Source organism: Klebsiella sp. P1954, from assembly GCF_018199955.1.
GTDB classification, from domain to species: domain Bacteria; phylum Pseudomonadota; class Gammaproteobacteria; order Enterobacterales; family Enterobacteriaceae; genus Klebsiella; species Klebsiella pneumoniae.
Window position 1 is genome coordinate 738369 of the sequence record NZ_CP073373.1, and the last position, 54643, is coordinate 793011.

Below are 54643 nucleotides of genomic sequence, written 5' to 3' on the forward strand. Positions count from 1 at the left end.
GAATTTGTTGGAGAACGCTTCCGCCTTTTCAGCGCGTTCATTAGCGGCTTTGATTTGCTTATCAACATCAGCACGTAGCCGCTCAGTGCGTTTATCCAGTACCTCGTCAATTTTCCCGGCGGCGATCAGTTGCGCCTCTTCATCATCAGAGAAACGCTGGAGAATAGTTTTCACCGCGTCAGGATCGATACCTTCAAAACGCTTAAGCGACTCAGTGGACTCTTTGAGCTTACCAAGCAGCTCGCTATTTTTATTTTTCAGGCCAGAAACCTGAGCGCTGACTTGCTCATCGATCAACTTCTGGATTTCCGGCGTAATCTCGGGCGCACCACTACCGGATCCACCGCCATCACCACCTTCACCACCAGCTGCCGAATAATATTTAATGAGCATGTTACGAATAAGCATGTTGTCCCCTTGGGATAGTTACTGTGGGCCTGGCCCAATAAAAAAGGCCGCCCGAAGGCAGCCTGATTGAATAAGATATGTTGGTTAAAGCCTAGCGTTTCTGAATGCCTGCTCATCCTTTGAGCGCAACTGGTCGAGCGTCAGCCACTCGCCCCTGTCGTTGTAGAACTCATCGGGAGACATGCCGCCATCACGAATCAGCCTGGCGCGCGTTTCTCCGACAATCTCAGCTTGTCGCGTGAACGACTGCCGGGAGAACCAGTCCTGGTAATTCGTGTCAGCCGGAAACTGTCCATCCATGCTGGCGCGCGAGCTATCCTTGATTTCGCCGACTTTAATACCTAATTCCTCGGACGATTTCAGGATGTAAGTTTCGGTGCTCCGACAGCAAAAGTGGATTTTCCCAGGTCCCTGCAAATAAGGCACCTTGTGCCCTATCGGTTTATTATCCAGCGTGTACTTGAGTCGGTCGCGGATCCGACAATCCTTTGATGTCCGGTTATCCAAAGTAGATAACCACTGCTTACCCTTCAGAATGTCGTCGTTCGCCGACGCAAAGCTTTGTCTTGCTGTTGATGCAAGATGCCCTACTGCTGTTTTCGCTATGCTGGCCGCATTGGCCCGGCTCATCTGAAGCGCACCATCCTGGTAGCCGCGGTTAGCATGTCCACGAACCTTTTTTGCGATCTGCTCATGCGTATCGCCCAGGAGAAAACCCTGCCGCACCGTATTGGATATGCGCGCCATACGATCAGCTTCGAGGTTGCTGGCCCATTCGCTTAGCAAACGTCCCTGGAATGGACGCCCCATCGCCGCGGCATAAACCGCATCCGGGGAGATGCCCACCAGCGGATGAAGAGCAAGAACATCGTCGGGAATAGCAAACTGGAAGAGGCTCATCTGAAAAGTGGCTTCGTGCTTCGCCAGTTCCTGCAACTCGGCAGTAAGAGCTGCATACATCGACTGAATCGCATCCTTGTTTATCGCCCTGACGCTTACCAGTAACGCTTCCAGCCTAGAAACGGTAAAGCTCTCAGCGTCCAGCGTATCAATAGCCACCAGCAACCTTGCGGTAAGTTCGGCGTCGCTGTCATTCAGGACTTTTATCATCCTGTTGGCAACGCCGGTGCTGTAGCGACTAACCCATATAGCGTGGGCTATGGATTCATCATGCAGTTTGTCATTCGCCGTTGCCATTATTGCCACCAATCAGGTTAGGCGCGCCGTTACGAATAGCGTCAATGACAGTTTCAGGGTCGTCAGCAGGATCTATCAGGTCAAGCCTCTGCAGAGCTCTGACCATATCAGTGTCGCGAATCGCACCGTACTGCCAGGCATTGACGATTGCCGTTACCATGCCGGATTCTGCGACTTTGGCGATAAACTCCTGATTGATGCTGTAACGATATTCCTCGCCTTTTATGCCGAGATATCTGGCGCACCAGCCGAGCGCCAGCGTATAGGCCTCCGAGACATTGGAAACGCAAATGCCGAGCACCGATGTGGATGCGGTTTGCTCGCCGCTGGATTGCGTGGCGGTTTTAACCGCGCCGTTCTGCTCGATAAGCCGGGCGCCAAGCTGAACAGAATAATCACGCTTACTGTCCATCGCCTCTTTAGCCAGGGTGTTTGGTTGCGCCTGAGCATAGGTAAAACTCCCCTCCTTCGGCAGCAGGAATGGAGAACGAGAACCGACACGAATTCCCTTATCCTGCAGCCAGTCACGCCAGGCGGTATCAAGCCCGGAAATCACCGGCTGAACCTGACCGCAGAAAAATACGCTGTCTTCGTAATCCGCCGAATTTCGATAATGACCAAGGTTAATTTCAACGAGGGCGGCTAAAGGCGACTCGTCGATGCTGGGATCGTTATTTTGTGCACCAACGAAGGTAAAGGGGATTTCATCCCAAAAATCCTCACCTTTAGGCTTCGGGTGATACTCAGAATCGACGGAAAAAGAGCCTGCGTCAGCTGACTTTCGCCATACCCGGCAGACAAACTTTCCGTTCTCCAGAGCCAGTTCGCGATACTGGATTTCATCCTCGTACGCAAAACCATCTTCCTTTTCCATGCATTCACGTAAAACCACCAGCACCAGTTGATCACGTCCATTGATGCGTTTGGTGCGCCAGTTAATGATGCTTTCCGCCTGATAACGAAGGATGATCGCCTCGTCGGTCTCAGCTGCATAATCCGTATAAAGCCCCTCGCGCGCGGCCTCCAGAATATTTTCTGTAACCTGCTGGGACTGCTGATAAATGCTGGCACCAGCACCATCGGCGTTGTCACGAAGATAATTCAGTTTATCCGGCGCGGTCATGGTCGGGTCTTTTCTGAATGCCAGCCCCAGTAGACCCACTTTTGTATTGCCCGTTATCGCGTAGAAAACGGCGCGCTGAATGTAATCAGCATTGCGCTTTTTATTGCGTGCAGACTTATCGGACGGATCCAGAAAAGGGAGGTATTCATTCCCGGCGGCCTTTACAGCATCAGCCCCTTTGCACACGTCACGAATTTTTTTCCACACGGGCATCGCCGCCCTGACCTCAGGGCGAACATAAGTAATATCGTTATTGGCCATCAGAATGTCGTGTCCAGTGAAATAGAGAATGCAGGTCGAACGATTGGGAATTGCTTCACAATGAAGTAACCAGCGCCATCGTTGGGGTGATCGTTATCGCTCTTTTTATCCGGCTCGCCGTTTTTATCCCACACCTGTTGTTCCAGGCAGTCGGCATAGACCGGGCAACGGGCCACATTCACCTTGTACCGGCGATCGCCATTACCATTGCAGAACATGGCGTTCATGGAGTTAATGCGGTCCTTTACCGGCGGGTTAGCATCATCAACGATGACGTTAAATCCGGCCTGCCGGAGCTGCTCAATATCTGTTTTGCTGGCGTTGTTTGACTTCCTGGAATCACCAGAGGCATCCGGGTAAATATAAATCTCGCGGACCTTGCGGTAGTCACCGTCGGCATACAGCCAGAAACGTTCCTTGATGATGCGTATCATGTCGGGCGTATCGTAAGCGTTGATAATCTCTGTTACCGCGTGTGGTAAGCCGAGCAGCAATACATGGACGATCCCGGCCATCTTCCCGACGTTGAAATCCATCCCGATATACAGCGCTTCACCTGGCTGCTCTTCCTCACTGGAATTATTCAGCACCCTGTCGAACTGATGATAAATGGTGCCACTGGTCAGGTTAGTAAACTGGCCGTTCAGATATGCCTTGATCAATTCCGGCGGGTAACTCGCCAGGAGCGAAGGAATATAGTCATCCGGCAGGTTCTTTTCGTTGTCGAATGTCGAAGCCTGTACCAGACCATACATCGACCTCAGTTCAGGCTTTTCCCTCACAGCCTTAACAAACTGGTTATAGACGAACTTAAATCCTTCAGGTGTGGTAGTCACGTCAATGCCATTACGCAGACCATCAACTTTATAACGCATACGCGCGATTATTTTTCGCCACGCCTGACGCGCCTTATCCGCTTTCAGAACGTCGAGTTCATCCACCAGCGCATTGCCGATTTTAAAGCCTACTATCGTGTCGGGCTTTTCCATCGACCGACAAATTGTCGTGCCGCGGTACTGGCGCCCACTGTAGAAATGGACCTCTTTGTTGCTTTCAACGATTTTGACTTTCAGTCCCCAGTCGTGAGCAACTTCTTCCACCGTGGGGTAGAAAATATCGCGGATCTGAGGATAAGTCGGGGCAAAGTAGCCTTGGTTTATTTTGGGGAACTCCCAGAACCCTTTGCATATTCCACCGCAGCCAACCCATGTCTTACCGGATCCAAAACCAGCTACATAGGCTTTGAACTTCTGCTGCATAGCCAGAAAACGAGCCTGGGGAACGTTAAGCGTCGGAGCTATCGCCATCCTCTTCCCTCACTCGCGCATCGACTACGTTGATATTGATCGCAACTGGCGTTGGTTCGTCATCTTCTGGGTCAGCGGCCAGCTCTTTACGGAGCTTGTCGATCTCCAGCTGCCGGCGCTCGATTTCAATCTGCTGTAGACGCTGGGCGAACTCACTGTCAGCCAGGCCGAGACGTTTCATCACCGCCTCGTACATGCGCTCACGGCTGATGGCGGTTATCTCAACGCCATTCTTACCAAGCTTCACACCGGAATAGGCAAGCGCAGCATCCGGCGCCAGCTTGCGCGTATCGGCGAAGAAAGGCTGGCCGATGCCATCACCATTACAGCGAGGACATTTCGGGTTAGGCGAGCTGGTATGGTCGTAACCGTAGCCGCCTCTGTCGTTTGGCTCTTTCCCTTTCTTCGCTAAAGCCTCAGCCAGCTTCTCTTCGAACTCAACCGCATCGCGCCATTGATACTGGTGACCGAAGCCCCAGCAGTAACGGCAGCTCCCGCGGCGATACTGAGAAAGTTGGTTGGCGTCGAATGTTGCCAGCCGCCACATCTGCTCAAGCACTTCATCCGCGCTGCCAAGCGTGCGCACAATGGATGCTTTCTGCTGCTGCGCAATGGCCTGCGCAACTGAAGTTTTCTGAAGCAGCTGATAGCCAATTTGTTCAGCAGTCTTCTTGCTGTACCCGGCACGGATAGCGGCCTGCGTGGCGTTGTGGTCCTTCAGGTATTCTGCGACAAATAAACGTTGCTGATCGGTGAGGCCATCATCATCCACCAGCTCTTCTGCGCACTTTTCCTTTTGCGCAGTGCGCAGTTTCTTCTGCGCAGGTTTTTGCGCAGTTTGCGCAGTGGGTTTCTTGATGTATCGGCGGGCAGTAGCGTAATTCAGTCCCTGCGCTTCACACCAATCCTTCGGTGATACGCCGGTTGCGGCATGATCGGACAGGAACCGTCGCTGAAGCTCGCCCCAGTCCGGTTTTGCCATGGATTATTCCTATTTAACGTGAGGGAGAAAAAGGAATTACTGATTCTCCATAAAATATTCACTTTTATGTTTTGGAATTAAGGCTCTTTAGTTCAGGAGTTATTATGAAAAGAATTATGCTTGCTGTTTTTGTGATCTGTGGTGCGCTGTCTCTTTCAGGATGTATCCTTCCCCCTGGGCCTCATAGCGGCGGACATGGTGGAGATCACTTCCATGGTCCAGAGCATCGTTAACCGCCTGAGGACTTTCATTTTACAGAAATGAAAAAGGCCGCAAAATTATGCGGCCTTTGGTCACTACCAACCAGCGTATAAAGAATCTCTCAGGAGCCAACAGATAGAGGTGCATCTATCCGGCTAACTAACCTCTGGCGTTCTGATGTTGGCAGGCAGAGACGTTATGAGAGTATTGAGTATTTCAAAATACACCGGGAGAAACAGACAATGATATCAGTCCATTGTCTGACGGGCATTATCACAGGCACTCAATGAATACCTGCTGTAATGCGGTCAGATACCAGTTTATAACCTGACCAAATGTTACTTAGATCACAATCCATAGAACCACCCACCAATGCCAAAGGCTGCAGCGATCACCAGACAAGCAATTGCCGTTTTAGGCATTAACACACCGTAAAATGCAGGAGACAATCCCAGGAATAAAACCATTAGCACTGGCCACATACTAAGCAACATGAAAAAGTAGCCATTTATACCACCGCTGCTAAACGTCACATTCACTCCAAACCATTACCCGGACTTTCCATAGCTTGGTTGCTTCGTTGCATGATATCATACAACTGCCCCTTATACAGGAGCTTTAACATTATCACAGGCACTCGATGAATGCCTGCTGTAATGCCTTAGCTGACTTTCTCAGCGGCAGTATCAAACAGCGCCAGCGCTTCGGTCGCTTCCTGGATTGCCTTACGGGTCTTCGAGACAATCTCACTTTCCGTGAAAACACGATCGAAAGAGTCAGCGAATAGCTCAGACTTCAGATAGCTGTCGCCTACCCAGTCAATGGCCAGCTTGGCCGCTGCGGTGTCATAATTAACTTTCTTGATTATATCCAGGCGGATTTGCTCGGATGCAGTGATCTCTGACATGTCTTACCTCTGTTCGATGTGGGGAGTATTATCGAAGCCATTCGACAAAATAGCCTCTGTGATGCTTTTGCATTTATCTTTGCCGTGTGTACAAGCTGAACGGTTTCCTTACGGATGCCTGTTACGCACAATAAAAAAGGTCGCATAAAAAATGCGACCTTTGGTTGGTACCAGTTAGAAAACTAAAATCTCTCAGGAGCCACCCGGGAGAGGCTTTTCTGCTTTTTAACTGACCACTGCCGTTTTGGTGTTGGCTGGCAGTGATAACGTGGTGATAGCTTCATTTAAGTTATCGAAAGCATTTAAATATCGAAAGAGCTCATTGAACCAATCATTTTCAACTTGCCGGAACATTCAACCAGAGCACCAGGCATCTCTGCTGGTCTTTTGATGGCAATTCTCAGCTCTCCCGAACGAGGCCGGTAACTAACAATTTATTCGACAGTTCCTTCGGCATTAACCCAAAGATCTAGATGCTTGATGTAGCGTTGGATGGGCACATAAATAACCACCCCATCTACAAGGTTAACGGACTTGATAACATATCCCTGCGGAGCTAAATAATCCCCATCACAATGAGGGTGAATAGAGTGCTCGTCACCGTATCGATAACCATGCGGAAGTTGAGGGAGTGAATTTCTTGTCATGGGCAGCTTCTTAGATAGAAGGAATTGAAAATCCATAGTGCCTTAATGCACCTGACTTAGATACCAACTTTTCATTTTTCAGCGCTCTGTTGTCTCGTATTCTGATTTTTTGTTCATGTGGCCATGTAAATTTCAATACCTAAAGTGTTCTGCGTTTGTAGCTGAATTACCTGGAACCCTTCTCTGTGAGCTGCGAGCAATTGGCCTGCACTGCTTTGTTGTGCGCCAGGATGTCACGCTTGGTCTGCTTATCCAACACATCGATATCGTGGTCAGTCAGGTAGATGATCCGCACCCAGCTGCAGGCCGTGTCAACGACTACCGGGGCGGGTAAACTTTTCGCGCAACTCCCGATCAACATCGTCATCGCCCATACGCTTAACGTCTTCCTGTACATCGCTGGCCCCTTTCGTGACTTCAGCACGGCGTTCTGCCGCGGCGACAGTAGCAGCGGCGTTCTCTTCGGTACGTTGCTGATCAGCTTTGGCTTTCGCCTTACTGGCCCCGCGAGCATGACCAATGCCGAACGCGCCAGCAATAGCACCCAGGATGACGACCACCAGTCCCGCGATAATTTCAAAGCTCATTGCTGCTCCTTCAGTTCGTCGGCCTTTTCTTTCAATGCTGGCTGGCGTACGTATTGCGATAGTACGGCCAGCACCACCAGCGCAGGGCTAATCAACGCAACGATGTTTGGCGGCAGGATGTTTTTGATATCCGGCGGCAGCACCGCCCAGGCGTGCAGCGCAGCATCCGGGAACGACTGCGCCCATACACCAACCAGCGCGCCGATAGCTCCCAGCTTTACAGACCACGTTTTCAGCAGCAAGCTGGCATGCCCTACGAACTCCAGCCGGGTATATTTGCGCAGAAGTAACAGAACGAGCACAGCCACCAGCACAAGCAAAGCGAAAATGATCATCTTCACAGGACACGCTCCTTAACCCAGCCGTAGAGAAAATCCTCGTTGGCTTCGCGGCCCTCCGCCAGTTCGAGGTATCTGGCACCCTGGCTGCAGTTCAGCGCACGCAACAGAACCTGTTCACCCTCTTTCCCGCGGGCGGAAAGGTATCCCTTAAGCGCGGTGATGGTTCGGGGACCAATGGCACCATCCGGAATCAGATCGGGATACAGCTTTCCGCGCATATTCATTGCGGTCAGCCAGCGCTGGAAAAACTTACTGGCTACAGATGGCCCCATGTTCACGCCAGTGTCGCAAAGCTCATCTGCCAGTAACGTAGATAGAGCTGCCACCTGGTCAAACCGGGGGCCGGTCCAGTAATCGCTCAGCAGGATTTGCTTTGCTGTTTCCCTGGGCAGGTTCCGCATATCACCGGTGTAGCCATGTGCACGGGCGGTGGTCTGCGTGATGCCCCAGCGGGTCGGCCCGCCTTTATCCGACGGATGATCGACATAACCACCCTCCTTGCCGAGGATCCCCTCGATAATCTGATCTGCTGTCATGGCGCCTTAACTCCGGTAATGCGTTCCCATAAATAGGTCAAAGCAACAGAACCCATTGCCCCGCTAATTCCGGAAGTGGCCAGTATCATGTAAATGCTCAGTCCGCTTTCAATGCTCACCAGGCCAGCAATAACGCCGGTAAACCCTGAAACCACCATTTGGGCAAGAGCATTGATCAAGCTCCATGTTGCCTTGCTCTGCTTCACATCTATCAGGTAGCGGACAAGTCCACCCCAGCAAGCAATGATCAGCAGAACCAGCCAGGACATCCCGGCAATGCTCTCTTTGTCTTGCATACGTTTAGCCATAGTTACCGCCTCCGATGGAAGATCGGGAAGCTGTGTGTTTGAAAAGGGTCAGGCCCGTCAGGCTGGATTTAACAACGAAGCGTGTCGATGATGATTCCTGCGGGACCTGATAATAAAAAAGCCATGCAAATGCATGGCCTTGTGATTTGAATCCGTTATTTACAAAATGTATTCGAGACAGTATCTTTCGACTTCCGGACAAAAAAACATATACCGGGACAAAATCTAAATGTAACTGCCTTGCCTGCATGAAACCATGCGGGCTTTTTTTTGCCCAAAGAAAAAGCCCACCGAAGTGGGCCTTACAGCTATCATCATTTTTTATTAGGTGTGGTGCCGGGTGCCTCCCGGTAAGTCGCCGCCAGTCCACAGACGACTCGCAATGCGCAAAAAAACATATCAGACTGGCAATGCCCCTCCGCATAGGGGGATTCACCACACCAGAAATTTAACATTCAGTCTTTCAGGTTTCAATACTCTGTATGGGTCCACCACATATTGCAATTTTTACTCTCACGTAAAATATAGTCCACTGGCGTCATCAGTTCGAGTGATTTATGTGGCCTTTTGCTGTTATACAGCACCAGATATTCAGCCATTCTTTGATTAAACAAATTCAGGTCGTCAAAAAGCAACAATTCATTGAATTCAATAAATTGTTCTCTAAGTGTCCGGTTAAATCGCTCACAGGTCGCATTCATTTTCGGTGTGTACGGATAGGTCCAGATGTGTTTAATCGAGGCTTCCTGCAACGTTTTATCAAAGTTTCCAAGGAATTCCTTACCGTTGTCAGTAACAACCTGTTTGATAGCAACAGGAAAGAGCTTTGTGGCCTTGCTGAAGAAATGGCTGGTGATATCGCTGTTGAGTGAAGGAACTGCCAGGGCGAGCGCGTAGTCGCTGTGCTCGTCGATCATGGTAATAATATAGCGGCGCAGATCCCCCATTCTGAGTTCAATCGCGTCCATCCCTATGAGTTCGCCTGTTTTTACCGGGCGGTACTGTTTAGGCCTTCTGGGCTTCACTGAGCGTTTTTTTATCAACCTGACTTTGCCTCTGGCACTGAGGCGAACGGGAACCATCCGCATTTTATCGTGCGCTCCGGCAATGATCCTTCCAATGGTTGATGTACTGGGACAGGTAAAATGTCGCAGTTCACACCATGCCTTCAGCCTGACAAAAATCTGCTCTTTGCCGAGATTGGGTAGCTCAGTTCTCAGGCGCCTGATTTCCTTGATCACATCAGGGTGCCAGTGCCTTGAACGGCGAACCAGGGGGGCTTTGCTTCTTGGAATAAGCGCCTGAGGACCACCGGTGCGAAGCAACTGGCGCCACCAGTAGAGCGTTCGTGTTGATACGCCAAAAGCATCAGCTGCGGCACGGATACCATGCTTATCCCAGAAGTTCAGGGCCTTCATTCTTAACTTCGCAATCTCGGGCATAAGGGAGTGTTTCATCGCATAAGCAGTTGCTCGGTAATACCCAAAATAGCCTACTCCGACATGTTGCATCAACATCAGGTAACCCCCTTATTAACCCTGAGGTATTTGCAATATCTGTGTGAACTTACACATACTCTGCTTGTCTGAGGTATCGGCTCACCATAACTGCCCAGCCTGATGTTATCAGCGTGTAGCGGCTTGTTTTTCTCTTTGATAAAATTGATTCGCAAATGATTAAAACATCAACTGGTGCATAATATGAGTAAGTACTCAGACCTTTTACAGGTAATCAAGTCACGGGTTTGCCAAAATAACAACTTCCCCCAAACATTACTGGCAGACTCACACAGTTACAGAACCAGGCAGGTTTGGTACCGAATAGGACAAATATTCACTCTTGAATGTATTCTCGATGAGTACAGGAAACATTTTTCATCGGATTATTATTATCTTGATAACGATAAGGCTCTTCATCACCTTATCTTCGAAATGACCAAGTGGAAACCTGAAGAGATTAGAAGACTCTCGCTAAACGACTGTCTCTTTATCATTGCCAGTCAACTAAAGCCCAGTTATATGTCAGAAGATGCTGCCGCTGTCCTGGCGTCACTCAATCTGCCGACTGGCCACTATCCTGTTGAGGATTTTCCACAAGAGGACTGGGATCCCAGGGAAAACTCAGTATTCCTTCAAAGCTACCAGTAGCGACTCGCCCAATCTCCGCAGAGATCTGACTCAGCCGCTCCTCAAGAGCGGCTTTTTCTGCTATCAGACGGTTGAAGTGGGCAAGATAGATTTTCTGTTGCCCAAGCCAGTCTTCAAGCTGTTGAGTGGTCATGCCCGGATTAAAAAAATATGGCTGCTGCATCGCTTCCCCCAGAAAAGCAAAACCCCGCCGGTTGGCAGGGTTCAGAATCAGTTTCATTTGGATGTACGTATCCATGATTAGAAGAATACAGGACAATTTTATGCAAAGTCAACTCTATCGTGCAAAAATTTGCCGCCATCTGTTTCGATCACATCAATAAATGGTCGCCTTCTCAAATTCAGCCGCTGCCTGTCTCTCTCCTTTGTGAAGCATATCCACCAGCCCTTCATAGAACGGCTTCCAGTTGCGTGACCACGAAGACTGATGGAGATCCGGGAGACGCTTCAGAATGGCGCGGTGTACCGTCGCAGAGGGTACAACAGAGAAGCCATTACCAGAGCAGCGTTCACATGTTTTGAAAACCGGTGCGCCAAGTTCTTTGGTCGCTTTGCGATCTAAGACCTCCCCTTTACCACTACACCTGCATCGCGCATGGATCACTTTCTTTCCTCCGCAGACTCCACAGACCCTTTTCACCAGTTCATTTCTAATCTTTGGGGCCTTCACTTCGACACCGTCAGCATCGAAAATACCGGGGTGCTTAATTACATCTTCATGGCGGGAAATAAAGCCGGTACCGCTGCAGCTTTGACACGTTGCTCTGGTGGCCGCCGAACGTGAGTATTCCGCAAAGGCAAATTGCGCCAGCGTCAACATGCAGGCGCCGAGCTTGTCACCAGCGGCTTTGCGGACATTTTTAGGAGCGTTTTTGATGGCAAACTGCGCCAGCGCCTGAATTGCAAGCTGTTCGTCCGTTTTGCTGATACCAGCCTTTCCGAGGAAAGCGGCAAGGCCGAAGCGCGCACGACTGCTGGTGGTACCGATAGCCGCCATAACATCTGTTCCGGTCAGTCGATTCGGCGATGTGCTTTTCACGTCGTCGCTGATATGCATCCCCTGCGGGCTGAAATGCTTTAACGATGCTTCCAGTTTCATGCGGCCACTTCTCCGATATCAGAAATTAAAATTTGTCCGGATTCACCCCAGACTTTTGTTACACGAAAGTCCCAGATATGTGCGTCATCAGTAAACAGAGCATCCATCAGCGCTTTGATCATGTTATCGGCGTCTGGTTTCTGCTGGTGTGCCTGTCCGTTCATCGTTACTCGCTTCTTCTGGCTCCAGCTCTTTGGCATGGGAACCACGAAGGTTATGTGTCCGCCCTGCTCCGGCATAGCAACGTTCTTCAGACGGACCTCATCGCAGAATGCCCGGTAGCGCATTACCGCCGGACGCTGCTTCCACTTATCAGCTCTGGTCATCCTGGGTTTGCCGATGGGCGTGATATCGTAGATTTTCATGATTTAATGAGTCCCTCTTTCCGCCAGATTTCCAGGGTGCGCATTACCTCCTCCGCGTGCATCAGGCGCAATTCGTCGTAGGTGAAATCGGTGGTTTTAGTTCTGCCGTCGATTACGTCATGGCACCCGTTGCAGGCGATCGCCGCCTGAGTATCGTCAGGCTTGCATCCTGTGCCGCACGTACCCGCCAGGCGGTAATGCGCCAACACGCTGGTTTCCGGGTTGCCGTTGCAGTAACCAGGGATCCGCACTGTACATTCGCGACCTCGGGCCGCTTTGCGAAGGTTCGCCATACTCACCCCCACATCCTGTTGCGCCAGCGAGAGTCTGGCCGAGGCGGATTTTTGTCCTTCACCAGCTGCGCGCTGACGGTCCATGTCATAAAGTCAGGGTTTAAGCTTCGTTCGACCTTTACGCCCCGCTGACGATATCTCGCTACCAATTCGTCGGCCTGCTGCGTTGTGCATTCGAGATGGTGAAACCATGAGTGTTTCATCGGCATCACCCCGCGAAGCTTAAAAGCTGGTTGGCGGCGTTCTCAGCTTCCTGCAGGCTGTTGAATGAACGAGAGAGGATCCACCGCCAGAGAACATCCAGCGATGCTTTGTACAGTTCCTGGAACTCGCATTCGTCCATGCTTGCGAAAGAAATGCTGCGAGGGTGTTTTTTCAGCGTGCCGTCCGGCAGCTGTATGGCGTCATAGTGGCCGGCCTCAACGATGACCCACGCCCGGTAAGCATCGAAGGATTTGCAAATACTGATTGAACCGGATCGCTTCTCAGCTATCAGGTCGAGATATTGCCCGGCGGCATCAAGCAACGCCGATTCACTCCCGCCATATGCAGCAAGGTATTTGGCGTAACCTGTGATAAGCCTGCGCTCGTTAGACGAAATCGCCCCGCCGGTAGGTTCCCAATATTCAAAGCCGAGATTGAGTAAAGCAAAGTATCGGCGGTGAAACGCCGGATTGCGGACAAGCTTAAAATCGGCCTCCAGAACGGCGCCGAGCTTGCATTTTGATTGCAAGAAATCACTGGTCTCCTGCGTGGCAGGGATCAGTATTCCTTGGGTCTGTTTTATCAGGTGTAATTGTTGCGCCATGGGTTTCACTCCGTGGCGCTGAGATGCTCCGTTGCCGTTGTTCAGGCGGCAGGTAAATTATTGCAGCTTACTCTCGGTTTCGTCAATGCAGCCAGCTTCTTTAGCTAGCTCTTTAAACTCTTCAATCGTCAGCAAAAACTGATTTTTTCTTACCTTTTCGAGCCCGGTTATTTTCCCCCCATCGCTCGAAATTAAAAACTTCCCGCCCTGCCTGATAATGTCCACCACTTCGGCGATATCGAGATCCACTTCATCCCCCTGAGCGACATACAGACGCATAAATATAGTCTGGCGACAGCATCAAAGGGACACGCTTATTGCGATGCTTTGGGAAATGCCAGCCACCAAAAGGTGAATCAGTAAAACCAGTCGTCCGCGCTTTCCCACGTCTCTTGCAGGATTTGCTCAACGCGTTTTTTATCGCCATCAGCGCCGCCCAAAACGCTAAGACCATCGTTGCTTGTGCGTCGAATGGTTAATTTGTAGTCATCATAAGACTGGGACAAGCGGCGCAGCAATTCTTGCTCAAGCGCAGGTATGGCACCATCAGGGAGTTTTTTATGTTTATCAATTGTGACTTCAACTTTCATGGTTAGCACCTCACACAGATACTGTATAAATATACAGTATACCGGTTGCATGAAATGTTCAACCCCTCTGCAGCACTTTTTGCCAACACCATGCTTATGTTTAGATTGATGTTTTTCCATAATAAAAAACCCGCCGAAGCGGGTTTTTACCATGTACATGACCGGCGCAGCGCAGAGCTGGGGGGACGTAAACAATATCCGCCAGGCCATGAAAAGCGCCAAGATACCGGGCAACTTCCGTAACCTGTTTATGCACTCACCCAGTGGTAAAAAGGACGGCATCCAGATAATACCGCTGTCAGAGATCGCGGCGAAGGATGAATTTCTGAATATCAAGAACGTCAGCCGGGATGATATGATGGCAGCGCACCGCGTGCCACCACAGATGATGGGAATTATGCCTAATAACGTAGGAGGTTTTGGTGATGTTGAAAAGGCCAGCAGTGTTTTTGTACGCAATGAGTTAGTTCCACTGCAAAAACGATTAAAGGAACTTAACGAATGGTTAGGCGAGGATGTTATTAGTTTTGAATCTTATACTTCATGTTAACCAAACTTTTAATCAAGAATACAACTATGGCACTTAATGTGCCATAGCACCTCTATTCTTCCATAATCAAAATGTCAGCATCATTAAGAAACAACCCTCGCAATACGGACATATTCATGAGCCCTGACTTTTTAATAATAGCTTTTAAAAAAACATGCCGCTCATCAGTTAAAAATGCAACCCCATCATTTCTAAACATATCAACCAGTTCATTCATTAATACTGATGCAGTTGCTAATAAGCTATGCTCTTCAAGAAAACAATATGTATAATATGGGTCGTTAATATAATTTGCTAAAAGTCCTTCCAAGCGATTCAAATCTCTCAAATCTTCTGGCACTGCTTCATAGCCATAATCAGGCTCAATGAAGGACGAACTTCTATAATTAACAAGTTCTCTACACTGGATAGCCCACTCAAAAACACTAATTGAATCAATTGTATTAGTATTGAGCTTATGAGATTTACATAACTCAGCAAAGGCCTTAATAGTAGTTTTGTGATCTCCTTTTATTTTATTAGTGGAAATACGTATTGGTACAGCATTTTCCACGCACTCTAAAAAAAATATATCCCCTTTTCCATTTTTGAAAATAGAATATCCCTCAAGAAGCAAGAAAGCTCTTAACGAATAAAAAATGGAATAATATAATTTAATTATGGCCCATGATGAATGCCCCCTTCTAAGGCTGTATAGTGACTCCAAAAAACTTACAGATGCTTTGTAAAAAACATCTGTCGAGTCAGTCCTTATAGCATTTTTCAAGTCTGACAATTTACTAGCACTTAACTGAATCGAATCAATTCTATCTTTATATTGACCTAACTGAGTGGGATCCGAGCATCCCACTTCAGCCTCAATAAACTCCTGACAGAGATATCTTTTAAAATTCATATTCATCCTGAGACGGTAGTGATGACAGTACGTTTTCTTCCAGCAATTCCTTCACTCTTTTCCTTGCTGTTTTACCATCATGATTCTTTAATTCATCCCAGGTAATAAGTGTCGATTTCTCTAGCGAAATAATTGACTTTATTGTATCAACAGTAAATGATTTCCTTTCAACGCATTGTGAAAGTAGTTTTTCAGTCAAGAAATCCACAGCACCCGCAAAGCCAGCGGCTTTTACAAATGGATTCTTAGCTTTGCTATTCCAAATATTTTCTTTGTCGTAATAGTATTTGATGCCATTGAAGAAGTTTATGATCAAATTGCGTTGATTATCATATGTCCTAATATTATATTTCGCAAATGTTCCCGCTGGCTTAACATGCTCTTTTAAGGATTGAACAATAGTAGATAACTCGATATTACCAACACCACGAGGTGACCCCGGAAACTTTATTAACTTATAAAACGGAGATGTCTCTAAATCATTTAGCTCACGAGCAATGTCAGTTATACGATTTATCGCATGCGTTTCATCGTCTTCGAGTTCACCAAAAAGATCGTAAATTAAGCTCTTAGGTACTGGTTTTTGTTCTGTATTGATATTTAAGAAAATTTTTGCTGCTTGTGGCGTTGTTAATGATTCACATAAAGTAACTAATATGTCCATTTCACCAACTTTAGGATCTTCCTCCATAGCTTCTTCTAAACCAGCTAATCGATGCTGACCATCAATAACCTGAATAGATGCAGGAATAAAATCAAAAGAAATGATACCATCTTTAACTACAATCTTTTTATCTGCATTCGTCCAGTTCAAAATAAATGAACTAAAGAATATATTACCATCAAGAACATATTTTTTAATACTTGTTATTCTTCTACTATTAAGTACACGCTGAACGGCTCCTTCCTCATTATCTCGCCCTCGAACAGCAACGTAATACATGGGGATCAATTCTTTTACCTTCATAGAGAAAGTAAATGCAGGAATATCACCAAAAACTGTCTCTAGACACTGATAACTAAGTTTATTTATTGCCATTATTCATTTACCTGCTTTATCAGTCAGTTGGATAATTTTGCTGCTACATTACAACAATTGGGTTCTCCACACAATATATCGCGGTCGCGCGCGCTCGTATCCCCGCCACGCCAACACGCTTTGTGTAATGGCGTCAAGCAACTGCATGAGATGTAACCGGCCCGCCAGTTCTGACGGGCCGGTTACATCTCACCTACAGTTCATTATCCCTCGGTATCTTTGATACATAAAATAAGCAGTGAGTTGTTCATTTGGCCCCCTCATGCAGCTGCGCTGCGATGCACGAAAAAAAAGACTCCCTCGTATGGCTGTTAAGAGCTGGCGCAAAGGCCGCATTAAGAACGGCAGCATCACAGCTGTCATCGATATAGAGCGCAATTTTTTTCTCCAGGCGCGCTTTGGCCTCCTGCAGCTGCATACCCCGGCAGGCGCGCGGGATATACTCAGCAATTTGAGCGATACATTTTTCGTTCTGTTTAAACATGCTTCACCCCGATAGGCTTGATGGTGTCGAGCAGCAGTCGGCGGCGCGTATTTTCTGCAAAGTGACGGCGCCCGGTTTCTTTGTGGTAAAACTCATTTTTGCCGACGACCCACATTCGCTCTGTCTGGTGCAGTTTTTTTACCTGCAGACCGTCTTTGGTGATCACGGTGCCGGTATGGGTTTTTACGATTGTCATACGGCCTCCCGGGATGACGATGCAGGCGTACAGGTAAAAATGACTTCCTGAATATCGAGGAAACGCTGGAATACGGGGCAACCAAGCAGGCTGTAATTCATCCCAACAGCAACTTTCGGCACCAGGCCAAAGCGCTTCATGTCAAAGTCGATGACGGCCCGCTGATCGCGGAAAAGCCCCAAACGACCATGCCGGATAACCTCGCCAGTCGCTTCTGCTTCGGAAAAATACCGCTGGACAGTAGCGCGGCTCAGCCCCAGTTTTTTCATTGTCTCGGCGGTCGTGAGTCGCCCCTGATGTCTGGTGATCCGAATCACTGCGCGGACGTACTCTCTGCGCTCAACTGCTGACAATGCTCTAGCCATACATACCTCACTTAACGACACGCAAATGGCGCACGTTTTTGCGATAGCTGTCCCATTCAAAATTCACCCACATACCGCCGTCCATCTGGAGACGGTCAAGGATCCGCATACCCAGTGTTTCCTTCAGCGATTCATAGTTCAGGTTGGTTAGGATGCCGACAGGTCGCATGGAGGACAGCCGGCGATCGATAACCTGATTCAGGATGACTTTTTCACCGCTGCTTCCGCGCTGAATACCCACCTCATCCAGAATAAGCAGGTCCACATGGCACAAATCGTCCAGCAAGGACGCCTCTGACTGCCCGCCGTCATAACATTCCCGAACACGCAGCATGAGATCCGGAATGGTTACCACCAGCACAGAGCGGCCACCAGCCAGCAGGTGATTTCCGATTGCTGCCGCCAGATGGTTTTTCCCGGTGCCCGGTGCTCCGCTGAATACGAAACTCGCAAACCCAGAGCCGAAATGCTGCGCATAACTTTTCGCCATCGAGAGCGCCCGACGCTGGCCATCCGACTCAACCTGATAGTTCGCGAATGTGCAGCCGCGGTGCAGATCCTGAATTCCTGCACGTCCAAAGATTTTCTCTGCACGTGCGCGCTGGTTTTGTTTTTCCAGTTCCTCACAGCGCTTACGGCCTTCTTCGGCTTGCCAGGCACGCCATTCATCAACGCTGCCGAATTTAGGCTGAACGCCAGGGGGAATGAGTTTTTTAAATCGCTCCAGTGCATTCCCGGTACGAACAAAGTTTTTCATCGCTACCCCCTGAATCCCGCTGGGATGGTTTTGTCAGGTTCCGAAATCTGATTGGGATCTCGAGTTCCTGGCGCCTGCTGAATCGCCCACGGTTCGCTGAAATGCATACCGGGACCAAAAAACGTTTTCGCCTGTTTCACGTACTGCGTGTTCAGGATTCCCTCGGCTTTTACGAAAGCCGCGTAACGCTCCACACCTGCGAGGATTTCCGCCGTAGTGGTTCCATCCCTGATTCGGGCATTCCAGGCTTTGAAGGCATCGGATTTGCTGTTACCCCCTGCCCGCCTGGGATAAACCGACCAGACCTGCTCGAACTCATTCGGGTATATTTTTTGAGGTTCAGGTTTATCGCCTTCGTCCTGGTTCTGATCTTCAGGGGGTGTGGCGGAGCCATGCCCCGAACTATCTTCCTCCTGATCCTGTTCCTGCTCCTGATCCTGTTCCTGGTTAAGGAACGGTTCGAGAACCCTTTCGGAACCCTTTAGTTTTGCGATACCAATGTGGGATATTGCCGAGGCTAAAACCCGCGCCAGCTCTGGCTTCACCGTAGATTTGTCCGGGACCTGATCAAACAAACGAAGTGCTGCAATTCCCTGGTTTGGGTTTTCAACTGAATTCCAGGTCAGAAAGTTACGAATTAGCACCCATTTCGATGACGAATCACGCGTTGCGAAACCGTTAGCCGATAGCTCATCAAACCCTTTCGAAACCCTTTCAGGAGTCCAGGCAAGGTCTTCCGAAACGTATCCATCAGGCAGTCGGAAACACCCGATCATGTTTGTGTGTTGCCCGGTGAGCAGGTACAGCGCCAGCAACCTGGCGTCATCCGATACCCGGCGCATTCCATCGCTTATCCAAAATGATGTATGCACCTTGCCGTAATCACGCATAGAGACCCCGTTGTTGCTTAAACTGGTGTGTTTTCATCACCAAGCACCCACCGCAAAGCCTCAGCGTATTCGCCACTGGCGGTTTGAAGTTGCTGGGTGATTTCCTTACGGGATTTGAGACGCGGCTTTGTGTCGCCAAGGACAGCGCGCTGACGGCGAGCTTTCTCGTGGCCAGTTACACCCTCTGCCGCTGCCTCTAACTGTTTGACCGTTTCCCGCTGCTTTTCCGGTGGCATATCGACCAGCTGACGCGCTTGAGTGACAGTGACTTTTCCAGCCTCAACCGCCGCCTGGACGGCCTGCGTAGCATCCAGTAGAGCTACGGTTGCCTGGACCGTTTTTACGCTGCAGCCAAAAAGCAGGGCAATGTCATTTTCGTCATGACCGTATTCCATCTGCTGAACCATTTTTTTTGCCCGGCCCAGTGGGGTATCTGGTTGCGTGATCTCGTTTTCGCTGACCATGTATTTGGCCATTTGAATTGCCGAGCCGCGCTTAGCTATACCGGGTACCGGCCAGGGTTCCAGCCCTGCCCGCTTTCTCCTGGCGTTTGCTTCCATAGCGTTCTTTACGCGCTGCCGACCTGAAACCACGCAGGTTTTCCCTGTCTCTGGGTCCTTCCACACGATAATCGGTTCGAGTACCCCAAGCTCCATGATGTTGAGGATCACAGCTTCATTAAGCGGTAGGTGTACTCGTTCGTCGTACAGCGGGTGTGTTGTATCGGTAACCAGATGCAAACTTTCCGGTTCGAAAAAAAGAACATTGCTTTTGCCGCTGGCGCCGTATGCGTCGATAGAATTTTTAGCCATGGGCGCCCCCGTTATTGATATTCAGTTGGTGAGTGTTCATAATTTCCCCTGTGAATTGATCCAGTTAATTCGCAACGAAAGCCGTAGGTGTTGCAGCACCGCGGCTTTCACCTTTCTGAGTTCCAGCATCACGTCACTCCTAGCATTGAAGTGACAATGGCCATCAGCGGCGCCGTTAACTCAGGGTCTATCCGGAACATCTCGACAATTCCCTCGCTCAGTTCTTTCAGCTTCTGATGGCGTGGAGCCCCCACAGCAACGGCAATCTTTGCTTCGCTGGTTTCTTTTTCCAGACGAGCCAGACGGGACATAAAATTGTCTTCGGGCATCAGGCGATGGCGAAACTCCAGCGGAAGAACGGTCATGATTGCCGGGGTAAGAAGGCGAACGTACTCGCGATAACGTTCAGACTCGGCCGGGTTGTCCAGGTAGCGAAAAAGCTTTTGTCTGGCTCGGCTGATGTCATCAGGAAACGCGATCTCCTCGCCGCCCTGCTGTCGCCACTCATCGATGATGTATGCCGAGACAACGTCCTGCCCTTCAGCTGCTGCCCAGGCGCGAACGGCAGAGCGAATACCGTCGTGATCTGACTCTCTCAGCTGATTTCGCTTTATCAGAGCGCCGGTGTTGAATCCGGTATTTTGTTGAAAGGGAAGTGTTTGCATGGTTAATCCCCATTAAGCTCGGAGCTGTTAGTTAGGGGAGTTGTAGGAGGTATAAACTCAGGCCAGATTGTTTCCCAATCATCTGGGAAACAATCTGCTCTGGTAACAGCGCCTTCCGTAAGCTGTTCTATTTGTATGGCGCGAGATGGGGATATGGCAGCAATCCCAGATGCCATTTGTGAAAGATAAGAAGTCGATACCTCGAGCTTTGTAGCCAAGGCCTTGGAGCTGCCTCGTTTCATGTTTAGATAATCTTTAAGTTGCATAGTGGCTCCCTCATGTGATTACGGTGAGTTTATAAAATACTAAACCAAAACGTCAAGTATTTGCTTGTTTATAAATTACTAATCAAAATGCTTTCTATGACGACACAGGAAATTAGACGCAGGCGACTTAAGGAATGGTTCTCAGAAAAGTCGCTTCCAGAGAAAGAGAAAAGCTATTTATCTCAATTGATAAATGGCCGCAGTTCCTTTGGCGAAAGAGCGGCAAGAAGGTTAGAAAGAGATTACGGAATGCCCTCAGGCTTCCTTGACTCAGACACCTCTGACTCCCAAAACACACCGCCAAGTCTTGTGTTGAGTGAAGAAGAACTTAAGCTCATTACTTTTTTTCGTGGATTCCCTGACTCCGCAAAGAAAGAAGCGCTAATTGAATTTGAATCTAAGTTCAATAAATTCAACGAACTTTTCAAAGAGTTACTGGCTTCACGCAGTTAACGCTCACGCCTCCCAAACCAAATCTCATCAAAGGCGGGCTTTGGTTCTTTCACAACCACTTCCTTCATTTGGGCCTCAGGATCTGAAGGCTTCAATTTTTTACGCACAAAAGTTTACTTTTTACTTTACAGAATAGTTTAGCAATGATTAAACTCATCACATCAACAACGCGCTGCGTTGCTCCGATAAACGTTCCGCTGGCCGGCGACAAGGCAATGAGGGTGAGATGAGTAAGGTAAAGGTGGCGCCTATTGAACTCGAAATAGACGCCACGGAAGTAATCAATCAGGTCGAGGAACTACTGGGGTTACTTGAGCTTCCAGCCCGTTCCCTTGAAGGCATCCCTGAGGATGTCGTCAACCTGCTTTTTGACAACATCCGTCCCTTGCTTAACAACATCGTCCTTAGTGATTTCTCGACCACAGTTGGCACAACTGACGCCAACAAAATTTGTATCAAAGTCGAAATCATCGGGACGCTTGAGCATCTCGCTTCCGCAATCAGGGCAAGCAACTTCCATCGTTGTCAGTTTTGACATTTTTTATTTTTTTGCTGGCTGTGTGAGAACTACCAGCATACCACCGAGCCTGAAGTGGTTAAAAGACAGGCAAACATGAGGAGTTGGAATGAGCAAGCAAGGCATCAGAGCCCTGATCATTTCAGCAGTTATTGGGCTCTTCATCTGGATCGCGCTCTTCAGCGCACTGAGGGGATTGTTTCTATGAATGATTTCGCACGCAAACCCGCTCGTCAGCAGGCTATTCGTTTAAGTCCGCTGTCAGCTTTCATCCGCCGGGTGTGCTACATGCTCGCGCAAAAAGGAGACCCTTCATGAGCACGATGTTTGCCCTGGTTCTCACCGTCAGCATGCTGACGGGCGGTAATCAGGATGTCCTGCTCGGCGTTTACGACACTGAGAATGACTGCAAGGCAGCTGCAGAAGAGCAACACGTGAAAGCTGAATGTTATCCACTGAAAGGTTTACTGGACGAGCATCCGGCCGGGTTCACGGTGCAAATGTAGGGGGAAGAATGCAGAAGAAATGCGGTTACTGCAGTAAAGCAATCGAGGGAAAGCCAGTGGTAAGCACCCTGTTGTACCTCCAGGGGAACCAGCTAGCACGGAAAGAAAAAGAGTATTGCTCTGAACGTTGCGCCTCTCACGACCAGATGGCTCACGAGGGCTAACGTAAACCCGCCGAAGCGGGCTGTACGTCCGGTGCCACCGACCAAAGTTACACCGGAAATTACCAAAACCAATGACCACCCTGAATGGGCGCTACCAATGGCCCGGGGGATTCTACATCCAAAATAGAGGCTATCACATGGAATATTTTTATCTGATAAAAGCGACTCAAAAATCGGGTAAAGCTGATGCCGTAATCTGGCGCACTAATAAATCAGAAGCCCGCGCTCTACTGCAGCTCGACGTCGATCTGGAAGACGCTGGGATCGAAACAGGCCGCGGCAAAGACTATCAAAAACCTATTCGCACCGATTTCCCGGTATTCAATGACCTGCCGGCGGAAGGTGTTCTCGATTACTCATGGTGCGAACGCTACCAGCTCGGTGATGATGGTCGCACCTGGGCTCTGAAGCCAGGTCAGTCGCCAGCGGATCATCACATCGATGATGCCGGAGTACCCGCTGAGCCCGTTAGTGGCGAGCCGGTTGATGCCAATACCACTGGCGACGCGACACAAGGTGAGACCGTGGAAACTTTCGGTAGCGATGAATACCAGAACGATTCAAGCGCGCTTTTTAACGTGGCAGAACTCCCCTTTCGCACTCAGCTGCTGGCGCAGTATATGGCCGAAGAACACCACGTTTATCATATCAGCATGCCTCACCGGCAGGAGTTGTCAGTTCTTGAAATGGACACTGATAACGCAGCCGTCCAGGATCTGATTCTGGCCGCCGAGAATATCCCTGAAATCAAAAAATACGATATGCCGGCGCTCTGGAAATTCACCAGTGCCAATAAAAAAGTCTTCCCCGAAGGGAAACGGCATGAGCTCGGCAAGCGTATCCAGTTTGCAAAGCTGTGGTTCGCTACTAACGCGATCGACCGCGGCATTCTCACCAGGGAATGGGCTGCCGGTAACTGCATTTCTTCGGTTATGAAAACTGATGCAGGTACGAATGCTGGCGGCGGTAATAAAACCGATCGCAATCCTGACTACACCCATACCCTTGATACGCTCGATGTAGAAATAGCCCTGGCCACAATGCCAATGGATTTCGATATCTACAATTTCCCGGCATCAATTCACCGCCGGGCCAAAGAGATCGTCCAGAAGAAAGAAAGTCCGTTCAAGGAATGGTCTGCAGCGCTGCGCAAGGTCGCAGGCATCCTGGATTATTCCCGCGCAGCCATTTTTGCCCTTATTCGTGGCGCCACCAGCGATATTCATCATTTCCCGGTAAGTCTGCAGACCTATATCAATGCGAATCTGACCGAGCATAAACATGATGCCCCTTCTGCTGAGACGCTTGAAAAAGCTGGTCATGTTTCATCTGCCGCCGTCACTCTGGACGCTGTGAAAAAGGCTATCGATGGAGATGAAGGTGTGCCTGACCTGGAAACTCTCCCAACTGACTTTCAGGTAATTGGCACCGAACTGGTGAAAGAAGCTCAAAAGAAACGCCCTGACGCTAATCAGGTTCTGGCCGCCGAACGCGGTGAATATGTCGAAGGTATCAGTGACCCCACGGATCCGAAGTGGATAACCGAAGACCTGACCAAGCCCAAACAGCCTGAAGTTTCAAACATGGGCAATGGTGTTTTTTCGATTGATGGTCTGATGGATAGCCAGACATCACCAGCACCAGCACCAGCACCAGCACCAGCACCAGCACCAGCACCAGCACCAGCACAAGCACTTTCTATCGTGGACCAGGCGCGCCAGCGCGCTGCAGAAGAAAAATTACATCCAGCTAATTCCGGGGAAACCACCAGCAATGTGCAGATGGAAACGGCTCAGCCGGTCGAAGACGAAAATGATAATGCGGTATCAGCAGGCGAAGGCGCTGATGAACCTCCTGCGCAAACAACTGCCGTGAACATGAGAGAAATACTGGCTGAACGCTGCCCGGATCTTACCGCCGAAGTGCTGAAAAGCCAGGTTTCCGAGAGTGCTCATAGCGATGAAGAGGAAGAGGCTGAACAAGCAGCGCCAGCATGGCCGGAGTATTTCGAGCCTGGTCGATATGAAGGCGTGCCAAATGAGGTCTACCACGCCGCTAACGGCATCAGCTCCACGATGGTTAAAGATGCGCGGGTATCGCTGATGTTTTTCGAGGCGCGCCACGTATCCAAAACCATCCAGAAGGTGCGCTCTCCTGTTCTGGATATGGGCAATCTGGTGCATGCACTGGCGCTGCAGCCTGATCAGCTGGAAAAAGAATTCAGTATAGAGCCGGAAATCCCGGAAGGCGCCTTCACCACGACGGCGACGATCCGCGCATTTATCGATGAATACAACAACGGGCTTCCGGTTTTGCTCAGCGCAGAGGACATCAAGAGATTCCTGGAGGAATACAACGCGAACCTGCCCGCCCAGGTTCCCTTGGGTACATCAGTTGAAGAAACCGGCCAGGGTTATATGTCTTTACCTGCTGAGTTCCAGCGCATTGAAGACGGTCAGAAGCAAACCGCCACCGCAATGAAGGCCTGCATCAAAGAATACAACGCCACCCTGCCCGCCCAGGTGAAAACCAGCGGTGGCCGCGATGTCTTACTGGAACAGCTGGCGCTTATTAATCCTGACATGGTTGCTCAGGAAGCACAGAAGGCGCAGCCCCTGAAAGTCTCTGGCACAAAGGCCGATCTGATTCAAGCCGTGAAATCGGTAAAACCGGATGCCGTGTTTGCCGACGAGCTGCTGGATGCATGGCGCGAGAACCCGGAAGGAAAAGTGCTGGTTACCCGCCAGCAGCTGGCTACGGCACTGGCCATTCAGAAAGCACTGTTGAATCACCCTACCGCCGGCAAGTTGTTGACGCACCCGAGCCGTGCCGTCGAGGTGAGCTATTTCGGCATTGATGAGGAAACCGGGCTGGAAGTTCGCGTGCGCCCTGACCTTGAAATAGACATGGGCGGCCTGCGCATTGGTGCGGACCTGAAAACCATCAGTATGTGGAACATTAAGCAGGAAGGCCTGCGCGCGAAGCTGCACCGGGAAATCATCGAGCGCGATTACCACCTGAGCGCGGCTATGTACTGCGAAACCGCAGCCCTTGACCAGTTCTTCTGGATATTCGTCAACAAAGACGAGAACTACCACTGGATCGCCATCATCGAGGCATCCGAAGAACTGCTGGAACTTGGCATGCTGGAATATCGCAAAGCAATGCGTGCCATCGCGAACGGTTTCGACACTGGCGAATGGCCGGCGCCGATTACCGAAGACTACACCGAAGAACTTAACGATTTTGATATGCGCCGTCTCGAAGCGCTGCGCGTACAGGCATAAGGGGGAACAGTCATGGAAAACACTAACATTGTTACAGCCGAACAGCAGGCACCAAACACCATTTCAGCTAGCAACGCGATCTTTAACGTTCAGGCTCTCGGTCAGTTAACTGCTTTCGCAAACCTTATGGCTGATTCACAAGTGACAGTGCCAGCTCACCTCGCAGGTAAGCCAGCCGATTGCATGGCCATCGTTATGCAGGCTATGCAGTGGGGCATGAATCCCTATGCAGTCGCGCAAAAAACGCATCTGGTAAACGGCGTGCTCGGATATGAAGCCCAGCTCGTCAACGCGGTAATCGCCAGTTCCAGCGCTATTAACGGTCGATTTCATTATCGCTACGGCGGCGACTGGGAACGTTGCACAAGGACGCAGGAAATTACCAGGGAAAAACACGGTAAAAATGGGAAATACAGCGTTACAGAACGGGTGCGCGGCTGGACTGATGAAGACGAAATCGGGTTATTCGTCCAGGTTGGCGCGATTCTGCGCGGTGAATCAGAAATCACCTGGGGGGAGCCACTTTATCTCTCTGGAGTCGTCACACGTAATTCTCCTTTGTGGGTTTCTAACCCGAAACAGCAGATCGCTTATCTGGGCGTCAAATACTGGGCACGGCTGTATTGCCCGGAAGTCATCCTGGGTGTTTACAGCCCGGATGAAGTTGAACAAAGGACCGAGCGAGAAATAAACCCGGCGCCGGCGCAAAGAATGTCTGTCGCAGAGATCACCAGCGGAACAGACATCACCACCAGCGCGCAGGATTCAGCTCTCAATATTGATTCCCTGGCAGATGATTTCCGTGACCGCATTGAGCGCGCCGAATCGGTCGATGCAGCAAAAGCCATCAGGGCGGATCTGGATAAAGAGAAAGCTGTGTTGGGCACTGTTCTTTTCACCGAACTGAAAGGTAAAGCCGTGCAGCGTTATTTCATGGTAGACGCCCGAAACAAAGTTGAGGCCGCGATCAACTCTCTACCTAATCCCGGAGAACCGGAAGCCGTCGAACTGTTCGCTAAAGCTGAAGGCATTCTCAACGGCGCGAAACGCCACCTCGGTGATGAACTGTATGACCAGTTCCGCATCGCCCTGGACGACATGAAACCGGAATACGTGGGTTAACCAGATTGGGAGGGGAAACTCTCCCGATAAAGGAATGTATATGCGATTGATTAACCGAAGCAGACACTCCCCTCTGGGCCGCCAGGCGTGCGATGCGGCACTGGCAAAACACGTTGAGCTTTATGGAGCCTACGGGCGACAGAAAACAAAGAGAACTTATACGGTGGTGGTTCAAGGCTCAAAGATCACTGTAGAAGTTGTTAACAGAAAAAGTAGCTATGTGGCCACAGCCATGAGCTGCGCGCGCCGGCTACACCATCTGCCTGGACAATGTAACTAAGGGGTTTTTATGACTAATACATCTCATAAATCAGATGAAATTTTGATAACCGATGACGTTCTGTCCAGATACAAAATATCGCGCAGCACACTTTATTTCTGGAGCACCCCATCCCGGATGCCCTCTTACTTTGCTCAGCCATTCCCGCAGCCTAAAATAAATGGCAGCCCTAAAAGGTGGAGACTTTCAGACTTGTTGGCCTGGGAAGATAACGTGGGGATCAAACCAGAGGCTGACCAACCAGCTTCTCAAGGTGATCCTGCCAAACAGCAAGCCAGTGACGCTGATCATCCAGATAATCATGCAGGTTATAACGTGCCATGACACCTGCCATATGATGGCCAAGCAGTTTTTCCACAACATGTGGCGGCGCACCTAATTCAGAAAGGCGTGTCGCCACTGTTCGTCTGAGGTCATGGAGAGACCAGGGCTTCATGCCTGTTTTAGCTATAATCTGAGCAGAAAACAGAGCGACGTTTGGTTGTAGTGGCGGTCTGTCATCTTCTGGCCCCCTGTAGCGTGACAGTGTCACAACGTGTTTTGAAACTGACGTTTCCTTCTCTGCTAACATCATTCTTACTACTGCCTCGGGAAGTGCCCTTCTGACCGATTTCCCGGTTTTATAATCGCTTGCCGGAATGGTCCACGTTTGCTCATGGAAATCGAACCACTCCCATCTTGCTGTCCTGATCTCCGTACTCCGGCAGCCAGTCATGATGAGAAACTTCATTATCAGCTGTTGTCTGTATTTCAATTCAGGAAGGATGTTCCAAACTGTTTTGATTTCCTCATCACTCAATCTGCGATCTTTTACGGATGCTGTGAGACCTACGTCAGAGCGCCTAAGGCTCTCAATTGGGTTCACATTAATTACCCCTCGATTGGAGCAAAAACGGAACGTACGCTGCATCAGCCCAAGCATCTGACCAGTGACAACTCTTCGCCCCATGCCATCAAAAAGGTTAAGCCAGTGCGCTTTAGTGGTCTGATCAACAATCATGTTCCCCAGCACAGGCGCTATATGGTTATTGAAGTCCCGCCGGTTAACCTTGATTTTCACAAGACCTTCAGGGATGCAGTAATACTTTTCCCAGTAATCGAAAGCCTCTTTAACAGTGAGCGCTTCGACTTTTTTCTGTTTCTCCAGAACTGTTTGCCGTCTCGGATCGAGTCCTTCTGTCAACCAGGCCCTGAACTGCTGTCTACGTTCGCGAGCTTGAGATAAGGAGGTGGTGGGATAATCGCCAATCGTTAGCTGAGCGGCTTTCCCGTTCCATCTGTAGCGGTAAAAGAATGTTATACTGCCGGAAGTAGACAACCGGACATTCAGACCATGAGCGTCCGATATGACCTCGATCTGGTCTCTCTTTTTGCCAAGAGCTTTTCTTAATTTTGTGTCGGTAAGCAATGTGTACACTCCGGAAGATGATATACACATCAGTGTACACATTTTGGTTAAATTGATAACCTTCAAATCAATGCAGAACACACAAAATTAAAGCACTCAATGCTGGCAAGGCGTTGGTATTAGCGGGATTTTTGAAAAGACTTAAAGCATGACTAACAAACTTAAAACGGATTCATATGCCCTACGATAGCGTTTATCTGGAAAAGCGTCCGCCCGGCGCGCTGCGCACCGTATGGCGTAAGTTCTATGGCGACACCACGGCGATGATCGGTCTGTACGGCTGCGCGGGCCTGCTGCTGCTCTGCGTCTTCGGCGGCTGGTTCGCCCCCTACGGCATCGACCAGCAGTTCCTCGGCTACCAGCTGTTGCCGCCGTCGTGGTCGCGCTATGGCGAAGTCTCCTTCTTTCTGGGAACCGATGACCTCGGCCGCGATGTGCTGAGCCGACTGCTGAGCGGCGCGGCGCCCACCGTCGGCGGCGCTTTTGTCGTCACCCTCGGCGCCACGCTGTTTGGTCTGGTGCTGGGCGTGATTGCCGGATCGACCCACGGCCTGCGCTCGGCGGTGATGAACCATATCCTCGACACCCTGCTCTCCATCCCCTCGCTGCTGCTGGCGATTATCGTCGTCGCCTTTGCCGGGCCGCATCTGAGCCATGCGATGTTCGCCGTCTGGCTGGCGCTGCTGCCGCGCATGGTGCGCTCCGTCTACAGCATGGTCCACGATGAGCTGGAGAAAGAGTACATCATCGCCGCCCGCCTCGACGGCGCCTCGACGCTGAATATTCTGCTGTTCGCCATCCTGCCCAATATCGCCTCCGGCCTGGTGACCGAGATCACTCGCGCCCTGTCGATGGCCATTCTGGATATTGCCGCGCTGGGCTTTCTTGATCTCGGCGCCCAGCTGCCTTCGCCGGAATGGGGAGCCATGCTGGGCGATGCGCTGGAGCTTATCTATGTGGCGCCGTGGACCGTGATGCTCCCCGGGGCGGCGATTATGCTCAGCGTACTGCTGGTCAACCTGCTGGGCGACGGTATTCGCCGGGCGATCATTGCCGGGGTAGAATAATGCCGTTACTCGATATTCGTCACTTAACCATTGAATTTAAAACCAGCGAAGGCTGGGTAAAAGCCGTCGATCGCGTCAGCCTGACGCTGACCGAAGGCGAAATCCGCGGCCTGGTGGGGGAATCCGGCTCCGGGAAAAGCCTTATTGCCAAAGCTATCTGCGGCGTGACCAAAGACAACTGGCGGGTCACGGCCGACCGCATGCGCTTCGATGACATCGACCTGCTGCGACTGTCGAACCGCGAGCGCCGGAAGCTGATCGGCCATAATGTGTCGATGATTTTTCAGGAGCCCCAGTCGTGCCTCGATCCCTCTGAGCGCATCGGCCAGCAGCTGATTCAGAGTATCCCCGGCTGGACCTACAAGGGCCGCTGGTGGCAACGGCTGGGCTGGCGCAAGCGCCGGGCCATCGAGCTGTTGCACCGCGTCGGCATTAAAGATCACAAAGATGCCATGCGCAGCTTCCCCTATCAGCTGACCGAGGGCGAGTGCCAGAAGGTGATGATCGCCATCGCCCTGGCCAACCAGCCGCGTCTGCTGATTGCCGACGAGCCGACCAACGCCATGGAGCCGACCACCCAGGCGCAGATTATTCGCCTGCTGACGCGGCTCAACCAGAACAACAACACCACCATCTTGCTGATCAGCCATGACCTGCAAATGCTCAGCAAATGGGCGGATAAAATCAACGTCATGTACTGCGGGCAGACGGTGGAGAGCGGGCCCAGCGAAGAGCTGATCACCCTCCCACATCACCCCTACACCCAGGCGTTAATCCGCGCGATCCCGGATTTCGGTAGCGCCATGCCGCATAAAAGTCGCCTCAACACCCTGCCTGGAGCGATCCCGCTGCTGGAGCAGTTGCCTATCGGCTGTCGGCTGGGGCCGCGCTGCCCGTACGCCCAGCGCGAGTGTATCGAAACGCCGCGTCTTACCGGGGCGCGCAACCATCTGTACGCCTGTCATTTCCCGTTGAACATGGAGAAAGAGTGAAATGGTCGAAACATTGCTGGAAGTTCGCCAACTCAGTAAGACCTTTCGCTACCGCACCGGCTGGTTTCACCGTCAGACGGTTGAGGCGGTTAAGCCGCTGAGTTTTACCCTGCGCGAACGGCAGACGCTGGCGATTATCGGCGAGAACGGCTCCGGGAAATCGACCCTCGCGAAGATGCTGGCGGGCATGGTGGAACCCACCAGCGGCGAACTGCTGATTGACGATCATCCGCTGACTTTTGGGGATTACTCCTACCGCAGCCAGAAGATTCGCATGATCTTTCAGGATCCGTCGACCTCGCTGAACCCGCGTCAGCGCATCTCGCAGATCCTCGATTTTCCGCTGCGACTGAATACCGATCTCGACGCCGAGGCGCGGCAGAAGCAGATAATCGACACCCTGCGCATGGTCGGTCTGCTGCCGGACCACGTCAGCTACTACCCCCATATGCTGGCGCCCGGTCAGAAGCAGCGTCTCGGCCTCGCCAGGGCGCTGATCCTGCGCCCGAAGGTTATCGTCTGCGATGAGGCGTTGGCCTCGCTGGATATGTCGATGCGCTCCCAGCTTATCAACCTGATGCTGGAGCTGCAGGAGAAACAGGGCATCTCCTATATCTATGTCACTCAGCACCTGGGAATGATGAAACACATCAGCGATCAGGTGCTGGTGATGCATAACGGCGAAGTGGTCGAGCGCGGCAGCACTGCCGATGTGCTGGCCTCGCCGCTGCACGACCTGACCCGGCGCCTGATCGCCGGCCACTTCGGGGAAGCCCTCACCGCCGACGCCTGGCGCAAAGACGGGAAATAGCTGGCAGGCGACGGCAGGGGCGGCCCTCACGCCGCCCTTGTCATTCAGGTAGAAGGGAAAAGACTCTGCGCCGGCAGCGACCGGCGGTCAAAGCGGCGCAGCGCGTAGTAAAGAACCCCGGTGCCAAACCAGCCTATTATCCATGAGACATCGTTACCGGCGAAGATCCACGTGAGCGAACCATGGAACAACGGGTTCTCAATGAACGGCAACTGGATAAGCACACCGACGATATACAGGGTGATCGCGTACAGGTTCCAGAACCCGTAGCGTTGCTGCGGGTCGCTTAGCGCCGGAATATCGATGGCGCCCTTCGAGATAAGATAATAATCCGTCAGACAGATGGCGCTCCACGGCACGAAGAACGCCAGCAGAAACAGAAGAAAATGCGTGAAATGCTTTAAGAAAGCGGGTTCGCTAAGCAACGCGATAATGCAGGAAGCCGTCACCATCAGCACCACGAATGCAATGCGACACTTTTGCGACAGCACGGTTTGCCGGCGGAAGGCGGAAACAATGGTGGTCAGCGACATAAAACTGCCGTACGCATTGAGGGTAGTGAAGGTAATTTTACCAAAACAGATGGCGAAATAGATAACCATGGCCATCGCCTGACTCTTACCTAATCCCACCAGATAGCTCACCTCGTGACCAGGGAACGCGCTGCCGGCAATGGCCACTGTCAGAACCCCGAGCGTCATCGACGTTTGGGTACCCAATACGGTGCCGAAAAACACTGAGCACCACGTTTTCGTGGCGGAAACATCGCGTGGCAGGTAGCGCGAATAGTCGGATACATAGGGGCAAAAAGCGATCTGCCACGATGAGGAGAGCGATACGGCTAATAAAAACGTCGGCAGCGAAAAATGGTTATTGTGCGCGAGCGCACTGAGATCGGCCGAAAGTAGCAGCGTGATGAACATATAAACGAAGGCGAGAATTCCGACGATACTCGCCAGTTTGCCCAGCTTGTGGATCACCTTATAACCGAGGACGGCGATAACGATAATAATCGCACTGAATATCAGCATCCCGGCTACGTGGCTGATATTCAGTAGTTTGGCCATTGCCTGCCCGGCCAATACGGTGCCGCTGGCAGAAAAACCGATATACATGACGCAAACCAGCACCAGCGGCACCACCGCGCCAAAAACCCCAAACTGGGCGCGGCTAAGGATCATTTGCGGAAGTCCCAGTCGCGGTCCCTGCAGCGCATGCAGAGACATCACCGCCGCCCCCAGCATCTGACCGACCAGCAGCCCGACCAGAGACCACACTACATCGCCGCCCAGCACAACGGCTAAAGCGCCAGTGACAATCGCCGTAATTTGCAGATTGCCGCCAAACCAAAGGGTGAACTGGCTAAAAGGGTGTCCATGCCGTTCGCTTTCCGGGATGTAATCAATCGACCGCCTTTCACTCATTCCAGCATAATTGCTCTTTGACTGCCCGTCTGTAGACGAAAACGAAGACATAGGTTCCTCACTCAAGTTATTAATATCACCTCACTCAATCGTTCTTGTATATACAAGCATTGACAACTCACCGCCTTGCATGCACTCTCATTTTGTGACGAATATGTAAAATATTTGTATTGCAGAAAGTTACTAAACTAGCTCAAGGCGGTGCTTATTGTTGACGCCGGAAGCGATTAACTAAGGTATGCTGCCCATGATGGTCCCTTTTCAACTTTCGACGCTCCCCGTCACGCCGTGGAAAAACGGCGGCGGAGAGACGCGCGAAATCATCTGCGTACCCGCTCCAGATGCCCCTTTTCTCTGGCGAGCGAGTATTGCCACCCTGCAGGCGGATGGCCCTTTCTCCCCCTTTCCTGGCGTCGACCGGGTCATTACTCTGCTGGCGGGGCAGCCGCTACGGCTGTGTGGCGAGAATATCGACCAACCGCTGGCGCTCTGGCAGCCGTGGGCTTTCCCCGGCGAATGGGCGCTGTCCAGCGTCGGGATCGTTGCGCCAGGGCTGGACTTCAATATCATGACTCAGCGCGGGTGCGCGTCGGCGACAGTTCAGGTCGTTAGCGACCTGCAATGCCCTGCCAGCGAGGGGGTCGCTTATGTTCTACAAGGCGAGTGGGATCTGGCCGGGCGACGCTGCGCGGCCGGCAGCGGCCTCTGCTGGCGCGGTGGATCGCCGCGGAATCTGCGTCCCGTGGGCAGCAATGGACGCCTGCTGCTGGCGGAGATCGCGCTCAAATAATCGTCAGGAGAGATGATATACTGCAGCTATCGCGATGTACTTTTGCCCCGCGCGGCGCGGACCGGCTGAAAAATATCGTGACACAAGGGGTCGTCAGTGGGATATAATTCCCGGCTAAATTTGAGTTATTTTGAAATAACAATGTTAACGTTATGATTGTTAAAGTAAAAATAAGCAATAACGATAAGGATTAAAGCTATGGGTTTTCTTTCCGGTAAGCGCATTTTGATCACTGGCGTCGCCAGCAAACTGTCCATCGCCTACGGCATCGCGCAGGCAATGCACCGCGAAGGCGCGGAACTGGCATTCACCTATCAGAATGAGAAACTGAAAGGTCGCGTAGAAGAGTTTGCTGCCGCGCTGGGTTCTGACATTGTGCTGCCGTGCGACGTTGCTGAAGATGAGAGCATCACCGCGCTGTTCACCGAGCTGGAAAAAGTCTGGCCAAAATTCGATGGTTTCGTCCACTCAATCGGTTTTGCCCCGGCTGACCAGTTAGACGGCGACTACGTTGACGTTGTCACTCGCGACGGCTTTAAAATCGCGCACGACATCAGCGCTTACAGCTTCGTGGCAATGGCCAAAGCCTGCCGCGGCATGCTGAACCCGGGTTCGGCTCTGCTGACGCTCTCCTACCTGGGCGCAGAGCGCGCGATCCCGAACTATAACGTGATGGGTCTGGCCAAAGCCTCTCTGGAAGCTAACGTCCGCTATATGGCTAACGCCATGGGTCCGGAAGGCGTTCGCGTCAATGCCATCTCTGCCGGTCCTATCCGTACGCTGGCCGCGTCCGGTATTAAAGATTTCCGTAAAATGCTGGCGCACTGCGAAGCGGTCACCCCGATCCGTCGCACCGTCACCATTGAAGATGTGGGTAACAGCGCAGCCTTCCTGTGCTCCAACCTGTCTGCGGGGATCTCCGGTGAAGTCGTTCACGTTGACGGCGGGTTCAATATCGCCGCCATGAACGAGCTGGAACTGAAATAAGTTCCTTCCCCTCCTCGCCCCGGTGAGGAGGGTTCTTCCATCCCCCACGCCTTACGCCCCACCTGTTATTCCAATCGGCTATTTGTTAGCACGTATCAATATTTTCTCCTGCTTCCGGGTTACGCCAGGATAGTTCTGCATAAACGATCCGCGGAACGGCGGTTCGCCACATACCGAACAAGGAAAGCCCATGGAGCCACGCCGCGTGAATGGCAAAAATCACTGGTATCACGAAACCCAGTCAACAATCTGCCCGGTGGATGTCCTGCCGCTCGTCCCTGAAGCCGCCCATGTTGAAGACCGCTTTTTGCTGGACCTGACGCTGCCGGCCGCCTGGCTACGTGCCCACGCTGACTGGCTACACCCCGCACGCCAGCTGGCCGAACTGCTGTTTCCCGACCAGGTGGCGGTGAGTCGCCTGCAGACCTTTACCGCTTACGATCGACTCAGCACCGCGCTCACCGTCGCCCAGGTCTACGGCGTCCAGCGGCTGTGTAACCACTACGCCGCCCGCCTTGCTCCCCTGCCAGGCCCCGATTCCTCGCGCGAGAGCAACCGTCGTCTGGCGCAAATCACGCAATATGCTCGTCAGCTTGCCGGTTCGCCCTCGGTTATTAATGCTCTCTCCCGTAGCCAGCTGGACGAAGTGGGCTTAACCAGTCGGGACATTATTCTGTTCAACCAGATTATCGGATTCGTCGGCTTCCAGGCGCGGGCGATTGCCGTCCTGCAGGCGGCCCAGGGCTTTCCGGTGCGCTGGATCCCCGGTATGCCCCAGCAAGAGGAGTCACCCGCGGAGCTGTTCGCCCCGCCGCCGGGAGCATGGCAGGCAGACATTGCGGATCCCGACCTGCAGTATGCCGATGATGAGCGTCAGCGGCGCATCGCCGGCTGGCAGTCGCTGCCCGGTCTGGGCGAGCTGGCGCCGCTGCTGGCCTGCGACCCACAGTTATTCGCGCCTCTGGAGACCTTGATCCGCCAGCTCAGCACGGATGATACCTTTGGCCCGCAGGTCGCCTTACTCACGGCGCGCACCAATGGCAGCCCCACCTGCTTTGACGCCTGGCTCCCCCACTGGCAGGGTGAAGAGGAGTTCGCCAGCCATCTGCGGGAGGGCGACCAGGCCCTCCATCACTGGCTCCAGCAGCATCCTCAGGCCCGGTCTCTCGTGACCGCGGTGCAGCTGTTAACCCGCTCGCCTGACCGGTTTAGCGCCGCCCAGTTAACGCCCCTCGCGGAATATCGACTCTCTGAGCAACAAGCAATCGATCTGTTGATCTGGAGCGGGCTGTGCGGATGGATGAATCGTCTGAAAATCGCCCTCGGCAATGTGCGTCAGCAGACGTAAATTGCTGAAACAGCGCTTGCTGCGGCAGGCATATTCGCGTAAAAATGTCAGCCGCTCTTTTAGCCACGAAAATACCTAATTATGTTTCAGGATAACCCGCTGCTAGCGCAGCTTAAACAGCAACTGCATTCCCAGACGCCGCGCGCGGAAGGGGTCGTTAAGGGCACGGAAAAGGGCTTTGGCTTCCTCGAAGTGGACGCTCAGAAGAGCTACTTCATTCCGCCGCCGCAGATGAAAAAAGTGATGCATGGCGACCGTATCGTCGCGGTGATCCATTCTGAAAAAGAACGCGAAAGCGCCGAGCCGGAATCGCTGGTTGAGCCCTTCCTGACTCGTTTTGTCGGTAAAGTCCAGAAGAAAGACGATCGCCTCGCTATCGTTCCTGACCATCCGCTGCTGAAAGACGCCATTCCCTGCCGCGCCGCCCGCGGCGTTGAGCACGATTTTAAACAGGGTGACTGGGCCGTCGCCGAGATGCGCCGTCATCCATTAAAAGGCGACCGCGGATTTTACGCCGAGTTGACGCAGTTCATCACTTTTAGCGACGACCACTTCGTCCCATGGTGGGTAACCCTGGCGCGCCATAATCTTGAGAAAGAGGCACCGGACGGCGTCGCCACCGAGATGCTCGACGAGGGGCTGACGCGCCGCGACCTAACCACCCTCGACTTCGTCACCATTGACAGCGCCAGCACCGAAGATATGGACGATGCGTTGTATGCCGAGTCCACTGCTGATGGCAAACTGCTGCTGACGGTCGCCATTGCCGACCCGACCGCCTGGATTGCCGAAGGCAGCAAGCTGGATAACGCCGCAAAAGTGCGCGCCTTTACCAACTATCTGCCGGGCTTCAACATTCCAATGCTGCCGCGCGAGCTGTCGGACGACCTCTGCTCCCTGCGCGCTAACGAAGTGCGCCCGGTGCTGGCCTGCCGGATGACCCTGGCGGCCGATGGCACCATCGAAGACAATATCGAGTTCTTTGCCGCCACCATCGAATCGAAAGCCAAGCTGGCCTATGACGACGTCTCTGACTGGCTGGAAGGCCGCGGCAGCTGGCAGCCGGACAGCGAGGCGATCGCGCAGCAAATTACGCTGCTGAAGGACGTGTGCCAGCGTCGTAGCGAATGGCGTCAGACCCATGCGCTGGTGTTCAAAGACCGTCCGGACTACCGTTTTGTTCTCGGCGAAAAAGGCGAAGTGCTGGATATCGTCGCGGAACCGCGTCGCATTGCCAACCGCATTGTCGAAGAGTCGATGATCGCCGCCAACATCTGTGCCGCCCGCGTTCTGCGCGACAAGCTCGGCTTCGGCGTTTATAACGTTCATACCGGTTTCGACCCGGCGAATACCGAGCAGTTGGCCGCCCTGCTGAAAACCCATGATGTGCACGTCGACCCGACGGAAGTGCTCACCCTGGAAGGGTTCTGCAAGCTGCGCCGGGAACTGGACGCTCAGCCGACCGGTTTCCTCGACAGCCGCATTCGCCGCTTCCAGTCGTTTGCGGAAATCAGCACCGAGCCGGGCCCGCACTTTGGTCTTGGGCTTGAAGCCTATGCCACCTGGACCTCGCCGATCCGTAAGTATGGCGACATGATCAACCACCGTCTGCTGAAAGCCATCATTAAAGGCGAGACCATTGCGCGTCCCCAGGATGAAGCCACCGTGCAGATGGCGGAGCGCCGTCGTCTCAACCGGATGGCCGAGCGCGACGTCGCCGACTGGCTGTACGCCCGTTTCCTCAACGATAAAGCCGGGACCGATACCCGCTTCGCGGCGGAGATCATCGACGTCAGCCGCGGCGGGATGCGCGTGCGTCTGGTGGACAATGGCGCGGTCGCCTTTATTCCGGCCCCGTTCCTCCACGCCGTGCGCGACGAACTGGTGTGCAGTCAGGAGAACGGTACCGTGCAGATCAAAGGTGAAGTAGTCTATAAAGTGACTGACGTTATCGATGTCACTATCGCTGAAGTTCGCATGGAAACCCGCAGCATTATTGCGCGTCCGGCGGTCTGACGCCCCTTCACAGCGGTTCCTGCGGGAACCGCTGCTTCTTTCCTCTCTATCCAGCCATTTCCGTCGCACCGATTAAGGTTGTGCGTTTTTTTCGCTTCTCTTTTTCATTCATTTTTAGCATCATTGATTTCATTCGTTTTTGTTACCAGGATAATGCCATGTCAGATGTGAATGCCCACCTGCTCGCTCAACGTATCGATACCGTGCTGGATATTCTGGTTGCCGGTGATTACCATTCTGCGATCCATAATCTGGAGATCCTCAAAGCGGAGCTGCTGGCGCTGGCAGCGGACGATGCTGAACAACAAAACCAACCCAAGGCGCCCTGGGAAATCTGAATATCAGCCATGCCGCAGCCGGCCATATGGACCGGTTGCTCGCCATATAGCCCCCTAACAGTGATGTTGCTATGAACGCCCGACAACAAAGTATTTTGCAAGTGGTCATCGATAAAGGCCGCATGAGCGTCGCCGATCTGGCGAAGATGACCGGTGTCTCTGAGGTTACTATTCGTCAGGATTTGAATTTGCTGGAAAAGCAGAGCTATTTGCGCCGTACTCATGGCTATGCCGTACCGCTGGACAGCGAAGATGTCGAAACCCGCATGATGACCCATTTCGCCATTAAGCGTGAGCTGGCCAGCCGGGCTGCGGCGCTAGTGAATACCGGTGAAACGGTATTTATCGAAAACGGCAGCAGCAATGCCCTGCTGGCGCGTACGCTGGCCGAGCGCGGCGATATCACCATCATTACCGTCAGCAGCTATATCGCCCATCTGCTGAAAGAGACCCCAGGAGAGGTGATCCTGCTGGGCGGAATTTATCAGAAACGTAGTGAGAGTATGGTCGGTCCGCTAACCCGTCAGTTCATCCAGCAGGTGCATTTCAGCAAAGCCTTCATCGGGATCGACGGTTGGCAGGCGGAAACCGGCTTTACCGGCCGCGATATGATGCGTGCGGACGTGGTGAACGCCGTGCTGGAGAAGCATTGTGAGGCAATTATTCTTAGCGACAGTTCAAAATTCAGCGCGGTACATCCCTATCCGCTCGGTCCCGCCGGCCGCTTTAATCGCGTTATTACCGACGATCGCTTACCGGACGCCTGTCGCGAACAATTGCTCCGCAGCGGCCTGACCGTCGATATCGTGCCCTACATCTGATCCTCCGCCGCCCCATCTCCTGCCAAAGCGCCGGAAGGGGCGCTTTATCGCTCTGAGAGTATTCCGAGCCGCTAATTAAGACTTTTTACCTGACGATAAATTTTAAAAAAAGTAAAATTATTATTAGCGATATAACAGGAAGTGACTATCACCTGCGTGATTTTCGTGACACCTGCGCACCTTAACTTCATGGAATTGCCCTAAAGCTGCTTTATCAGGCTATGCTTAAAGGAGCGCTGTAATCCATGAATAGATTATTCAGGAGAAAAAAAATGATGACTTCAACGAGCAAAAAAATGGCTGCTGTCGTTCTGGCTGTCACTGTAGCAATGTCTCTGAGCGCTTGCTCTAACATGTCTAAACGCGATCGTAACACGGCTATCGGCGCTGGCGCCGGCGCTATCGGTGGTGCGGTGTTAACTGACGGTAGCGCGCTCGGTACCCTGGGTGGCGCAGCAGTCGGTGGTATTATTGGTCACCAGGTCGGCAAATAATTTAATTATCTGACGAAATAAAAGAATAATTCACACGAATTGACTTACGCACGTTAAATCATTCAAGGCCGCGGCATTTACCGCGGCCTTGTTATTTCAACCAGACCATTGGAGCAGAGGGAAAATAGCGATCAGCCACCGGCTAACTTGACCTTCATCCCTTTCGCCTCAAGCAGCGACTTGAGTAAATCCCGCTTATCGCCCTGGATCTCGATCACGCCATCTTTCACCGCGCCGCCGCAGCCGCATTTCTTTTTCAACTCTGCCGCCAGAGCGGTTAGCGCAGCATCGTCGGCATCAATCCCGCTAATCAGACAGACGCCTTTGCCCTTGCGGCCGCTGGTCTGGCGCTGGATCCGCACAATGCCGTCGCCTTTCGGGCGCACCGGCGCCGGTTTCGCCTCGTCGATACGCCCGGTTTCGGTGGAGTAGACCAGACGGCTGTTGGAATCGCTCATTATGCCCCCTTGCGCAGAGAATCGTTGATCGCCCGCAGCGTCGCGGCTGGATCCGCCGACTGAGTAACCGGGCGACCAATCACCATATAGTCTACCCCAGCTTCCTGAGCCTGCTCAGGAGTCATAATTCGCCGCTGATCGCCAGCGTCGCTGCCCTGCGGACGAATCCCCGGGGTCACCAGCTTAAACGCCTGCCCCAGCTCATGCTTAAAGCGCACCGCCTCCTGGGCTGAACACACCACCCCATCAAGGCCGCAGCGTTGGGTCAGCGCCGCCAGCTTCGCCGCGTAGTCAGCCGGAGATAAGGTAATGCCCAGATCCTGTAGATCGCTGGACTCCATGCTGGTGAGCACCGTGACAGCGATCAGCAGCGGCGCATCTTTGCCAAACGGCAGCAGCGCTTCGCGCGCGGCGGTCATCATTCGCGCGCCGCCGGAAGCATGGACATTCACCATCCATACGCCCAGCTCAGCCGCTGCGGCCACCGCGCGGGCGGTGGTGTTGGGAATATCGTGAAACTTAAGGTCCAGGAACACCTCAAACCCACGCTGATGCAGATCGCGGACAAACTGCGGGCCCAGCAGGGTGAACATCTCTTTGCCCACCTTCAGGCGGCAGTCGCGCGGGTCGATGCGGTCGACAAATGCCAGCGCTTTATCGCGATTATCATAGTCGAGCGCAACCACAACGGGAGAGGATGTGACAGCGCGGGAAGATGGGATAGCTGTAGACGTCATGACCAGACCTTAGTGTTGATGGGCGCCGGGGTGGCGCAAAAAAGGTAAACGGGCAGCATTCTACCTGTGAAGCGAACAAAATAACAGACTGCCGTACCTGCCCTAACCGGACGATGGCGCTGCCGGGGCCGCGCCTGGAGAGGAGTGAAGCGATAAGTATGTTGTAACTAACGGAGGGCTTTTTTTTGGCTTTACTGGCCGTCGAGACCGCGAATGGGTTTAATGGTCGCCCACGAGCGGCAGGACGGACAATGCCAGTAGAGTGTATGAGCGGTAAACCCGCATTTCTGGCAGCGATAGCGTGGTTTGCTGCGCACCTGCTCACCAACCATGTTTCGCAGCACCCCAAGGCTTTCTTTCGCCCGCCCTTCTTCCGCTTCGTTGAGATGGTAGTCCATCAGCTTATGGAAGACGCGCATGGTCGGGTGGCGTTCCAGCTGCCGGGTGACGTAGTTTTGCGCCGCTTCGACGCCTTCCCGCTGCTCAAGGATCTGCGCCAGCATCAGTTCGGCGGTCGCCCCGGCGTTCTCCTCCACGCAGCGGCGCAGAAAAACTTCCCATTCATCGGTTTTGCCGAGCTGCTGGTAGCAGGTCTGCAGCATCTCCAGCGTTTCACCCACCAGCTCTTTATCCTGATCGATAACCCGCTCGAGGCTCTCCACCGCTTTGGCGTAGTCGCCCTTTTCCATCCACACCCGGCCCATCATGATCGATACCCGGGCGCTGTTGCGGTCCGCGGCTGCGCCTTTTCTCAACAACGCCATCGCTTTATCCAGATCGTTGGCTGCCATCTGCTGCAGGGCCAGTTCGCACCAGAAGTTGGCGATTTCGCCACGATGTTTCTCTTTCCCCAGTTTCACCAGCCGTTCAGCCACTTCAATAGCCGACTGCCAGTCGCTGGTCGCCTGGTAAATCTGCAGCAGTTGCTGCAGCGCGCCGAGGCGGAAATCGGTCTCATCCACCAGCTGTTTGAACATGTCTTCCGCGCGGTCATACAGTCCGGCGGCCATATAATCCCGTCCCAGCTGCTGCACCGCCAACAGGCGCTGATCGTAGGTTAACGACGCGCTTTCCATCAGGCTCTGGTGAATTCGGATCGCGCGGTCGACTTCGCCGCGCGAACGGAACAAATTACCGAGCGTCAGGTGCGCCTCAACGGTACCGGTATCCTCTTTCAGCATATCAAGGAACAGGTCGACGGCTTTATCCTGCTGGTTGCTGAGCAGGAAGTTAACCCCCGCCACGTAATCTCGCGACAGGCGGCTCGCATCGTCCTGTTTGGACTGTTGTGCACTTCTGCGCCCCATGTACCAGCCGTAAGCGGCGGCAACGGGTAAAAGCAGAAACAACAACTCCAGCATAAGAGGTTATTCCTTCACCGCAGGCACGCCTGCGTCGACAGCCGCCGGGCTGACGGGGGCAATCTGATGCTCAAGACGCTTAATTTTCCGCTCCGCGCGCGCCAGTGAGACACGCACCCGCAGCCAGAACAGGCCGCAGATCAGCCAGCCAATGGCAAAGCCCGCGGCAAACAGCACCGCCAGCAGCGTCGATATGCGGAATTCACCCTGAGCGAGTAAATAGTTGAAAGTGACCTGTTGGTCATTCTGCGCCCCCAGCGTCACTGAAATGACGAAGATTGCTAACACCAGTAAGAAAATGAGTAAATATTTCACATGACTTCCCGTTATGTGGGTTGCGCGAAAAAAGCCCGCTTTCAGCCCTATAAAGTATCATTTTCGCCGCAGCGGTGGAATGAAAAAGCATGGCAACTCTTCAGGATATGCGGTCGGATGCCGCTAAAATCAACATTATTCCGCTTCAGGCATCCGTTTTTTAATATCCTGCGCCTCTTCTCCGGGCGGCGAGAGCGGCCCACAAAGGCGCTGCGTCAGCCAGCAGGCCACCGTGACCAGCAGCCAGGAGATCAGCGTGGCGACGATGAGATCCAGCGGCCAGTGCATGCCCAGCGCCAGGCGACTGCCCATCACCGCCGTCGCCCACACCAGCAGCACCGCGATTGTGCCCCAGCGGCGACGCGGCCACAGCAGCCCCGCAGCGAGTAACGCCCAGCTGGCGGCAAACATGGTGTGACCTGACGGGAAAGCAAACCCCGTCTCCTTCTGCCAGTGTTTGCGTAAAAATGACGGAATGTCCTGCGCCTGCGCCAGCTGTTCATGCACCAGTTTAGCGCGTTCTTTACGCTTTAACGCGTAGAATTGCGTCACCGGCACCTGCCTTGTGTTTTCCAGCCAGATGACGAACGGTCTCGGCTCCTGGACCCGCGCCTTGACCCAGGATTTCGCCCCCTGTCCCGCCAGGATAGCGGCGGCAAGGATAAGGAACAGGATCAACGCCGCGCGCAGCCGAAAGCGCAGACACCAGAGGAACCAGCCGCAAAGCACGACATGAGTGATAATTCCCCACGGCTGGGTCACCGTTTCCGTCACCCACCACAGGCTTTTCAACATGGCAACCGGCAGTCCAGGCTGCCACAGCCACCCGGAAAGCCAGACCGTGAGGGGCATAACCAGCAGCAGCGCCGCCGCGAGAGCAGTTCGTCGGGCTATCAACAGCATTTTCTCTCCTTCTCCTTGTAGATGAACATCATAGCGGAAAGTAGATCGTTTGTGCGCTTTCCACACGGCTAACCGTTCGCGATTAGGAGAACGTCCAGGCGTTGTGGCAAAATAGCGGGAAACAGAAAGCACAGTCAGGTGCTGACAGAATCTGGAGAATCACATGCAGCTTAAACGTGTGGCAGAAGCCAAACTGCCAACCCCCTGGGGCGATTTCCTGATGGTGGGTTTTGAAGAACTGGCAACCGGACAGGATCATGTCGCGCTGGTATATGGCGATATATCAGGGCAGTCGCCGGTCCTCGCCCGCGTACATTCAGAGTGTTTGACGGGCGATGCCCTGTTTAGCCTGCGCTGTGATTGCGGCTTTCAACTGGAAGCGGCTCTGTCGCATATCGCTGAAGAAGGTCGGGGGATCCTGCTGTATCACCGCCAGGAAGGACGCAACATTGGTTTATTGAATAAGATCCGCGCCTACGCGCTGCAGGATCAGGGCTACGACACTGTCGAAGCGAACCATCAGCTTGGCTTCGCCGCCGATGAGCGCGATTTCACCTTGTGCGCCGACATGTTCAAATTGCTCAACGTTGAGCAGGTGCGGTTATTAACCAATAACCCGAAAAAAGTGGAAATTCTTACCGAAGCCGGGATCAACATTGTGGAGCGGGTGCCGCTGATCGTCGGGCGTAACCCGAAAAACGCTCACTATCTGGACACCAAAGCCGCCAAGATGGGCCATCTGCTGAACAGCAAGCCGACAGAATAAACCGGTGGAATAACCGAAAAAGGGCCAGCGATGCTGGCCCTTTGTTTCACAGCATATTACGAATAACGTAGTGCAGGATGCCGTCGTTGCGGTAGTAGGTGAGTTCGGTCGCCGTGTCGATACGGCACCGACAAGGGATCGCTTCCTGCGAGCCGTCAGCGCGAGTCAAGGTCACCGGCACCGTAGCGCCAGGCTGAAGCGACTGCAGATTGCTGATGTCAATCCGCTCTTCTCCGGTCAACCGCAGCGTTTTGCGGGTGACGCCCTGCGGGAACTCCAGCGGCAAAATGCCCATTCCGATCAGGTTGGAACGGTGGATACGCTCGAAGGACTCGGCGATCACTACCCGAATCCCCAGCAGGCGCGGCCCCTTCGCCGCCCAGTCACGGCTGGAACCTGAGCCATACTCCTTACCGGCAATCACCGCCAGCGGTGTGCCCTCAGCCTTGTACAGCATCGCCGCATCGTAAATCGCCATCGGTTCAGGATCCGGCAGATGGCGGGTCATGCCCCCTTCCACCCCTGGGACCATTTCGTTACGAATGCGGATATTGGCGAAGGTGCCACGCATCATCACCTCATGGTTACCGCGACGGGAACCATAGGAGTTAAAGTCGCGCCGGGCAACCCCATGCTCCTGCAGATAGCGGCCTGCCGGACTATCGGCTTTGATGCTCCCCGCCGGCGAAATGTGGTCCGTGGTGACTGAGTCGCCCAGCATGGCGAGGATCCGCGCGCCGCGAATATCCTCTACCGGCAGCGGCTCGGCGCCCATCTCGTCAAAGAACGGCGACAAGCGAATATAGGTCGAGTCCTCCTGCCAGTCGTAGGTATCTGACGCCTCCACCTTGATCGCCTTCCACTCCTCAGTGCCGGAAAACACTTCTGCGTACTCTTTGCGGAACATCTCGGTGGAGACCTGTTCCACCGCGCGGGCAATCTCCTCCCCGCTCGGCCAGATATCTTTCAGATAGACCGGCTCGCCATTCTTGCCCTGTCCCAACGGCTCGCGGGTGAGGTCGATATTCATGTTCCCCGCCAGCGCATAGGCGACCACCAACGGCGGCGAGGCCAGCCAGTTGGTTTTCACCAGCGGATGAATACGCCCTTCGAAGTTACGGTTACCGGAGAGCACTGCCCCGACGGTCAGATCGCCTTTTTTGATCGCTTCTTCGATAGGTTCAGGCAATGGACCGGAGTTACCGATACAGGTGGTGCAACCATATCCCACCAGATTGAAGCCGAGCTGGTCGAGGTAAGGCGTCAGGCCGGCATGGGCCAGATAATCCGACACCACTTTCGAGCCTGGGGCCAGGGAAGCTTTCACCCACGGCTGCGGCTGCAGGCCGCGTTCGACGGCTTTTTTCGCCAGCAGGCCGGCGGCCATCAACACGCTGGGGTTAGAGGTATTGGTGCAGGAGGTAATCGCTGCAATAGCCACCGCGCCATCCGGTAGCGAATAGTGATGCCCGTTCAGCGTATAGTCAACCGGCTGACGCTGACGCTGAAGGTGGTTAACCTCCAGCTCGCCGCTGGCGGCGAAGGCTTTCGGAACATCGCCCAGCGCCACGCGATCCTGCGGTCGCTTCGGCCCGGCGAGGCTCGCTTCGACGCTGCTCATATCCAGCGCCAGGGTACTGGTAAAGACCGGCTCATCGCCAGGCTGGCGCCACATGCCCTGGGCTTTAGCGTAGGCTTCCACCAGCGCGACCTGTTCTTCGCTACGGCCGCTGAGACGCATATAGCTGAGCGTTACGTCATCGATAGGGAAAAAGCCACAGGTGGCGCCATACTCCGGCGCCATATTGGCGATGGTCGCCCTGTCGGCAAGGGGTAAGGTATCCAGGCCGTCACCGTAGAATTCAACAAACTTGCCGACGACGCCATGCTGACGCAGCATTTGGGTAACCGTCAGTACCAGGTCAGTGGCGGTGATGCCTTCGCGCAGTTTGCCGCTGAGCTTAAAGCCCACAACATCGGGGATCAGCATTGACACCGGCTGGCCCAGCATAGCGGCTTCCGCTTCAATCCCGCCCACGCCCCAGCCCAGCACGCCAAGACCATTAATCATGGTGGTATGGGAGTCGGTGCCCACCAGCGTATCCGGCCACGCCATCCACTGGCCGTTCACCTCCTCGCTCCAGACCGCCCGGCCGAGGTATTCCAGGTTCACCTGGTGGCAAATACCGGTGCCCGGCGGCACCACGCTGAAGCGGCTGAAGGCCTGCTGCCCCCAGCGCAGAAAAGCGTAGCGTTCGTGGTTCCGCTCCATTTCCAGGCGGACGTTGTCTTCGAAGGCCTCGTCGTCGCCGAAGCGGTCAACGGTCACCGAGTGGTCGATAACCAGGTCAACCGGCGATAGCGGATTAACCTTCGCCGTATCGCCGCCAAGGCGTTTCACCGCCTCGCGCATGGCGGCCAGATCCACTACCGCCGGCACGCCGGTAAAGTCCTGCATCAGGACGCGTGCCGGACGGTAGGCGATTTCCCGGTCGGCATGGGCCTGTTGCAGCCAGCCGGCCAGGGCGCGAATATCTTCTTCAGTTACCGAGTCACCGTCCTGCCAGCGCAGCAGGTTCTCCATCAGCACCTTCAGCGACTTGGGCAGTCGACTGATCTCGCCCAGCTGCTTCTCCGCCAACGGCAGGCTGTAGTAATGCCAGGTTTTCTCGTTGACCTGCAGCGTGTCCTTACTGGCTTCTCGTAGGGTTGACGACATAGCTCCTCCTTTATCTCAGGGATGGCATACCCTGATTCTCCTCAGGGTCTCCATTAAAGATAACACATACTGAGCATAACACTTTGATAACAACCCAAATTGCTAAATACGACGAGACAGAGAGAGAGGAAACGGGAATTATCCGAGAGCAGGCGAAATAGCACCAAAATAGTGCAAAGAGGGCGTATGCCGATATTGTATTAGTACACGAGGACAAAAAAAGAGCTAATCGGCCAGCGGGCAGTGATTAGCTCTGGTGAGTGATTTCAGGTTGGATGAATCCAGCGGCAAAATATATTCTCCCTGTATTGCCGGTCACTGATTTTATATTACAGTTTCCTTTCACTGTCATAAAAATGACATGTATCTACAACGATGACCTACAGCTTTAGCTGACAATCCAGATGTTGCAGATGGTGAGCGCGATGATGCTCCAGAACATCGCCAACCCTACCAACACTACGCCCCATACGCGACTACGCAGAACGGGATCGATTTCGGTTTTGTCATTCTCGTATGACATCGCCAGTTTCATGTAATCGATATTACTTATCATATTGTCACCACCAATTGCTCAAATCATCAGGTACAGATAAATCTTAATTATGGATAAAAGATTAATCCAGTGAATTTAGGCCTGATGGAATATATTTAACCGGTTATTTGATCGCGGCGGGCATAATGAAAAACGTGTTGCCAAAAATTATTAATTTTGTGATTGGTTCGAGGTTTAAGTTGTTAAATACAGTCCATCATAGTTAATGGCACTCCTCGCAGGGAGTGCCATTATTATTTTCAGGGTTATTTTTCCGGAAGTTTTATATCTTTGAACATCGCTTCAATATCTTCATTCGAGCGTAAAGCCACCGCGGTATCTACCACGTCCCTGGTCAAATGGGGAGCAAAACGTTGAATAAAATCATACATGTAGCTTCGTAAGAAGGTGCTACGGCGGAAACCTATCTTAGTGGTGCTGTGGCTGAAAATACCGTTCGCATCCAGCTTCACCAGATCCGGGTCAGAGACCGGATCCACCGCCATGCTGGCGATTACCCCTACCCCCAGCCCCAGGCGAACATAGGTTTTGATGACGTCGGCATCGGTGGCGGTAAAAACAATGCGCGGCGTCAGGCCCGCACGGTTAAACGCGGTATCCAGTTCGGAGCGGCCGGTAAAACCAAAGGTATAGGTTACCAATGGATACTGGGCCAGTTCCTCTATGGACACCGAGCCCTTGGTGGCCAGAGGATGCTCGGGGGTCACTACAATCGACCGGTTCCAGTGATAGCATGGCAGCATCACCAGATCGTCATACAGATGCAGCGCCTCGGTGGCGATGGCGAAATCGGCATTGCCTTTCGACACAGCCTCCGCAATCTGAGTCGGCGAGCCCTGATGCATATGCAGCGACACCCGCGGGTAGCGTTCAATAAACCCCTTGATCACTCCCGGTAACGCATAGCGCGCCTGGGTATGGGTGGTGGCGACGTAAAGAGACCCTTTGTCAGGCCAGGTATGCTCTCCGGCGACAGATTTGATGGCATCGACTTTCGACAGCACTTCGCGGGCGATGCGGATGATCTCCTGCCCGGCCGGCGTCACCTGGGTTAAGTGTTTACCGCTGCGGGCAAAGATCTGAATGCCCAGCTCATCCTCCAGCATGCGGACCTGCTTACTGATACCCGGCTGGGAGGTATAGAGCCCTTCGGCGGTGGATGAAACATTCAGGTTATGGTTAACCACCTCAACGATGTAGCGAAGCTGTTGTAGTTTCATGGCTGATATCCGTTTGCGCGTAAAATGAAGCCGCTTAATACACTTTACGTTCAGGCAACTTGTCGCCGATGAAGGCCCTGGGCTCCCGGCAGTTGGCCATAGTGGCGCCGCAATGCATCCTGAAAGCGATGATGTATAAGACGTTTTAATAATAAAAAAGGCATTAACTATAACCACTATATCATTTATATCAACACTGTATAGACGCTAACGAAAAATAATATAGGTGGTTATAAGGGGAGGAAATTAACGCAAAGAGGGGAAGACGACACGGCAGAGAAATGCACTCTCTCTGCCGGTCGCCTGAGCAGGAAAAGCGCGCTTTTCCTGCCCGAACGAACGCCATTACTTTTTGGCTTCCGTCCACTTACCGTCGATAAAGAAAGCTGACCAGCCGGTCGCTTTGCCCTCTTTTTCGGACGCCACGTACTGCTGCTTGGTTTTACGGCTAAAGCGTACCAGCGTTTTATTGCCTTCCGGATCCTGCTGCGGCGCATCGGCGAGATAACGCAGTTTTTCCGGCAGACGATCGCGGAAGCGGTACAGTTCCTCCACCAGCGGCGCACGCGTTTCCCGTGATTTCGGGAAGGTGTTGGCCGCCAGGAAGACGCCCGCCGCCCCGTCGCGCAGCACAAAGTAGGCGTCAGACTTCTCACACGGCAGCTCCGGCAGCGGCACCGGATCTTCCTTCGGCGGAGCCACTTCGCCATTGCGCAGGATCTTACGCGTGTTCTTACACTCGTCGTTGGTACAGGCCATGTACTTACCGAAACGCCCCATTTTCAGGTGCATTTCAGACCCGCACTTCTCGCACTCCACCACCGGGCCGTCATAGCCCTTGATGCGGAATTCGCCCTCTTCAATCTCGTAGCCGTCGCAGGTCGGGTTATTACCACAGACGTGCAGCTTACGCTTAGGATCGATAAGGTAGCTGTCCATCGCCGTCCCACACTTCTGGCAGCGACGTTTGGCGCGCAGCGCGTTGGTTTCCGCGTCATCGCCTTCCAGCACGTTGAGGACTTCGTTCTCCGGCACCAGGTTGATGGTGGTTTTGCACCGCTCTTTCGGCGGCAAGGCATAGCCCGAACAGCCGAGGAAAACGCCGGTGCTGGCGGTACGGATCCCCATTTTACGGCCGCAGGTCGGGCAGTCGATGCTGGTGAGCACCATCGGGTTCGGCTGCATGCCGCCCTCTTCCGGATCTTTCTCTGCCGTCGCCAGCTGGGTGGTAAAATCGCCGAAGAAGTGGTTCAGCACCTCTTTCCACTCGGCCTGGTGGTTCGCAACCTGGTCGAGGCGATCCTCCATCTGCGCGGTAAAATCGTAGTTCATCAGATCGCGGAAGTTTTCTTCCAGCCGGTCGGTAACGATCTCGCCCATTTTTTCGGCGTAAAAACGACGATTTTCCACCCGCACGTAGCCGCGATCCTGAATGGTCGAAATGATCGACGCGTAGGTCGACGGACGGCCAATCCCGCGTTTTTCCAGCTCTTTCACCAGCGAGGCCTCGCTGAAACGCGCCGGCGGCTTGGTAAAGTGCTGCGCAGGCGTCAGCTCCACCAGGCTCAGGCGGTCGCCCTGTTTGACCAGCGGCAGCGTTCGGTCTTCATCGCCCTTGCGCAGCGCCGGCATGACTTTTGTCCAGCCGTCGAAACGTAAAGTGCGACCGCGCGCTTTCAGTTTGAAATCACCCGCAGCCACGGTCAGCGTGGTGGAGTCGTACTGCGCCGGCGTCATCTGACAGGCGACAAACTGGCGCCAGATCAGCTGATAAAGCTTCTGCGCATCCGCTTCCATATCTTTCAGCGTTTCCGCCAGCACGTTCACATCAGACGGCCGAATCGCTTCGTGCGCTTCCTGCGAGTTTTCTTTGCTGGCGTACTGGTTCGCGCTATCCGGCAGATATTTTTTGCCAAATTTGTCGCTGATGTAGCCGCGAACCATGTTCAGCGCGTCCTGACTCAGGTTGGTGGAGTCGGTACGCATATAGGTGATGTGCCCTGCCTCATAGAGTCGCTGAGCCATCATCATGGTCTTTTTCACGCCGAAGCCCAGACGGGTGCTGGCCGCCTGCTGCAGGGTGGAGGTGATGAACGGCGCGCCCGGCTTGCTGCTGGTCGGCTTATCTTCACGCTCCAGTACGCTGTAGCTGGCTTTTTCCAGCATTGATACCGCCGCCATGGTCTCATCGCGGCTGACCGGACGGAACGGCTTATCGTCCTTATGGGTCACCTGCAGCGGCAGGGCGTCACCGCCCGGCGTGGTGGTGCTGGCGTCGACTTCCCAGTACTCTTCCGGGACGAACGCTTTAATTTCACGTTCACGCTCCACCACCAGGCGGACCGCGACGGACTGCACGCGCCCGGCAGAAAGACCACGGGCGATTTTTTTCCACAGCAGCGGCGAAACCATATAGCCCACCACGCGGTCCATAAAACGACGCGCCTGCTGGGCGTTAACCCGATCGATATTCAGTTCGCCCGGCTTTTCAAAGGCCTGACGAATAGCGTTTTTGGTGATCTCATTGAACACCACGCGGCTGTAACGCTGTTCATCGCCGCCGATGACTTCCCGCAGGTGCCAGGCAATGGCTTCCCCTTCGCGGTCAAGGTCGGTTGCGAGATAGATGTGGTCAGCTTTTTCCGCCAACTGTTTGAGTTCTGAAACTACCTTTTCTTTACCCGGAAGTACTTCATAGTGCGCATTCCAGTCATGCCATGGATCCACGCCCATACGGTTAACCAGAGCACTACGTTCGTCCTTTTTAGGCTTTTTAGCCCCTTTGGTGGCGGTAGAGTCGGCGCTCTTTTTGGAAGCTGATCCACTGGTCGGCAAATCGCGGATATGACCGACGCTGGATTTCACCACGTAGTCATTACCCAGATACTTATTGATCGTTTTGGCTTTTGCCGGGGACTCAACGATAACGAGAGCTTTACCCATATTCACCTTTACCTAATTTGATTCATCCAGGAATACATCGCACATTCATACACCCTCCACTGGCGACTGCCTCATATGTTGCGGCACCGTCGGTGAATATCAACCCTGAACACCCGTTTCATCTCCGTAAAACCAGGCGCTTGAGTTTGCTGACTTTTTCTCGTCAGGTGACATAGCACGAAGAATTTTTGGCCGAATGTCAAGCAAATCTGTTGCCAGATCGCCGAAAGCGTCACACTGTACCTGATAAAATTCGTTACGCAACTTTATTAGCATGCAAAAGCAAATCCCGCCAGTAAACGGCTGTTTCTCCACTGGTTACCATTACCCCTGATTTATGCATGGAAAATTTGCCCCACGCCGCCGCGCGGCGTAAACTACGCGCGGAGAAAAAGAGGAGTCCGTTATGCAAGGTACAACCCAACCAATCGATCGCCAGACGCTGCTCGAAAAAGCCAACAAACTTATTCGCGAACATGAGGATACGTTAGCCGGTATCGAAGCCACCGACGTCGTTCAGCGCAACAATGTCCTGGTGTTTAGCGGTGAGTTTTACCTTGATGAGCAGGGACTACCGACGCCGAAGAGTACAGCGGTATTTAACATGTTTAAGTATCTTGCTCACGAGCTGTCGGACAAGTACCACCTGGTCGATTAAGACCGGTGAAAACAATAACGCGAGGCCCAGGCCTCGCGTTATGTTATTTACATCAGCGGTTTCTGACCGCGCTGCCACCAGCGCAGCAGAAGCCGATCGGCGCTCTCCGCCGCGCTACCGGTGAAGCGGTCGAGCATCTTCTTACGCTGTTGATAACGCACCCCGATCACCTCGTGGCTCTCCATCAGCCCCAGCAGCAGCTCATCGCTGGTTTCAACCGCATCCACCAGACCTTTTTCCAGTGCCTGCACCCCGTACCAGTGTTCGCCGGTAGCTACCTGCTCAATATCAAGTCCCGGACGCATCCGGTGGACGAAATCCTTGAACAAATGATGTGTCTCATTAAGATCCTCGCGGAACTTGCGCCGCCCCTCCTCGGTATTTTCGCCCAGCATGGTGAGCGTTCGTTTGTACTGCCCGGCGGTGTGCAGTTCGATATCGATATCTTTATTCTTCAGGAAGCGGTGCAGGTTCGGGATCTGCGCCACCACGCCAATAGAGCCAAGGATCGCAAACGGCGCCGAGACAATTTTGTTCGCCACGCAGGCCATCATATAGCCGCCGCTGGCCGCCACTTTGTCGACCGCCACCGTCAGCGGGATCTGCTTGTCGCGCAAGCGCTGCAGCTGAGAGGCGGCCAGACCGTAGCCGTGCACCACCCCGCCGGGGCTTTCCAGGCGAATCACCACCTGATCGCGCGCTTTCGCCGCCGCCAGTACCGCGGTGATCTCTTCCCGCAGGCTATTGACCTCATGGGCATCCATACTGCCTTTGAAATCCAGCACCCAGGCGCGCGGCTTGCCTTCCGGCTCGGCATTACCCAGCTTCGCCCGCGCTTTGGCCGCCTTCGCCTCTTGTTTTTGCTTTTTCTTCTGCGCCTTATGCCACTGCTTCTGCTGCGGGCCGTCCAGCAGCGCCACCGCCAGCGATTCCTTCATCTCTTTATAATGCTCGCTAAGATTGGTCACCCGCAGCTCGCCGCGCTGCTTCTTGCGCTGAGCGAGGTTGACGATAATAGCGGCAATCACCGCGATGGCGACGACAACCGTCGCGATCTTGGCTAAAAATAAGCCGTACTGAGCAAGTAATTCCACGTTTTCACCTTGTGTAAAGCACTGACGTTGCTGCACAGTGTACCTCAGCCGCTGGCGAGAAGTCTTTGTGCTTTGTGTTCTCTGCGCAGCGGATTCCGTTTTTTTTCGCGCGGCTGAAATCGTTGCAAGATATTAATTTTGTGAATACTTTCCGCTTCGCCGATTGCAATGGCGGGCGCTTTCAGGCATAACAGCGCAAAAGTGAGATACCAAAGATGAAGCGCGATCGGGAACCGATCGCCCAAGGAGTTGCCGTGCATTATCAACCACAACGTCACTTGCTGAAAGATCGCATCATCCTGGTCACCGGGGCCAGCGACGGGATTGGTCGTGAAGCGGCCCTGACCTACGCGCGCTATAGCGCCAGCGTTATCCTGCTGGGTCGCAACGACGACAAACTGCGCACCGTCGCCCAGGAGATTGAGCGTGAGGGTGGTATTCCCCCTCGCTGGTTTACCCTCGACCTGCTCACCTGTACGCCCCAGGCGTGCCAGCAGCTGGCGCAGCAGATCAGCATGCACTATCCCCGCCTTGACGGCGTGCTGCATAACGCCGGCCTGCTCGGCGACATCTGCCCAATGGAAGAGCAGAAGCCGGAGGTCTGGCAGCAGGTGATGCAGGTGAACGTTAATGGCACCTTTATGCTGACCCAGGCGCTTCTTCCTTTATTACTCCGTTCGGAATCGGGCTCGCTGGTCTTCACCTCATCCAGCGTCGGTCGTCAGGGCCGCGCCAACTGGGGCGCCTATGCCGTTTCCAAATTCGCCACCGAAGGGATGATGCAGGTGCTGGCCGACGAGTATCAAAGCCGCCACCTGCGGGTAAACTGTATCAACCCCGGCGGCACTCGCACCGGAATGCGCGCCAGCGCGTTCCCGACGGAAGATCCGCTGAAACTGAAAACCCCCGCTGACATTATGCCCGTCTATCTGTGGCTGATGGGTGACGACAGTCGTCGCAAGACGGGAATGACCTTCGACGCCCAACCGGGACGTAAACCAGGAATTGCCCAATGAGTGATGAACGCTACCGCGAACGCCAGCAGCGGCTGAAAGATAAAGT

General features: G+C 53.2%; 65 protein-coding genes and 2 pseudogenes (2 of these 67 only partly in view). 22 read left to right on the forward strand and 45 right to left on the reverse strand.

Going from position 1 to position 54643, the window contains the following annotated elements; genetic code table 11:
• The 13 genes from KB890_RS03655 to KB890_RS03705 form a co-directional block, all read right to left on the reverse strand.
• Positions 1–408: the 5' portion of a hypothetical protein gene (locus KB890_RS03655; RefSeq protein ID WP_016946679.1), read on the reverse strand. The gene continues 378 nt to the left of window position 1, outside the view; only the first 408 of its 786 coding nucleotides appear in the window; the start codon lies at positions 406–408; its stop codon lies off the left edge, out of view.
• 84 nt (positions 409–492) lie between these two features.
• A complete protein-coding gene (locus tag KB890_RS03660; RefSeq protein WP_022631476.1) occupies positions 493–1605 on the reverse strand; it encodes a phage minor head protein in 1113 nt (370 codons plus the stop codon).
• Positions 1589–2989 (reverse strand): DUF4055 domain-containing protein, encoded by a 1401-nt coding sequence (locus KB890_RS03665; protein WP_022631477.1) that lies wholly within the window; start codon positions 2987–2989, stop codon positions 1589–1591. The genes KB890_RS03660 and KB890_RS03665 overlap by 17 nt, the downstream gene beginning before the upstream one ends.
• The gene (locus tag KB890_RS03670; protein ID WP_022631478.1) at positions 2989–4296 is read right to left on the reverse strand and encodes a terminase large subunit domain-containing protein; all 1308 of its coding nucleotides are present in this window, start codon (positions 4294–4296) and stop codon (positions 2989–2991) included. The genes KB890_RS03665 and KB890_RS03670 overlap by 1 nt, the downstream gene beginning before the upstream one ends.
• Entirely contained in the window at positions 4274–5278 is a 1005-nt protein-coding gene (locus KB890_RS03675) for a terminase small subunit (protein WP_004218556.1), read from the reverse strand. The genes KB890_RS03670 and KB890_RS03675 overlap by 23 nt, the downstream gene beginning before the upstream one ends.
• A gap of 548 nt (positions 5279–5826) precedes the next feature.
• Positions 5827–5973, reverse strand: a complete 147-nt coding sequence (locus KB890_RS27515; protein WP_138920855.1) for a DUF4175 domain-containing protein — start codon at positions 5971–5973, stop codon at positions 5827–5829.
• Positions 5974–6140: 167 nt separating this feature from the next.
• Positions 6141–6386 carry a DUF2560 family protein gene (locus KB890_RS03680; RefSeq protein ID WP_004218558.1) on the reverse strand — a complete coding sequence of 82 codons (246 nt, stop codon included), beginning with the start codon at positions 6384–6386 and terminating at the stop codon, positions 6141–6143.
• A gap of 813 nt (positions 6387–7199) precedes the next feature.
• Positions 7200–7394 carry a hypothetical protein gene (locus tag KB890_RS27520; RefSeq protein WP_019405025.1) on the reverse strand — a complete coding sequence of 65 codons (195 nt, stop codon included), beginning with the start codon at positions 7392–7394 and terminating at the stop codon, positions 7200–7202.
• Positions 7345–7620, reverse strand: a complete 276-nt coding sequence (locus tag KB890_RS03685) for a hypothetical protein (RefSeq protein WP_004190672.1) — start codon at positions 7618–7620, stop codon at positions 7345–7347. The genes KB890_RS27520 and KB890_RS03685 overlap by 50 nt, the downstream gene beginning before the upstream one ends.
• Complete coding sequence (locus tag KB890_RS03690) at positions 7617–7961, reverse strand: DUF7940 domain-containing protein (protein WP_004190674.1); 345 nt, start codon at positions 7959–7961, stop codon at positions 7617–7619. The genes KB890_RS03685 and KB890_RS03690 overlap by 4 nt, the downstream gene beginning before the upstream one ends.
• Positions 7958–8497, reverse strand: a complete 540-nt coding sequence (locus KB890_RS03695) for a glycoside hydrolase family 108 protein (protein ID WP_004184488.1) — start codon at positions 8495–8497, stop codon at positions 7958–7960. The genes KB890_RS03690 and KB890_RS03695 overlap by 4 nt, the downstream gene beginning before the upstream one ends.
• Positions 8494–8793: a phage holin family protein gene (locus tag KB890_RS03700; protein WP_031281240.1), complete on the reverse strand. Its 300-nt coding sequence runs from the start codon at positions 8791–8793 to the stop codon at positions 8494–8496. Before KB890_RS03700 ends, KB890_RS03695 begins: the two co-directional genes overlap by 4 nt.
• Positions 8794–9275: 482 nt before the next feature.
• Positions 9276–10322 carry an IS481 family transposase gene (locus KB890_RS03705; RefSeq protein WP_086540526.1) on the reverse strand — a complete coding sequence of 349 codons (1047 nt, stop codon included), beginning with the start codon at positions 10320–10322 and terminating at the stop codon, positions 9276–9278.
• A 183-nt stretch (positions 10323–10505) separates the two neighbouring features.
• On the opposite strand from KB890_RS03705, the gene KB890_RS03710 reads away from it, so the two are divergent.
• Positions 10506–10952 (forward strand): ECs1072 family phage-associated protein, encoded by a 447-nt coding sequence (locus KB890_RS03710; RefSeq protein WP_064159469.1) that lies wholly within the window; start codon positions 10506–10508, stop codon positions 10950–10952.
• Here KB890_RS03710 and KB890_RS03715 read toward each other — a convergent pair.
• The 8 genes from KB890_RS03715 to KB890_RS03745 all read right to left on the reverse strand — a co-directional run bounded on the left by KB890_RS03715 (position 10858) and on the right by KB890_RS03745 (position 14107).
• Positions 10858–11115: a hypothetical protein gene (locus KB890_RS03715; RefSeq protein WP_031281242.1), complete on the reverse strand. Its 258-nt coding sequence runs from the start codon at positions 11113–11115 to the stop codon at positions 10858–10860. The two genes, KB890_RS03710 and KB890_RS03715, sit on opposite strands and share 95 nt — an antisense overlap.
• Before the next feature lie 153 nt (positions 11116–11268).
• Positions 11269–12051 carry an antitermination protein gene (locus tag KB890_RS03720; RefSeq protein ID WP_022631482.1) on the reverse strand — a complete coding sequence of 261 codons (783 nt, stop codon included), beginning with the start codon at positions 12049–12051 and terminating at the stop codon, positions 11269–11271.
• A complete protein-coding gene (locus tag KB890_RS03725; protein WP_004190680.1) occupies positions 12048–12416 on the reverse strand; it encodes a RusA family crossover junction endodeoxyribonuclease in 369 nt (122 codons plus the stop codon). Before KB890_RS03725 ends, KB890_RS03720 begins: the two co-directional genes overlap by 4 nt.
• On the reverse strand, positions 12413–12709 hold the full coding sequence (locus KB890_RS03730) for a DUF1364 domain-containing protein (protein ID WP_031281243.1): 297 nt from the start codon (positions 12707–12709) through the stop codon (positions 12413–12415). The genes KB890_RS03725 and KB890_RS03730 overlap by 4 nt, the downstream gene beginning before the upstream one ends.
• 2 nt (positions 12710–12711) lie before the next feature.
• Positions 12712–12918, reverse strand: a complete 207-nt coding sequence (locus KB890_RS27525; protein ID WP_022631484.1) for a hypothetical protein — start codon at positions 12916–12918, stop codon at positions 12712–12714.
• Complete coding sequence (locus KB890_RS03735) at positions 12918–13517, reverse strand: DUF1367 family protein (RefSeq protein ID WP_022631485.1); 600 nt, start codon at positions 13515–13517, stop codon at positions 12918–12920. The genes KB890_RS27525 and KB890_RS03735 overlap by 1 nt, the downstream gene beginning before the upstream one ends.
• A 57-nt stretch (positions 13518–13574) precedes the next feature.
• Positions 13575–13766, reverse strand: a complete 192-nt coding sequence (locus KB890_RS03740; protein ID WP_023313103.1) for a hypothetical protein — start codon at positions 13764–13766, stop codon at positions 13575–13577.
• Between the two features lie 107 nt (positions 13767–13873).
• A complete protein-coding gene (locus KB890_RS03745; RefSeq protein WP_022631487.1) occupies positions 13874–14107 on the reverse strand; it encodes a DinI-like family protein in 234 nt (77 codons plus the stop codon).
• A 145-nt stretch (positions 14108–14252) separates the two neighbouring features.
• Between KB890_RS03745 and KB890_RS03750 the strand changes: the two are divergent.
• A pseudogene (locus tag KB890_RS03750) lies at positions 14253–14657 on the forward strand (capsid portal protein); the annotation flags it as partial.
• Between the two features lie 52 nt (positions 14658–14709).
• Here the strand turns inward: KB890_RS03750 and KB890_RS03755 are convergent.
• The 10 genes from KB890_RS03755 to KB890_RS03800 all read right to left on the reverse strand — a co-directional run bounded on the left by KB890_RS03755 (position 14710) and on the right by KB890_RS03800 (position 21026).
• Complete coding sequence (locus KB890_RS03755) at positions 14710–15552, reverse strand: hypothetical protein (RefSeq protein WP_022631188.1); 843 nt, start codon at positions 15550–15552, stop codon at positions 14710–14712.
• Positions 15542–16591: a DGQHR domain-containing protein gene (locus tag KB890_RS03760; RefSeq protein WP_022631187.1), complete on the reverse strand. Its 1050-nt coding sequence runs from the start codon at positions 16589–16591 to the stop codon at positions 15542–15544. Before KB890_RS03760 ends, KB890_RS03755 begins: the two co-directional genes overlap by 11 nt.
• 247 nt (positions 16592–16838) lie before the next feature.
• The gene (locus KB890_RS03765; RefSeq protein ID WP_022631186.1) at positions 16839–17075 is read right to left on the reverse strand and encodes a hypothetical protein; all 237 of its coding nucleotides are present in this window, start codon (positions 17073–17075) and stop codon (positions 16839–16841) included.
• Positions 17068–17271 (reverse strand): hypothetical protein, encoded by a 204-nt coding sequence (locus KB890_RS03770; RefSeq protein ID WP_022631185.1) that lies wholly within the window; start codon positions 17269–17271, stop codon positions 17068–17070. Before KB890_RS03770 ends, KB890_RS03765 begins: the two co-directional genes overlap by 8 nt.
• Positions 17268–17636 carry a DUF977 family protein gene (locus KB890_RS03775; RefSeq protein WP_022631184.1) on the reverse strand — a complete coding sequence of 123 codons (369 nt, stop codon included), beginning with the start codon at positions 17634–17636 and terminating at the stop codon, positions 17268–17270. Before KB890_RS03775 ends, KB890_RS03770 begins: the two co-directional genes overlap by 4 nt.
• A gap of 7 nt (positions 17637–17643) precedes the next feature.
• A complete protein-coding gene (locus KB890_RS03780) occupies positions 17644–18393 on the reverse strand; it encodes an ATP-binding protein (RefSeq protein ID WP_022631183.1) in 750 nt (249 codons plus the stop codon).
• A 2-nt stretch (positions 18394–18395) separates the two neighbouring features.
• The gene (locus KB890_RS03785; protein WP_022631182.1) at positions 18396–19283 is read right to left on the reverse strand and encodes a hypothetical protein; all 888 of its coding nucleotides are present in this window, start codon (positions 19281–19283) and stop codon (positions 18396–18398) included.
• Positions 19284–19300: 17 nt separating this feature from the next.
• A complete protein-coding gene (locus tag KB890_RS03790) occupies positions 19301–20095 on the reverse strand; it encodes a ParB/RepB/Spo0J family partition protein (RefSeq protein ID WP_022631181.1) in 795 nt (264 codons plus the stop codon).
• Positions 20096–20223: 128 nt separating this feature from the next.
• Positions 20224–20760 (reverse strand): toxin YdaT domain-containing protein, encoded by a 537-nt coding sequence (locus tag KB890_RS03795; RefSeq protein WP_022631179.1) that lies wholly within the window; start codon positions 20758–20760, stop codon positions 20224–20226.
• A gap of 2 nt (positions 20761–20762) precedes the next feature.
• Positions 20763–21026, reverse strand: coding sequence for a transcriptional regulator (locus tag KB890_RS03800; protein ID WP_071784508.1), 264 nt, complete (start codon positions 21024–21026; stop codon positions 20763–20765).
• 96 nt (positions 21027–21122) lie between these two features.
• Between KB890_RS03800 and KB890_RS03805 the strand changes: the two genes are divergently transcribed.
• Positions 21123–21479, forward strand: coding sequence for a hypothetical protein (locus KB890_RS03805; RefSeq protein WP_071784507.1), 357 nt, complete (start codon positions 21123–21125; stop codon positions 21477–21479).
• A gap of 307 nt (positions 21480–21786) precedes the next feature.
• On the opposite strand, the gene KB890_RS27785 is transcribed toward KB890_RS03805, so the two are convergent.
• Entirely contained in the window at positions 21787–22017 is a 231-nt protein-coding gene (locus KB890_RS27785; protein ID WP_193951072.1) for an ECs_2282 family putative zinc-binding protein, read from the reverse strand.
• Between the two features lie 293 nt (positions 22018–22310).
• Between KB890_RS27785 and KB890_RS03815 the strand changes: the two genes are divergently transcribed.
• The 5 genes and pseudogenes from KB890_RS03815 (at position 22311) to KB890_RS03835 (ending at position 27355) form a co-directional block, all read left to right on the forward strand.
• Complete coding sequence (locus KB890_RS03815) at positions 22311–22502, forward strand: YdfD/YebW family protein (protein WP_020804303.1); 192 nt, start codon at positions 22311–22313, stop codon at positions 22500–22502.
• Between the two features lie 8 nt (positions 22503–22510).
• The gene (locus tag KB890_RS03820; protein ID WP_022631175.1) at positions 22511–22666 is read left to right on the forward strand and encodes a YdaE family protein; all 156 of its coding nucleotides are present in this window, start codon (positions 22511–22513) and stop codon (positions 22664–22666) included.
• A gap of 137 nt (positions 22667–22803) precedes the next feature.
• On the forward strand, positions 22804–25953 hold the full coding sequence (locus KB890_RS03825) for a RecE family exodeoxyribonuclease (protein WP_022631174.1): 3150 nt from the start codon (positions 22804–22806) through the stop codon (positions 25951–25953).
• Positions 25916–27075, forward strand: a pseudogene (locus KB890_RS03830) (RecT family recombinase). Before KB890_RS03825 ends, KB890_RS03830 begins: the two are co-directional and overlap by 38 nt.
• Positions 27076–27115: 40 nt before the next feature.
• On the forward strand, positions 27116–27355 hold the full coding sequence (locus tag KB890_RS03835; protein ID WP_022631172.1) for a DUF4060 family protein: 240 nt from the start codon (positions 27116–27118) through the stop codon (positions 27353–27355).
• A gap of 220 nt (positions 27356–27575) precedes the next feature.
• Here KB890_RS03835 and KB890_RS03840 read toward each other — a convergent pair whose 3' ends face one another.
• Positions 27576–28793, reverse strand: coding sequence for a tyrosine-type recombinase/integrase (locus KB890_RS03840; RefSeq protein ID WP_012542039.1), 1218 nt, complete (start codon positions 28791–28793; stop codon positions 27576–27578).
• A gap of 146 nt (positions 28794–28939) precedes the next feature.
• Between KB890_RS03840 and sapC the strand changes: the two genes are divergently transcribed.
• Genes sapC through sapF form a run of 3 tightly spaced genes read left to right on the forward strand, consistent with a single transcriptional unit; the run spans position 28940 to position 31633 of the window.
• Positions 28940–29830, forward strand: coding sequence for a putrescine export ABC transporter permease SapC (gene sapC / locus KB890_RS03845; protein WP_004151901.1), 891 nt, complete (start codon positions 28940–28942; stop codon positions 29828–29830).
• Entirely contained in the window at positions 29830–30822 is a 993-nt protein-coding gene (gene sapD / locus KB890_RS03850) for a putrescine export ABC transporter ATP-binding protein SapD (RefSeq protein ID WP_004140266.1), read from the forward strand. Before sapC ends, sapD begins: the two co-directional genes overlap by 1 nt.
• A 1-nt stretch (position 30823) precedes the next feature.
• Positions 30824–31633 carry a putrescine export ABC transporter ATP-binding protein SapF gene (gene sapF / locus KB890_RS03855; protein WP_004140269.1) on the forward strand — a complete coding sequence of 270 codons (810 nt, stop codon included), beginning with the start codon at positions 30824–30826 and terminating at the stop codon, positions 31631–31633.
• Positions 31634–31677: 44 nt separating this feature from the next.
• Here the strand turns inward: sapF and KB890_RS03860 are convergent, their stop codons facing one another.
• Positions 31678–33057 carry a purine-cytosine permease family protein gene (locus KB890_RS03860; RefSeq protein WP_020324868.1) on the reverse strand — a complete coding sequence of 460 codons (1380 nt, stop codon included), beginning with the start codon at positions 33055–33057 and terminating at the stop codon, positions 31678–31680.
• Positions 33058–33304: 247 nt separating this feature from the next.
• Between KB890_RS03860 and KB890_RS03865 the strand changes: the two genes are divergently transcribed.
• The 7 genes from KB890_RS03865 (at position 33305) to osmB (ending at position 39851) form a co-directional block, all read left to right on the forward strand.
• Complete coding sequence (locus KB890_RS03865) at positions 33305–33847, forward strand: HutD/Ves family protein (RefSeq protein ID WP_004196433.1); 543 nt, start codon at positions 33305–33307, stop codon at positions 33845–33847.
• Between the two features lie 198 nt (positions 33848–34045).
• Complete coding sequence (gene fabI / locus KB890_RS03870) at positions 34046–34834, forward strand: enoyl-ACP reductase FabI (protein ID WP_004140277.1); 789 nt, start codon at positions 34046–34048, stop codon at positions 34832–34834.
• Between the two features lie 190 nt (positions 34835–35024).
• Positions 35025–36182, forward strand: coding sequence for a CMD domain-containing protein (locus KB890_RS03875; protein ID WP_020324875.1), 1158 nt, complete (start codon positions 35025–35027; stop codon positions 36180–36182).
• Between the two features lie 81 nt (positions 36183–36263).
• Positions 36264–38198, forward strand: coding sequence for an exoribonuclease II (locus tag KB890_RS03880; protein WP_004179478.1), 1935 nt, complete (start codon positions 36264–36266; stop codon positions 38196–38198).
• Between the two features lie 158 nt (positions 38199–38356).
• Positions 38357–38536, forward strand: coding sequence for a YciZ family protein (locus KB890_RS03885; RefSeq protein ID WP_002901786.1), 180 nt, complete (start codon positions 38357–38359; stop codon positions 38534–38536).
• A gap of 71 nt (positions 38537–38607) precedes the next feature.
• Positions 38608–39357, forward strand: a complete 750-nt coding sequence (locus KB890_RS03890) for a DNA-binding transcriptional regulator YciT (protein WP_002901785.1) — start codon at positions 38608–38610, stop codon at positions 39355–39357.
• Between the two features lie 275 nt (positions 39358–39632).
• Positions 39633–39851 (forward strand): osmotically-inducible lipoprotein OsmB, encoded by a 219-nt coding sequence (gene osmB / locus KB890_RS03895; protein WP_002901783.1) that lies wholly within the window; start codon positions 39633–39635, stop codon positions 39849–39851.
• Positions 39852–39982: 131 nt separating this feature from the next.
• On the opposite strand, the gene yciH is transcribed toward osmB, so the two are convergent.
• The 5 genes from yciH to pgpB all read right to left on the reverse strand — a co-directional run bounded on the left by yciH (position 39983) and on the right by pgpB (position 43625).
• A complete protein-coding gene (gene yciH / locus KB890_RS03900) occupies positions 39983–40309 on the reverse strand; it encodes a stress response translation initiation inhibitor YciH (RefSeq protein WP_002901782.1) in 327 nt (108 codons plus the stop codon).
• Positions 40309–41046, reverse strand: coding sequence for an orotidine-5'-phosphate decarboxylase (gene pyrF / locus KB890_RS03905; protein WP_004151907.1), 738 nt, complete (start codon positions 41044–41046; stop codon positions 40309–40311). Before pyrF ends, yciH begins: the two co-directional genes overlap by 1 nt.
• A gap of 191 nt (positions 41047–41237) precedes the next feature.
• A complete protein-coding gene (gene lapB / locus KB890_RS03910) occupies positions 41238–42407 on the reverse strand; it encodes a lipopolysaccharide assembly protein LapB (protein WP_004140292.1) in 1170 nt (389 codons plus the stop codon).
• Between the two features lie 6 nt (positions 42408–42413).
• Positions 42414–42722 carry a LapA family protein gene (locus KB890_RS03915; protein WP_002901780.1) on the reverse strand — a complete coding sequence of 103 codons (309 nt, stop codon included), beginning with the start codon at positions 42720–42722 and terminating at the stop codon, positions 42414–42416.
• Between the two features lie 135 nt (positions 42723–42857).
• Positions 42858–43625, reverse strand: coding sequence for a phosphatidylglycerophosphatase B (gene pgpB / locus KB890_RS03920; RefSeq protein WP_002901779.1), 768 nt, complete (start codon positions 43623–43625; stop codon positions 42858–42860).
• 163 nt (positions 43626–43788) lie between these two features.
• Between pgpB and ribA the strand changes: the two genes are divergently transcribed.
• Positions 43789–44391, forward strand: a complete 603-nt coding sequence (gene ribA / locus KB890_RS03925; RefSeq protein ID WP_002901778.1) for a GTP cyclohydrolase II — start codon at positions 43789–43791, stop codon at positions 44389–44391.
• A 46-nt stretch (positions 44392–44437) separates the two neighbouring features.
• Here the strand turns inward: ribA and acnA are convergent, their stop codons facing one another.
• The 4 genes from acnA to topA form a co-directional block, all read right to left on the reverse strand.
• Positions 44438–47110: an aconitate hydratase AcnA gene (acnA, locus tag KB890_RS03930; RefSeq protein ID WP_004179474.1), complete on the reverse strand. Its 2673-nt coding sequence runs from the start codon at positions 47108–47110 to the stop codon at positions 44438–44440.
• A gap of 388 nt (positions 47111–47498) precedes the next feature.
• Positions 47499–47666 carry a YmiA family putative membrane protein gene (locus KB890_RS03935; RefSeq protein WP_002901776.1) on the reverse strand — a complete coding sequence of 56 codons (168 nt, stop codon included), beginning with the start codon at positions 47664–47666 and terminating at the stop codon, positions 47499–47501.
• 245 nt (positions 47667–47911) lie between these two features.
• Positions 47912–48886, reverse strand: coding sequence for an HTH-type transcriptional regulator CysB (cysB, locus tag KB890_RS03940; RefSeq protein WP_002901772.1), 975 nt, complete (start codon positions 48884–48886; stop codon positions 47912–47914).
• Between the two features lie 345 nt (positions 48887–49231).
• Positions 49232–51829: a type I DNA topoisomerase gene (gene topA, locus KB890_RS03945; protein WP_004179471.1), complete on the reverse strand. Its 2598-nt coding sequence runs from the start codon at positions 51827–51829 to the stop codon at positions 49232–49234.
• A gap of 406 nt (positions 51830–52235) precedes the next feature.
• Here topA and KB890_RS03950 point away from each other — a divergent pair, with 406 nt between their 5' ends.
• Positions 52236–52487, forward strand: coding sequence for a YciN family protein (locus KB890_RS03950; RefSeq protein WP_002901761.1), 252 nt, complete (start codon positions 52236–52238; stop codon positions 52485–52487).
• A gap of 47 nt (positions 52488–52534) precedes the next feature.
• Here the strand turns inward: KB890_RS03950 and sohB are convergent, their stop codons facing one another.
• Together sohB and KB890_RS03960 are read right to left on the reverse strand one after the other, a co-directional pair.
• Positions 52535–53581 (reverse strand): protease SohB, encoded by a 1047-nt coding sequence (sohB, locus tag KB890_RS03955; RefSeq protein ID WP_002901758.1) that lies wholly within the window; start codon positions 53579–53581, stop codon positions 52535–52537.
• A gap of 44 nt (positions 53582–53625) precedes the next feature.
• Positions 53626–53841 carry a hypothetical protein gene (locus KB890_RS03960; protein ID WP_004148112.1) on the reverse strand — a complete coding sequence of 72 codons (216 nt, stop codon included), beginning with the start codon at positions 53839–53841 and terminating at the stop codon, positions 53626–53628.
• On the opposite strand from KB890_RS03960, the gene KB890_RS03965 reads away from it, so the two are divergent.
• The gene (locus KB890_RS03965; protein ID WP_004196459.1) at positions 53836–54597 is read left to right on the forward strand and encodes a YciK family oxidoreductase; all 762 of its coding nucleotides are present in this window, start codon (positions 53836–53838) and stop codon (positions 54595–54597) included. The genes KB890_RS03960 and KB890_RS03965 overlap by 6 nt on opposite strands.
• Positions 54594–54643, forward strand: partial view of a cob(I)yrinic acid a,c-diamide adenosyltransferase gene (cobO, locus tag KB890_RS03970; RefSeq protein WP_002901749.1) — the 5' end (the start) only. It continues 541 nt past the right edge of the window; only the first 50 of its 591 coding nucleotides appear in the window; its start codon is at positions 54594–54596; its stop codon lies beyond the right edge, outside the window. Before KB890_RS03965 ends, cobO begins: the two co-directional genes overlap by 4 nt.

Bases quoted from the DNA above. Each gene is read 5' to 3' on its own strand.
- KB890_RS03670 (WP_022631478.1), bottom strand. From the start codon at position 4,296: ATGGCGATAGCTCCGACGCTTAACGTTCCCCAGGCTCGTTTTCTGGCT.
- KB890_RS03805 (WP_071784507.1), top strand. From the start codon at position 21,123: ATGACGACACAGGAAATTAGACGCAGGCGACTTAAGGAATGGTTCTCA.
- KB890_RS03880 (WP_004179478.1), top strand. From the start codon at position 36,264: ATGTTTCAGGATAACCCGCTGCTAGCGCAGCTTAAACAGCAACTGCAT.
- KB890_RS03730 (WP_031281243.1), bottom strand. From the start codon at position 12,709: ATGGCGAACCTTCGCAAAGCGGCCCGAGGTCGCGAATGTACAGTGCGG.
- acnA (WP_004179474.1), bottom strand. From the start codon at position 47,110: ATGTCGTCAACCCTACGAGAAGCCAGTAAGGACACGCTGCAGGTCAAC.
- KB890_RS03765 (WP_022631186.1), bottom strand. From the start codon at position 17,075: ATGTTTAAACAGAACGAAAAATGTATCGCTCAAATTGCTGAGTATATC.
- KB890_RS03775 (WP_022631184.1), bottom strand. From the start codon at position 17,636: ATGGCTAGAGCATTGTCAGCAGTTGAGCGCAGAGAGTACGTCCGCGCA.
- KB890_RS03735 (WP_022631485.1), bottom strand. From the start codon at position 13,517: ATGGCGCAACAATTACACCTGATAAAACAGACCCAAGGAATACTGATC.
- KB890_RS03675 (WP_004218556.1), bottom strand. From the start codon at position 5,278: ATGGCAAAACCGGACTGGGGCGAGCTTCAGCGACGGTTCCTGTCCGAT.
- pyrF (WP_004151907.1), bottom strand. From the start codon at position 41,046: ATGACGTCTACAGCTATCCCATCTTCCCGCGCTGTCACATCCTCTCCC.
- KB890_RS03815 (WP_020804303.1), top strand. From the start codon at position 22,311: ATGAGCACGATGTTTGCCCTGGTTCTCACCGTCAGCATGCTGACGGGC.
- KB890_RS03700 (WP_031281240.1), bottom strand. From the start codon at position 8,793: ATGCAAGACAAAGAGAGCATTGCCGGGATGTCCTGGCTGGTTCTGCTG.
- KB890_RS03665 (WP_022631477.1), bottom strand. From the start codon at position 2,989: ATGGCCAATAACGATATTACTTATGTTCGCCCTGAGGTCAGGGCGGCG.
- KB890_RS03865 (WP_004196433.1), top strand. From the start codon at position 33,305: ATGATGGTCCCTTTTCAACTTTCGACGCTCCCCGTCACGCCGTGGAAA.
- KB890_RS27515 (WP_138920855.1), bottom strand. From the start codon at position 5,973: ATGTTGCTTAGTATGTGGCCAGTGCTAATGGTTTTATTCCTGGGATTG.
- KB890_RS03890 (WP_002901785.1), top strand. From the start codon at position 38,608: ATGAACGCCCGACAACAAAGTATTTTGCAAGTGGTCATCGATAAAGGC.
- KB890_RS03860 (WP_020324868.1), bottom strand. From the start codon at position 33,057: ATGAGTGAAAGGCGGTCGATTGATTACATCCCGGAAAGCGAACGGCAT.
- cysB (WP_002901772.1), bottom strand. From the start codon at position 48,886: ATGAAACTACAACAGCTTCGCTACATCGTTGAGGTGGTTAACCATAAC.
- osmB (WP_002901783.1), top strand. From the start codon at position 39,633: ATGACTTCAACGAGCAAAAAAATGGCTGCTGTCGTTCTGGCTGTCACT.
- KB890_RS27525 (WP_022631484.1), bottom strand. From the start codon at position 12,918: ATGCCGATGAAACACTCATGGTTTCACCATCTCGAATGCACAACGCAG.
- KB890_RS03840 (WP_012542039.1), bottom strand. From the start codon at position 28,793: ATGTGTATATCATCTTCCGGAGTGTACACATTGCTTACCGACACAAAA.
- KB890_RS03755 (WP_022631188.1), bottom strand. From the start codon at position 15,552: ATGAATTTTAAAAGATATCTCTGTCAGGAGTTTATTGAGGCTGAAGTG.
- sapD (WP_004140266.1), top strand. From the start codon at position 29,830: ATGCCGTTACTCGATATTCGTCACTTAACCATTGAATTTAAAACCAGC.
- KB890_RS03785 (WP_022631182.1), bottom strand. From the start codon at position 19,283: ATGCGTGATTACGGCAAGGTGCATACATCATTTTGGATAAGCGATGGA.
- fabI (WP_004140277.1), top strand. From the start codon at position 34,046: ATGGGTTTTCTTTCCGGTAAGCGCATTTTGATCACTGGCGTCGCCAGC.
- KB890_RS03835 (WP_022631172.1), top strand. From the start codon at position 27,116: ATGCGATTGATTAACCGAAGCAGACACTCCCCTCTGGGCCGCCAGGCG.
- ribA (WP_002901778.1), top strand. From the start codon at position 43,789: ATGCAGCTTAAACGTGTGGCAGAAGCCAAACTGCCAACCCCCTGGGGC.
- KB890_RS03875 (WP_020324875.1), top strand. From the start codon at position 35,025: ATGGAGCCACGCCGCGTGAATGGCAAAAATCACTGGTATCACGAAACC.
- KB890_RS03720 (WP_022631482.1), bottom strand. From the start codon at position 12,051: ATGAAACTGGAAGCATCGTTAAAGCATTTCAGCCCGCAGGGGATGCAT.
- KB890_RS03760 (WP_022631187.1), bottom strand. From the start codon at position 16,591: ATGGCAATAAATAAACTTAGTTATCAGTGTCTAGAGACAGTTTTTGGT.
- KB890_RS03935 (WP_002901776.1), bottom strand. From the start codon at position 47,666: ATGATAAGTAATATCGATTACATGAAACTGGCGATGTCATACGAGAAT.
- yciH (WP_002901782.1), bottom strand. From the start codon at position 40,309: ATGAGCGATTCCAACAGCCGTCTGGTCTACTCCACCGAAACCGGGCGT.
- KB890_RS03820 (WP_022631175.1), top strand. From the start codon at position 22,511: ATGCAGAAGAAATGCGGTTACTGCAGTAAAGCAATCGAGGGAAAGCCA.
- KB890_RS03710 (WP_064159469.1), top strand. From the start codon at position 10,506: ATGAGTAAGTACTCAGACCTTTTACAGGTAATCAAGTCACGGGTTTGC.
- KB890_RS27785 (WP_193951072.1), bottom strand. From the start codon at position 22,017: ATGTCAAAACTGACAACGATGGAAGTTGCTTGCCCTGATTGCGGAAGC.
- KB890_RS03960 (WP_004148112.1), bottom strand. From the start codon at position 53,841: ATGCACGGCAACTCCTTGGGCGATCGGTTCCCGATCGCGCTTCATCTT.
- KB890_RS03780 (WP_022631183.1), bottom strand. From the start codon at position 18,393: ATGAAAAACTTTGTTCGTACCGGGAATGCACTGGAGCGATTTAAAAAA.
- KB890_RS03680 (WP_004218558.1), bottom strand. From the start codon at position 6,386: ATGTCAGAGATCACTGCATCCGAGCAAATCCGCCTGGATATAATCAAG.
- KB890_RS03950 (WP_002901761.1), top strand. From the start codon at position 52,236: ATGCAAGGTACAACCCAACCAATCGATCGCCAGACGCTGCTCGAAAAA.
- KB890_RS27520 (WP_019405025.1), bottom strand. From the start codon at position 7,394: ATGTTGATCGGGAGTTGCGCGAAAAGTTTACCCGCCCCGGTAGTCGTT.
- lapB (WP_004140292.1), bottom strand. From the start codon at position 42,407: ATGCTGGAGTTGTTGTTTCTGCTTTTACCCGTTGCCGCCGCTTACGGC.
- KB890_RS03790 (WP_022631181.1), bottom strand. From the start codon at position 20,095: ATGGCTAAAAATTCTATCGACGCATACGGCGCCAGCGGCAAAAGCAAT.
- KB890_RS03695 (WP_004184488.1), bottom strand. From the start codon at position 8,497: ATGACAGCAGATCAGATTATCGAGGGGATCCTCGGCAAGGAGGGTGGT.
- KB890_RS03705 (WP_086540526.1), bottom strand. From the start codon at position 10,322: ATGTTGATGCAACATGTCGGAGTAGGCTATTTTGGGTATTACCGAGCA.
- KB890_RS03825 (WP_022631174.1), top strand. From the start codon at position 22,804: ATGGAATATTTTTATCTGATAAAAGCGACTCAAAAATCGGGTAAAGCT.
- KB890_RS03685 (WP_004190672.1), bottom strand. From the start codon at position 7,620: ATGAGCTTTGAAATTATCGCGGGACTGGTGGTCGTCATCCTGGGTGCT.
- KB890_RS03715 (WP_031281242.1), bottom strand. From the start codon at position 11,115: ATGCAGCAGCCATATTTTTTTAATCCGGGCATGACCACTCAACAGCTT.
- KB890_RS03885 (WP_002901786.1), top strand. From the start codon at position 38,357: ATGTCAGATGTGAATGCCCACCTGCTCGCTCAACGTATCGATACCGTG.
- KB890_RS03800 (WP_071784508.1), bottom strand. From the start codon at position 21,026: ATGCAACTTAAAGATTATCTAAACATGAAACGAGGCAGCTCCAAGGCC.
- topA (WP_004179471.1), bottom strand. From the start codon at position 51,829: ATGGGTAAAGCTCTCGTTATCGTTGAGTCCCCGGCAAAAGCCAAAACG.
- sapC (WP_004151901.1), top strand. From the start codon at position 28,940: ATGCCCTACGATAGCGTTTATCTGGAAAAGCGTCCGCCCGGCGCGCTG.
- sapF (WP_004140269.1), top strand. From the start codon at position 30,824: ATGGTCGAAACATTGCTGGAAGTTCGCCAACTCAGTAAGACCTTTCGC.
- KB890_RS03795 (WP_022631179.1), bottom strand. From the start codon at position 20,760: ATGCAAACACTTCCCTTTCAACAAAATACCGGATTCAACACCGGCGCT.
- pgpB (WP_002901779.1), bottom strand. From the start codon at position 43,625: ATGCTGTTGATAGCCCGACGAACTGCTCTCGCGGCGGCGCTGCTGCTG.
- KB890_RS03745 (WP_022631487.1), bottom strand. From the start codon at position 14,107: ATGAAAGTTGAAGTCACAATTGATAAACATAAAAAACTCCCTGATGGT.
- KB890_RS03725 (WP_004190680.1), bottom strand. From the start codon at position 12,416: ATGAAAATCTACGATATCACGCCCATCGGCAAACCCAGGATGACCAGA.
- KB890_RS03660 (WP_022631476.1), bottom strand. From the start codon at position 1,605: ATGGCAACGGCGAATGACAAACTGCATGATGAATCCATAGCCCACGCT.
- KB890_RS03770 (WP_022631185.1), bottom strand. From the start codon at position 17,271: ATGACAATCGTAAAAACCCATACCGGCACCGTGATCACCAAAGACGGT.